The sequence below is a fragment of the Afipia felis ATCC 53690 genome, assembly GCF_000314735.2.
GTDB lineage: Bacteria > Pseudomonadota > Alphaproteobacteria > Rhizobiales > Xanthobacteraceae > Afipia > Afipia felis.
Genome location: NZ_KB375270.1, coordinates 4,048,040 through 4,095,224 on the forward strand (window position 1 = coordinate 4,048,040; position 47,185 = coordinate 4,095,224).

44 protein-coding genes, 1 tRNA gene and 1 other RNA gene (1 of these 46 only partly in view) are annotated in these 47,185 nt (G+C 62.1%); 27 read left to right on the top strand and 19 right to left on the bottom strand.

Annotated elements, in window-relative coordinates:
- Both HMPREF9697_RS19265 and HMPREF9697_RS19270 read right to left on the bottom strand, forming a co-directional pair.
- On the bottom strand, positions 1-733 hold the 5' portion of the coding sequence (locus tag HMPREF9697_RS19265; RefSeq protein ID WP_040308370.1) for a multidrug effflux MFS transporter. 521 nt of this gene lie to the left of the window's left edge; 733 of the gene's 1,254 nt are visible here — the first part of the coding sequence; it begins with the start codon at positions 731-733; its stop codon lies off the left edge, out of view.
- A 54-nt stretch (positions 734-787) separates the two neighbouring features.
- On the bottom strand, positions 788-2,614 hold the full coding sequence (locus HMPREF9697_RS19270) for an aminopeptidase P family protein (RefSeq protein WP_002718935.1): 1,827 nt from the start codon (positions 2,612-2,614) through the stop codon (positions 788-790).
- Between the two features lie 156 nt (positions 2,615-2,770).
- Here HMPREF9697_RS19270 and HMPREF9697_RS19275 point away from each other — a divergent pair, with 156 nt between their 5' ends.
- Positions 2,771-2,980, top strand: coding sequence for a hypothetical protein (locus tag HMPREF9697_RS19275; protein WP_002718936.1), 210 nt, complete (start codon positions 2,771-2,773; stop codon positions 2,978-2,980).
- Here the strand turns inward: HMPREF9697_RS19275 and HMPREF9697_RS19280 are convergent.
- Positions 2,977-3,882 (bottom strand): 50S ribosomal protein L11 methyltransferase, encoded by a 906-nt coding sequence (locus tag HMPREF9697_RS19280; RefSeq protein ID WP_002718937.1) that lies wholly within the window; start codon positions 3,880-3,882, stop codon positions 2,977-2,979. The genes HMPREF9697_RS19275 and HMPREF9697_RS19280 overlap by 4 nt on opposite strands.
- 295 nt (positions 3,883-4,177) lie before the next feature.
- Between HMPREF9697_RS19280 and HMPREF9697_RS19285 the strand changes: the two genes are divergently transcribed.
- Positions 4,178-4,450 carry a hypothetical protein gene (locus HMPREF9697_RS19285; RefSeq protein WP_002718938.1) on the top strand — a complete coding sequence of 91 codons (273 nt, stop codon included), beginning with the start codon at positions 4,178-4,180 and terminating at the stop codon, positions 4,448-4,450.
- A gap of 37 nt (positions 4,451-4,487) precedes the next feature.
- Here HMPREF9697_RS19285 and HMPREF9697_RS19290 read toward each other — a convergent pair whose 3' ends face one another.
- On the bottom strand, positions 4,488-4,700 hold the full coding sequence (locus HMPREF9697_RS19290) for a DUF4287 domain-containing protein (RefSeq protein ID WP_002718939.1): 213 nt from the start codon (positions 4,698-4,700) through the stop codon (positions 4,488-4,490).
- 106 nt (positions 4,701-4,806) lie between these two features.
- Complete coding sequence (locus tag HMPREF9697_RS19295) at positions 4,807-6,408, bottom strand: phytoene desaturase family protein (RefSeq protein WP_002718940.1); 1,602 nt, start codon at positions 6,406-6,408, stop codon at positions 4,807-4,809.
- Between the two features lie 156 nt (positions 6,409-6,564).
- On the opposite strand from HMPREF9697_RS19295, the gene HMPREF9697_RS19300 reads away from it, so the two are divergent.
- Positions 6,565-8,832, top strand: a complete 2,268-nt coding sequence (locus HMPREF9697_RS19300) for a spermidine synthase (RefSeq protein WP_002718941.1) — start codon at positions 6,565-6,567, stop codon at positions 8,830-8,832.
- Positions 8,833-8,859: 27 nt separating this feature from the next.
- Here the strand turns inward: HMPREF9697_RS19300 and HMPREF9697_RS19305 are convergent, their stop codons facing one another.
- A complete protein-coding gene (locus tag HMPREF9697_RS19305) occupies positions 8,860-9,651 on the bottom strand; it encodes a L,D-transpeptidase (protein ID WP_002718942.1) in 792 nt (263 codons plus the stop codon).
- 217 nt (positions 9,652-9,868) lie between these two features.
- Between HMPREF9697_RS19305 and HMPREF9697_RS19310 the strand changes: the two genes are divergently transcribed.
- The gene (locus tag HMPREF9697_RS19310) at positions 9,869-10,183 is read left to right on the top strand and encodes a hypothetical protein (protein WP_002718943.1); all 315 of its coding nucleotides are present in this window, start codon (positions 9,869-9,871) and stop codon (positions 10,181-10,183) included.
- 72 nt (positions 10,184-10,255) lie between these two features.
- Here HMPREF9697_RS19310 and mctP read toward each other — a convergent pair whose 3' ends face one another.
- The 5 genes from mctP to HMPREF9697_RS19335 form a co-directional block, all read right to left on the bottom strand.
- On the bottom strand, positions 10,256-11,755 hold the full coding sequence (mctP, locus tag HMPREF9697_RS19315; RefSeq protein ID WP_002718944.1) for a monocarboxylate uptake permease MctP: 1,500 nt from the start codon (positions 11,753-11,755) through the stop codon (positions 10,256-10,258).
- Between the two features lie 27 nt (positions 11,756-11,782).
- The gene (locus HMPREF9697_RS20655; RefSeq protein WP_002718945.1) at positions 11,783-11,959 is read right to left on the bottom strand and encodes a DUF3311 domain-containing protein; all 177 of its coding nucleotides are present in this window, start codon (positions 11,957-11,959) and stop codon (positions 11,783-11,785) included.
- Positions 11,960-12,086: 127 nt separating this feature from the next.
- The gene (locus tag HMPREF9697_RS19325) at positions 12,087-12,848 is read right to left on the bottom strand and encodes an ABC transporter permease (RefSeq protein ID WP_002718946.1); all 762 of its coding nucleotides are present in this window, start codon (positions 12,846-12,848) and stop codon (positions 12,087-12,089) included.
- On the bottom strand, positions 12,845-13,768 hold the full coding sequence (locus HMPREF9697_RS19330; RefSeq protein WP_002718947.1) for an ABC transporter ATP-binding protein: 924 nt from the start codon (positions 13,766-13,768) through the stop codon (positions 12,845-12,847). Before HMPREF9697_RS19330 ends, HMPREF9697_RS19325 begins: the two co-directional genes overlap by 4 nt.
- A 91-nt stretch (positions 13,769-13,859) precedes the next feature.
- Positions 13,860-16,316 (bottom strand): ATP-dependent helicase, encoded by a 2,457-nt coding sequence (locus HMPREF9697_RS19335; protein WP_002718948.1) that lies wholly within the window; start codon positions 16,314-16,316, stop codon positions 13,860-13,862.
- A gap of 252 nt (positions 16,317-16,568) precedes the next feature.
- Here HMPREF9697_RS19335 and HMPREF9697_RS20660 point away from each other — a divergent pair, with 252 nt between their 5' ends.
- The 3 genes from HMPREF9697_RS20660 to HMPREF9697_RS19350 all read left to right on the top strand — a co-directional run bounded on the left by HMPREF9697_RS20660 (position 16,569) and on the right by HMPREF9697_RS19350 (position 21,317).
- A complete protein-coding gene (locus HMPREF9697_RS20660; RefSeq protein WP_002718949.1) occupies positions 16,569-16,745 on the top strand; it encodes a DUF1328 domain-containing protein in 177 nt (58 codons plus the stop codon).
- 114 nt (positions 16,746-16,859) lie between these two features.
- Positions 16,860-18,269 (top strand): FAD-binding oxidoreductase, encoded by a 1,410-nt coding sequence (locus tag HMPREF9697_RS19345; protein WP_002718950.1) that lies wholly within the window; start codon positions 16,860-16,862, stop codon positions 18,267-18,269.
- A gap of 99 nt (positions 18,270-18,368) precedes the next feature.
- Positions 18,369-21,317: an AsmA family protein gene (locus HMPREF9697_RS19350; protein WP_040308045.1), complete on the top strand. Its 2,949-nt coding sequence runs from the start codon at positions 18,369-18,371 to the stop codon at positions 21,315-21,317.
- On the opposite strand, the gene HMPREF9697_RS19355 is transcribed toward HMPREF9697_RS19350, so the two are convergent.
- From HMPREF9697_RS19355 to ssrA, 6 genes are all read right to left on the bottom strand, one after another.
- Positions 21,314-21,634, bottom strand: coding sequence for a ribbon-helix-helix domain-containing protein (locus HMPREF9697_RS19355; protein ID WP_002718952.1), 321 nt, complete (start codon positions 21,632-21,634; stop codon positions 21,314-21,316). The two genes, HMPREF9697_RS19350 and HMPREF9697_RS19355, sit on opposite strands and share 4 nt — an antisense overlap.
- A 273-nt stretch (positions 21,635-21,907) precedes the next feature.
- Entirely contained in the window at positions 21,908-22,198 is a 291-nt protein-coding gene (locus HMPREF9697_RS19360) for a ribbon-helix-helix domain-containing protein (RefSeq protein ID WP_002718953.1), read from the bottom strand.
- On the bottom strand, positions 22,195-22,383 hold the full coding sequence (locus HMPREF9697_RS20665) for a DUF4169 family protein (RefSeq protein WP_081602569.1): 189 nt from the start codon (positions 22,381-22,383) through the stop codon (positions 22,195-22,197). The genes HMPREF9697_RS19360 and HMPREF9697_RS20665 overlap by 4 nt, the downstream gene beginning before the upstream one ends.
- A gap of 217 nt (positions 22,384-22,600) precedes the next feature.
- A complete protein-coding gene (fumC, locus tag HMPREF9697_RS19365; protein ID WP_002718955.1) occupies positions 22,601-24,004 on the bottom strand; it encodes a class II fumarate hydratase in 1,404 nt (467 codons plus the stop codon).
- 131 nt (positions 24,005-24,135) lie between these two features.
- Positions 24,136-24,654 (bottom strand): SspB family protein, encoded by a 519-nt coding sequence (locus HMPREF9697_RS19370; protein ID WP_002718956.1) that lies wholly within the window; start codon positions 24,652-24,654, stop codon positions 24,136-24,138.
- Between the two features lie 274 nt (positions 24,655-24,928).
- Positions 24,929-25,280, bottom strand: a transfer-messenger RNA (tmRNA) gene (gene ssrA / locus HMPREF9697_RS20670).
- A gap of 168 nt (positions 25,281-25,448) precedes the next feature.
- Here ssrA and HMPREF9697_RS19375 point away from each other — a divergent pair.
- From HMPREF9697_RS19375 to HMPREF9697_RS19410, 8 genes are all read left to right on the top strand, one after another.
- Positions 25,449-26,045: a chromate transporter gene (locus tag HMPREF9697_RS19375; RefSeq protein WP_002718958.1), complete on the top strand. Its 597-nt coding sequence runs from the start codon at positions 25,449-25,451 to the stop codon at positions 26,043-26,045.
- Positions 26,042-26,575, top strand: a complete 534-nt coding sequence (locus HMPREF9697_RS19380; RefSeq protein ID WP_002718959.1) for a chromate transporter — start codon at positions 26,042-26,044, stop codon at positions 26,573-26,575. Before HMPREF9697_RS19375 ends, HMPREF9697_RS19380 begins: the two co-directional genes overlap by 4 nt.
- Positions 26,576-26,698: 123 nt before the next feature.
- Positions 26,699-27,493, top strand: a complete 795-nt coding sequence (locus HMPREF9697_RS19385; RefSeq protein WP_002718960.1) for a thymidylate synthase — start codon at positions 26,699-26,701, stop codon at positions 27,491-27,493.
- Complete coding sequence (locus tag HMPREF9697_RS19390) at positions 27,490-28,020, top strand: dihydrofolate reductase (RefSeq protein WP_002718961.1); 531 nt, start codon at positions 27,490-27,492, stop codon at positions 28,018-28,020. Before HMPREF9697_RS19385 ends, HMPREF9697_RS19390 begins: the two co-directional genes overlap by 4 nt.
- Before the next feature lie 137 nt (positions 28,021-28,157).
- Positions 28,158-29,291: an FtsH protease activity modulator HflK gene (gene hflK, locus HMPREF9697_RS19395; protein WP_002718962.1), complete on the top strand. Its 1,134-nt coding sequence runs from the start codon at positions 28,158-28,160 to the stop codon at positions 29,289-29,291.
- Complete coding sequence (hflC, locus tag HMPREF9697_RS19400; RefSeq protein WP_002718963.1) at positions 29,288-30,196, top strand: protease modulator HflC; 909 nt, start codon at positions 29,288-29,290, stop codon at positions 30,194-30,196. Before hflK ends, hflC begins: the two co-directional genes overlap by 4 nt.
- Before the next feature lie 59 nt (positions 30,197-30,255).
- A complete protein-coding gene (locus HMPREF9697_RS19405; RefSeq protein WP_002718964.1) occupies positions 30,256-30,450 on the top strand; it encodes a DUF2065 domain-containing protein in 195 nt (64 codons plus the stop codon).
- Positions 30,451-30,560: 110 nt separating this feature from the next.
- Positions 30,561-32,069 carry a DegQ family serine endoprotease gene (locus HMPREF9697_RS19410; RefSeq protein WP_002718965.1) on the top strand — a complete coding sequence of 503 codons (1,509 nt, stop codon included), beginning with the start codon at positions 30,561-30,563 and terminating at the stop codon, positions 32,067-32,069.
- A gap of 42 nt (positions 32,070-32,111) precedes the next feature.
- On the opposite strand, the gene serB is transcribed toward HMPREF9697_RS19410, so the two are convergent.
- Positions 32,112-33,005, bottom strand: coding sequence for a phosphoserine phosphatase SerB (gene serB / locus HMPREF9697_RS19415; protein WP_002718966.1), 894 nt, complete (start codon positions 33,003-33,005; stop codon positions 32,112-32,114).
- On the opposite strand from serB, the gene miaA reads away from it, so the two are divergent.
- The 5 genes from miaA (at position 33,004) to HMPREF9697_RS19440 (ending at position 38,477) form a co-directional block, all read left to right on the top strand.
- On the top strand, positions 33,004-33,948 hold the full coding sequence (gene miaA, locus HMPREF9697_RS19420) for a tRNA (adenosine(37)-N6)-dimethylallyltransferase MiaA (RefSeq protein WP_040308046.1): 945 nt from the start codon (positions 33,004-33,006) through the stop codon (positions 33,946-33,948). The two genes, serB and miaA, sit on opposite strands and share 2 nt — an antisense overlap.
- A gap of 343 nt (positions 33,949-34,291) precedes the next feature.
- Positions 34,292-36,070, top strand: a complete 1,779-nt coding sequence (locus HMPREF9697_RS19425; protein ID WP_002718968.1) for an acetolactate synthase 3 large subunit — start codon at positions 34,292-34,294, stop codon at positions 36,068-36,070.
- Between the two features lie 20 nt (positions 36,071-36,090).
- Positions 36,091-36,648 (top strand): acetolactate synthase small subunit, encoded by a 558-nt coding sequence (gene ilvN, locus HMPREF9697_RS19430; protein WP_430642178.1) that lies wholly within the window; start codon positions 36,091-36,093, stop codon positions 36,646-36,648.
- A 135-nt stretch (positions 36,649-36,783) separates the two neighbouring features.
- Positions 36,784-37,803, top strand: a complete 1,020-nt coding sequence (gene ilvC, locus HMPREF9697_RS19435) for a ketol-acid reductoisomerase (RefSeq protein ID WP_002718970.1) — start codon at positions 36,784-36,786, stop codon at positions 37,801-37,803.
- Positions 37,804-37,910: 107 nt separating this feature from the next.
- Positions 37,911-38,477 (top strand): YbhB/YbcL family Raf kinase inhibitor-like protein, encoded by a 567-nt coding sequence (locus HMPREF9697_RS19440; RefSeq protein WP_002718971.1) that lies wholly within the window; start codon positions 37,911-37,913, stop codon positions 38,475-38,477.
- 108 nt (positions 38,478-38,585) lie between these two features.
- On the opposite strand, the gene HMPREF9697_RS19445 is transcribed toward HMPREF9697_RS19440, so the two are convergent.
- Positions 38,586-39,851 carry a serine hydrolase domain-containing protein gene (locus HMPREF9697_RS19445; RefSeq protein WP_002718972.1) on the bottom strand — a complete coding sequence of 422 codons (1,266 nt, stop codon included), beginning with the start codon at positions 39,849-39,851 and terminating at the stop codon, positions 38,586-38,588.
- Between the two features lie 143 nt (positions 39,852-39,994).
- Here HMPREF9697_RS19445 and HMPREF9697_RS19450 point away from each other — a divergent pair, with 143 nt between their 5' ends.
- The 7 genes from HMPREF9697_RS19450 to HMPREF9697_RS19480 all read left to right on the top strand — a co-directional run bounded on the left by HMPREF9697_RS19450 (position 39,995) and on the right by HMPREF9697_RS19480 (position 47,136).
- Positions 39,995-41,047: a polyphosphate kinase 2 family protein gene (locus tag HMPREF9697_RS19450; protein WP_002718973.1), complete on the top strand. Its 1,053-nt coding sequence runs from the start codon at positions 39,995-39,997 to the stop codon at positions 41,045-41,047.
- A 364-nt stretch (positions 41,048-41,411) separates the two neighbouring features.
- Complete coding sequence (locus HMPREF9697_RS19455) at positions 41,412-42,971, top strand: 2-isopropylmalate synthase (protein ID WP_002718974.1); 1,560 nt, start codon at positions 41,412-41,414, stop codon at positions 42,969-42,971.
- A gap of 172 nt (positions 42,972-43,143) precedes the next feature.
- A complete protein-coding gene (locus tag HMPREF9697_RS19460; RefSeq protein ID WP_002718975.1) occupies positions 43,144-44,148 on the top strand; it encodes a TRAP transporter substrate-binding protein in 1,005 nt (334 codons plus the stop codon).
- A 120-nt stretch (positions 44,149-44,268) separates the two neighbouring features.
- Entirely contained in the window at positions 44,269-44,850 is a 582-nt protein-coding gene (locus HMPREF9697_RS19465; RefSeq protein ID WP_002718976.1) for a TRAP transporter small permease, read from the top strand.
- On the top strand, positions 44,847-46,172 hold the full coding sequence (locus HMPREF9697_RS19470; protein ID WP_002718977.1) for a TRAP transporter large permease: 1,326 nt from the start codon (positions 44,847-44,849) through the stop codon (positions 46,170-46,172). Before HMPREF9697_RS19465 ends, HMPREF9697_RS19470 begins: the two co-directional genes overlap by 4 nt.
- A gap of 105 nt (positions 46,173-46,277) precedes the next feature.
- Positions 46,278-46,850: a Spy/CpxP family protein refolding chaperone gene (locus tag HMPREF9697_RS19475; protein ID WP_002718978.1), complete on the top strand. Its 573-nt coding sequence runs from the start codon at positions 46,278-46,280 to the stop codon at positions 46,848-46,850.
- Between the two features lie 210 nt (positions 46,851-47,060).
- Positions 47,061-47,136: transfer RNA gene (locus HMPREF9697_RS19480), tRNA-Lys, on the top strand.
- Positions 47,137-47,185: the final 49 nt, after the last annotated feature.

Sequence of the window (47,185 nt, forward strand, 5' to 3'; positions counted from 1 at the left end):
GGCCCATTTGATCGACCACGATGTAGGGGCCGCCGCCGGCGAAAATGAAAATAATCGCCGAAGCCAGCATCACGCAGAACACATAGCTGATGAAAGTGCGGCTCGATGATAGCGCGCGCAAGTCCTTGAAGAATCCCGGGTCGTCGGAGGTGACCTGACGGCGCCTTGTCTCTGGCAGGCCGAGCGCGATGCCTACGGTGACGAGCAGTGATGCCGCGGCCATGAAATAGAAAATCGAGTGCCATCCGAAATTGATGTCGAGCACGCCGCCAATCAGCGGGCTGATCATCTGCGCGATCATCATCACGGCGGTGACGAGGCTGATCATGCCGCCGATTTGTTCACGTGGATAAATGTCGCGGATGATGGCGCGGCACATCACCATGCCGGAGGCTCCGCCAAGCGCCTGAAAGAACCGCGCCGTGACAAGTTGCGGCAGCGTTTGTGCGAAGATGCAGGCGATCGTCGCGGCGACACTCAGGCCGAGGCCGGCGAGCAGGACCGGGCGGCGGCCAAAGCGGTCTGACAAGGGTCCGGTAATGAGCTGCGAAACTGCGAGCCCTATCATGAACAGCACGACGTTGAGTTGCACTGATGCAACGGAGGTGTCGAACAGCCGTGCCAGGAAGGGAAGGACCGGAACCAGCAAGTAAAGCGATACTGGACCGACACCGTTCATCGCCACCAGCAGGATCAGGACAGTGCGCGATTGTCTCGCGCCAGCCGCTGGCATCGTGGTGTTTTCGGTGGTCACGTTGGCCGGACTCTTGCGTTGATTCGAGGATTATTAGGTCAGCGGCGCTGTCGCCGCGTCGAGCCACACTTTTGTGGCTTCATCGACCAGTGGTTTGATCTCCCGCCGCACCCGTGCATGGTAATCGTCGATCCAGATGCGCTCCTGCGCGCTCAATTGCGCAACATCGATCAATCGTCGGTCTATCGGCGCGAGCGTCAGCGTCTCGAAAGTATCCATCGGCTTCTCCGCACCGTCGATCTTGGCTTCGACGATCAGCTCGAGATTTTCGATCCGGATGCCATAGGCGTCTGCCTTGTAGTAACCCGGCTCGTTCGAGAGGATCATGCCCCGGCGCAGCGGCGCGTGGCCGAGCTTGGAGATGCGCGCCGGACCTTCGTGCACGGAAAGGTAGCTGCCGACGCCATGGCCAGTGCCGTGTTCGAAATCGAGGCCGATCTGCCAGAGGAATTGCCGCGCCAGCGCATCGATCTGCGCGCCGTGGACACCATCGGGAAAGATGGCGCTTGCCACCGCGATATGCCCGCGCAGTACGCGGGTGAAGCGATCGCGCATCTCCGCCGTCGGCTCACCGATAGCGATGGTGCGGGTTACGTCGGTGGTGCCGTCTTCATATTGCGCGCCGGAATCAATCAGCAGCAGGTCGCCGGGCTTGATGCGGCGGTTGCTCTTGCGGGTGACGCGGTAGTGCACGATCGCGCCGTTCGGGCCGGTGCCTGAAATGGTGGGAAATGATACGTCCTTCAATGCGCCGGTATCGCGCCGGAACGTTTCCAGCGCTTCCACGGCGTCGATCTCGGTCAGCGCGCCGTTAGGCGCTTCATGATCGATCCAGGCGAGGAAACGCGCCAGCGCCGCGCCGTCGCGGCGGTGCGCCGTGCGCGCCCCGGAAATCTCGGTGGCGTTCTTGATCGCCTTGAGTTGCGTGACGGGATCGGCAAGACGGCGGGCGATGCCGCCCGCGGCTGTGATTGTCCGACTCAACGCATCGGCGGCAGTGGCGCTGTCGAGGCCGATGACGGCCTTTTCGTTCGATGCCGCAGCAAGCGTGGAGAGCAATGCGTCCGGCCCGGCGATATCGGCGTAGCTGGCCAGATGTGCGCGCGCTTCGTTCGAAAGCTTGCGGGAATCGATGAAGATCGTGGGCTGGCCGTCTTTCGGCAGCAGCACGTAAGACAGCGGTAGTGGTGTATGGGCCACGTCCGCACCGCGGATATTGAAGGTCCACGCCACCGCGTGCGAGTCCGACAGCACCAGCGCGTCGAGGCTGAGCCGCTTCATCTCGGCGCGAATGCGGGCGAGCTTGTCTGCCTCGCTCTCCCCGGCGAATTCGGGCGCATGCACGGTGACGCGACCGAGCGGCGGGGCGGGGCGTTCGCTCCAGACCGCATCCACCAGATTGTCCTCCACTGCCACAAGTTCGGCGCCGGCCTTCTCGCAGGCGGCCGCGAACCGCTCGGCCGCCGCCGTGGTGTGCAGCCAGGGGTCGAAACCGAAGCGCTCGCCCGACTTGATGTGCTGCGTCAGCCACTGTTCCGGCGGCGGATCGGTCAGCGACACGATGTTCCACGAGGCGCTGTCTACTTGTTGGGCGGCCTGCAGCGTATAGCGGCCATCGACGAACAGGGCGGCCTCACGGATCGTCACCATCGCAAGCCCGGCGGAGCCGGTGAAGCCGCTCAGCCAGGCAAGGCGCTCCTCCGAGGGCGCGACGTACTCATTCTGCTGGCTGTCGCCGCGCGGAATAATGAACCCGGCAAGCCCCCGCTGCACGATCTCTTCGCGGAATGCTGCCAAACGCGCCGCAAGCGCGGTGCCGCCCTCGGGCTCGTCGAAATTCTGAAACTGGGCCTCGAACATCGGCAACCTTCCAAGCGCAACATGGCACGAACAATGCTTGTAAATTACCACGGCCCGCGCGGAAGGCGAGCGCCGGAACAACGGCGGCATCTGCGCGTTTCTCACGCTGGCCGGGCAAGTGACCGGAGTTGAACCGTTTCAACTGGGAGGCTGGAAATGCACTCTTTCAGATTCGAGAGATGGCCGCGGGAAAGGTTGCCCCCGGTTTCGAGCGAGGAAGGCGCGCTGCTGGGCATGGTCGCCAAACGGCGCGGTCTGATTATCGAGTTGCTCGACCGGCTGACGGAAGCGCGTCTGCAACGCGACGCCCGCAATATCGGCTATACCGAAGGCGACGTGACGCCGAAACGCACGCGCAAGTTTTAAGCGATCCGCTGCATTAGCAGGCTGGTCCAGCCGTCGAGTTCATAGCGGCGGATCAGCCGCAGACCCTGACCGCGGTACGCCGCAACGACGCCGCGCGCATGAGGCGGCAGCAGGCCCGATAAAATCACGAAGGCGGAAGGCGCCAGATGCTTTGCCATCGGTGCTGCGAGCTTGCGCAGCGGATTGGCGAGGATATTGGCGAGCACGAGGTCGAACGGGCCGGCTTGCGCAAAGCGTGGCGACCCGAAACCGATCGCGCGGATCGCCTCCACATCTCGCCGGACCCCGTTGAGCGCGGCATTCTCCTTCGTGACGATCACCGAGCGGGGATCGATGTCGCTGGCAAGGATGTTCCGGTGCAGCGCCTTGGCGGCGGCGATTGCCAGCACGCCGGTGCCGGTGCCGAGGTCGAGGACGCGTTCCGGCATGCGTTGCCGTAGAACCATGTCCAGCAGCAGGAGGCAGCCGCGCGTAGTGCCGTGATGGCCGGTGCCGAAGGCGAGCGCGGCTTCGATCTCGATCCGCAGCTTGTTCGGCGGAATCCGGTCGCGGTCATGATGGCCGTGAACCACGAACCGCCCGGCATTGACCGGTACCAGGTCGGCAAGACTCGCTTTTACCCAGTCTTTTGCTTCCACCGTGTCGAAAACCAGCGCGGCGGCGATCGCGTCACCGACCGCCTGAGCGACCAGGGCACGAATGGCGGCTTGGTCGGGCGGCGTTTCGAAATAGAGCGAGATGTCCCATTCGCTGGTGCCAGGGCGTTCAAAAGCCGAGACGACGATCTCGCCATTGTCGAAGACCTCCGACAGCGTATCGACGATCCGGTTGGCGCTGGCCTCGTTCCCGGCGCTGCAGGTAGCGTGATGGGTGGGGCCGGAGGGCGCTGCGGAGGAGTTCATGAAAGCTCAACTGTAAATAATGCCGGAGGTTGCACGGCCTGCGTCGGGTCGCAAGGCGGCCGCGCGTGATCCCGGTGCGGTGATGCCTACAGGATATCGGAACAAAGCGCGAGCCAAACCGTGAACCTGTAACGTGAACCTGTAAAATGTCTTGCGTAGAAAGGCATCTTGCGGCCTGCAGGGGCGTTTCTTCTCCCAGCAGGGTCACATATTCGTCACCGGTTGATCTGTTTAAATTTGATGCACCAAGAATAGATGTTAAACAGGCTTCAGAACAAACCAAGGGATAATCACCATGCGCAACCTCAGTCTGGGCCGGGCACTCGTCGTTGTTGCCTTGGTAGCCCTGCTGGTCGTAACCGGCGTGTGGGCCGTTATGGTCTGGAATGCCAGCGGCAATGTCGAGATGGGCAAACACGGCTGGATCGCGCTTGGCCTCGGCACCTTCTTTTCTCTTGTCATCGGTTGCGGGCTGATGGCGCTGATGTTTTTCAGCAGCCGCAGCGGCCATGACGAGGCTGCCGACCCGCTCCGGCATAGGGATGAGCCGCCGTCCGGGAATGCTTAAGCGCTGACGCGCAAGCGGTCGGAATCGTCACATCCAGTCAGGTTGCATTTTGCGCGCGATGGTAGGCAACCAGGGCGTTGGCATGTCCATGGCCCATCCCGTGTTTCGACTTAAGGGCGGCAACCATCGCCATGTGCTTTTCCTCCTTCATGCCGTCGAGAACCGTTAGCCAGTGGCTGATCGGCTTGCCGTATGTCTTCTCAATGGAAGGAAAATACGAGGCGGGGCCTTTTATCTTCTCGGTTGCCATCCCGGATATCTCCTAACTGTCTTCAAGAGCGTTGTTTTCAGTACGGGCTTCCACAGCCTGTCCACGGACTTTCCACAGGCTTGTGAACAGCTTTTCCACAGGGTTGCTAAGCGAAAATCCCCTGATGGTCGCGCAGGATGGTCTGGGCTGCGTTGTAGCCCGGCGCGCCGGTGACGCCCCCGCCGGGGTGGGCGCCGGAGCCGCAATGGTAGAGCCCTTTGAGCGGCCCGCGATAGTCGGCATGGCCGAGCAGCGGCCGCGCCGAAAACAACTGGTTCAGCGTCAGTTTGCCGTGGAAGATGTCGCCGCCAATGAGTCCGAACTGTCGTTCGAGATCGAGCGGCGACAGGATCTGCCGGGCGATGACGCTGCGCGCAAAGCCGGGCGCGTAGCGGTCCACGGTCGCGATCATCAGATCGCCGACTTCTTCGCGGTGGTCGTCCCATGATTTGCCGTCCGGCAATTCCGGGGCGACATGCTGGCAGAACAGGCTCGCGACATGCGCATCCGACGGAGCAAGGCTGTCGTCGAGCGTGGAGGGGATCAGCATTTCCACCACCGGCTCGCGGCTCCAGCCGAATTGCCGCGCATCGTGATAGGCGCGATCCATGTAGCCGAGCGACGGCGCGAGGATGATGCCGCTGGTGAGGTGATCGCCCATGCCGGGCAGGGCGGTGAAGGAGGGCAGCGCAGTGAGCGCGACGTTCATCCGGAAGGTGCCCGAGCCGTTGCGATATTTCGCGATGCGCGAAGCGAACGGTGCGGGCAGCGCGGCCTGCGGCACGAGTTGCGTGTAAAGCAGTGTCGGGTTGACGTTGGAGACGACATAGCGGCCGCGCAGCGTGTCGCCGTTATCCAGTGTAACGCCGATGGCGCGGCCGTTCTCGACGAGAACTTCGCGGACGCCGGCCTCGGTTTCGATCTCGACGCCGTGGCTGCGGGCGGATGACGCCATCGCCTGCGTGATCGCGCCCATGCCGCCGATGGCATGGCCCCACAGCCCCTTGCGGCCGTTCACCTCGCCGAAGGCGTGATGCAGCATCACATAGGCGGAGCCGGCCGCGTAGGGGCTCGCATAGTGACCGACAATGGCGTCGAAGCCGAACAATGCCTTGACGAGATCGCTCTCGAACCAGTCGTCGAGCATTTCGCCTGCCGACAGGGTGAACAGGTCGAGCAGCAGGCGCTGGTGCTCCAGTGACAGCCGCCGCAGGATGTTGCCGCTCTCCAGCGCATTGAATGCTTCGCGCAGGCTGTTGAGCGAAAATCCCTCCGTGACGTTGGGCGGCGCGCGCAGCAAGAATTGCCGCAGCACATCGGCGACGATCTCGAGTTCACGGTTGAAGGCGTCGATGCGCAGCGCGTCGCGCTCGCTCAGTTTTCCGATCGATTGATGGGTGCGCCCTTCGCCCGTGAGAAGATACCGGCCATCGGGGGAGGGAAGGAAATTCTGTGCGCGCCGCTCGACGATGCGCAGGCCATGCCCGGCGAGATTGAGGTCGGCGATCACGCGGGGATTCAGCAAGCTCACGGTGTAAGCCGCGACCGAATTGCGGAAGCCGGGGTGAAATTCTTCCGTCACGGCTGCCCCGCCCACGACCTTGCGCCGCTCGACGATTTTGACCGTGAGGCCATTCATCGCGAGGTAGGCCGCGCAGGTGAGGCCGTTATGGCCGGCGCCGATGATGATCGCGTCGTACCGTGACATCCGGCCTTCTTAAATGCGCTCTCTTCCGCAGGCGAGCGATTTCTCTCGCTGGGGATGGTCACAGGGCGGTTATTGTTCGTTCATCTTCGCTATGATCCACTGGCGGGAACGGCGTTTCCGGACGTTTCCGGCCTTGCGGCCGCTTGCGGAGTTGTCATGACCTCCCCGTCACCGGCCGATGCGGCATCGCCCGCCGCGCGCAACCGCATTGTGCTTGCGATCTACACCGCGACGATTTTTCTGAGCGCACTGCTGCTATTTTCGGTGCAGCCGCTGTTCACGAAAATGGTGCTGCCGCGGCTCGGCGGCTCGCCCGCGGTGTGGTCGGTGGCGATGGTATTCTTCCAGTCGCTGCTGCTCGGCGGCTACGCCTACGCACACGTCCTGATGACCCTGAAAAGCCGGACGGCGCCGGTCGTTGTTCATCTCATCTTGCTGGTGATCGCATTTACGTTCCTGCCACTGTCGATCTCCGCAGGGTGGGCGGAGCCGCCTGCGAGCGGCTATGCCTTCTGGCTGCTCGGCCTGTTCGGGGTCTCGATAGGCCTGCCGTTTTTCGCGCTTGCCGCCAACAATCCGATGCTGCAGGCGTGGTTCGTACGCACCGGCCATCCGGACGGGCCGGATCCGTACTTCCTTTACGCTTCCTCGAATATCGGCAGCTTCCTCGCTCTGCTGTCCTACCCGGTGCTGCTGGAGCCGATGCTGACGTTGCGCGCGCAGAACGTACTCTGGACTGTGGGCTACGGTCTTCTGATCCTGCTGATCGGCGCTTGCGGTGTGCTGCTGTTGCGCGCGCCGCCAATGGCCATTGTTTCGGGCGAGAGCGACGCGACTGCGCCCGCGCCGACATGGCTGCAATGGGGGCGGTGGGTGTTTCTCGCCGCCGTTCCCTCCGGGCTGCTGATCGCGGTCACCGCCCATATCTCGACGGACGTTGCGGCGGCGCCGCTGCTGTGGGTGCTACCGCTGTCGCTTTATCTGCTGACATGGGTGCTGGTGTTCCAGTCGCGGCCGCTGCTGCCGCATCGCTGGATGCTGAAGCTGCAGCCGCTTGCCATTGCAGGTGTCGTGTTGCTGCTGGCAATCGGCGGCGAGCAGAACCTGCTGCTGACGCTTGGCGGCCATCAGCTTTGTTTCTTCATTATCGCGATGGCGTCCCATGGCGAACTGGCGCGCACCCGCCCGCCGGCGCGTTATCTCACCGGGTTTTATGTGGCGCTGTCGTTCGGCGGCATGATCGGGGGCCTGTTCGCGGGACTGGTCGCGCCGTTCACCTTCTCATGGATCGCCGAGTATCCGATCCTGTTGGCGCTGGCGGCCCTGTGCCGCCCGTGGCAGCCGTCGCGGCGCGGGGCGATATTGCTCTGGCTCGCAGCCGTGGTGGCCGCGCTGGTGTTGATCGCGCTGGCGTATCGCACGGATGCCGCGGAAGTGTTTCTCGAAAGCTGGCGTGTCTGGGCGATCGGTTCGCTCGCAGCCATTGCCGCGTTGCTGGTCGTCGTGATGCGACTCGATCGCCTTCAGTTCGCTGTGCTGGTGGCGCTCGGCCTCGTGCTGGTGCGGGTCTATCCGCTGGACGAGGGACGCGTGGAGACCGTGCGCAGTTTCTTCGGCGTGCACAAGATCGTGGTGACGCCGGGCGGGCAATATCACGTGCTGATGCACGGCACGACGATCCATGGCGCGGAAAAATTCAAGGCGGATGACGGCACGCCGCTGACGGGCCGGCCGGAGCCGATCAGCTATTATTACAAGGACGGTGGTATCGGCCGCGCCATTGCGGCGATCCGCGCGCGCAAGGGGGCGCCGTTGCGGGTGGCGGCGATCGGCCTCGGCGCGGGCACGCTCGCCTGTCAGGCGAAGCCCGGCGAGACGTGGAAGTTTTTCGAGATCGACCAGACCATGGTCGACACTGCCCGCAACCCGAAATACTTCACCTATCTGTCGGCCTGCATGCCGGACATCAAGCCGGTGATCGGAGACGCGCGGCTGACCTTCGCGCGCGAGCCGGATGCGGCTTACGATCTCATCATCGTTGATGCTTATTCATCGGATGCGATCCCGATTCATCTGGCAACGAAAGAGGCGATGGCGATCTACAAGGCCAAGCTCGCGCCGGGTGGCGCTGTGGTGATGCATGTCTCGAACCGGCATCTGGAGCTGGCCAGCGTTGTGGTCGGCATCGCCGACGCCAACGGGCTGACGAGCTGGATCTACAACGAGGACAGTGGCCGCGACGCCGAATACATCTTCACCACGAATGTTGTTGTGTCGGCGCGCAAGCCGGAGGATGTCGGCGCGCTGGCATCGGATAACGTCTGGCAACCTACGCCGCCGACGCCCGGGCAGCGGGTGTGGACCGACGATTACTCGAACGTGCTGGGCGCGGTGTACCGCCGTCTTCGCGATGGGGATAATTGACCCGCTGTCGAGATGTGTCGTCAGGCCTCAGTCGTCGTCATCGTTTCCGAACAGCGGGCGATAGGAGCGGCGCTGATAGTAACGCGATCCATCGCCCTGGGCATAGTTATTGTCATAGTCGCGGCTATAGCGCGGATCGATGTAGATGCGTCGGGTCGGATCGCGCGGATCGGGTGCGGATGCGCCGCCGCGATATCCGTTGTTGCCGTAATTATAGTAAGGCTGACGCTGCACCTGCTGCTGATAGGAATCGCCACCGGGGCGGTCGTACATCGCGCCGGGCGCGACGCGCTGTGGCATCGTATCCACGGGCTGATCCGCGCTGGCGTCGGCATCGAGCATCCCACCACGGCTGGCCACATTGCGCTGGGTGCGTGCCAATGCAACCCGCGACGAGCCGGTGAGGTGAACGGTGGTTTTCAGCAGGCCTTCCTTCTTGACCAGATTCCACAGCGTCGTCGCGTTGGCGCGCGACAGCCTCACGCAGCCGTGCGAGACCGGCATGCCAAGACTTCTGACGGAATCGGTGCCGTGGATGGCGTGGCCCTGCTTGGTGAAGAAGATCGAATGCGGCATCGGCGCATCGTCGAACTCTTTCGAGAAGTGATTTTCTTCCATGCGGAAGGTCTGGAATTTTCCGTCCGGCGTCTCATGCGTGGGATTGCCGCTCGACACCGGCCAGCGATAGAGCACCTGCCCATCGACCATGACGGTCATCTGCTGGATGTCCTTGTTGACCTCGATGTCGACCGCCGCACGCGCCATTGAGGCGCTCGCCGCCATGAACAGCGCCGCAACGGGAATGACAATTTTACGCATTTTACCGATCTCCAGCGGCCGGGTGCCAGGTGGCCGATACTGCCTTGGACGTAAGTGCTGAAGATGGCTTTTTCCAGCGGGACAAAGATAGATGTGAGAACACGCGGCTCAACGGAATGATCCGTTAACCGCGTTGACGTTTGCGTGAAACCTTGGCGCGGTTAGGGCGTTGATATGGCGTCGTTCATTTGCCTCCTTTCAACATGAGAGACCCAAAATGAAAGCAGTGACCTCCGCCGTTCAACCGGCCAATCGAACTTTTGCGTGGGCCTCGGCCCTGGCGCTTCTGATGCTGCTCGCGGCGCCGCTGGCCGGGCATGCGCAGGGCATCATTGGCGGCGCTGAAGAAGGTGTACATCGCGGCAATCGTGCCGCAGGGCCGGTCGGCGGCGTCGTGGGTGGTGCGATCGGCGCAGGTGTCGGTGGTGCGGTCGGCGCCGTTAATGGCGTAATCGGCAGACCCAGTCGGCACTATCACAATCGGCGTTATCATCGCAGCCGTCACTATCATCATCGCCGTCATCGCTACTGAGCGTGATGACCCAAATATAAAACGGAGCCGGTCGAACCGGCTCCGTTTTATATTTGTGATATGCGGTAGCGATCAGCTGTGCACTGGCGTTGCGGCTCTTGGAGCGGTAACCGACAGAATGGCGCTGATCACGACCACGACGGCGACATTCAAGATCACCGCGCCAAGGCCGACATAGAACGAATAGGTGTCGCCGCCGAAGGTCAACGACGCAAGCGGCTTGAGGCCTTGCCCGTGGTTGAAGGCGACCCACGAACCCCAGCCGATGCCGCTGGCCCAGCCAAGCAGCAGCGCGCTGGGGCGGAACCAGTTGGTTTTGAGGCCGAACACCACCGCTGGGAAGGTCTGGAGAATCCAAAGGCCTCCGAGCAATTGCAGGTCCAGCGCGAACTTTGTCGGCAGGAACAGAATGAATGCCAGCGCGCCGACCTTGACCACCAGCGAGGTGATCTTGGCGACATGGGCTTCACCCGGATGGTCGATGTTCGGATTGATGAACGTCTTCCACACATTGCGGGTGAAGAGGTTGGCCGCGCCGATGCTCATCACCGCGGCCGGAACAAGTGCGCCGATGCCGATGGCGGCGAAGGCGAAGCCTGCGAACCATGACGGGAAGAGCGTGTTGAACAGGGCCGGGACGACATCCGTCGCGGATGCGACCTTCACATTCGCGGCGTAGGCCATATAGCCGAGCAATGCGATCAGGCCGAGCAGCAACGTATAGGCCGGCAGCAGCACCGCATTCTTGCGGATGGTGTCGGCCGATTTCGAGGCGAACACGCCGGTCAGCGTGTGCGGATACATAAACGCGGCCAGTGCCGAGCCCAGAGCCAGAGACGCATAAGGGAGGATCTGTTCTGGCTTCAGTGTGAGGCCGGTCGCACCGCCCTTGGCAGCGAAGGCATTGCCCGCAGCCTCGAACACCGCGCCGTAACCGCCGACCTTGGCCGGAACGATCACCACCGCCACCAACACCACGATGTAGATCATGATGTCCTTGACGAAGGCGATCAGCGCGGGCGCGCGCAGGCCGGAGCTGTAGGTGTACAACGCCAGGATGACGAAGGCCGCTGTGAGCGGGATTTCACCGGTCAGTCCCATCGCCTTGATGACGGCGCCCATGCCGACGAGTTGGAGGGCAATGTAGGGCATTGTGGCGGCAATGCCGGTCAGTGCGACCGCGAGTTCGAGTGCGCGCGATCCGGAGGTGCCGCGTACGACATCGGCCGCGGTGACGTGGCCGTTCTTATGCGCGTTCTTCCAGACCAGCGGCATGATGACGAACACGATCGGGTAGACGATGATTGTGTAGGGCAGCGCGAAGAAGCCGTAGGCGCCGACAGCGTAAACGACCGCCGGAACGGCAATCACGGTATAGGCAGTGTAGAAGTCCCCGCCGACGAGAAACCAGGTGATCCAGGTGCCGAACTGGCGTCCGCCGAGGCCCCATTCGTCGAGATGGCTGGAGACGTCGCCGCGCTTCCAGTTGGCCGCCATGAATCCCATGACGGTGACGAGAAGAAAGAAAAAGATGAATACGGCTGCAGCCGTCCAATCGATGTGCGTGCTCATGGTCAATCCCTGATTTTCTGAAATGGGTCAGGCTTCGTCGCGCGGCATCGAGCGGTAGACGAGCCAGATCAGCAGGGAGGTCAGCGGGACCCAGGCGAGCTGATACCAGTAGAAAAAGGGAAAGCCGAAGAGGACGGGGTCGTGGAAGTTGTAGAACGGGACCCAGAGAAGGCCGATGAACGGCAGGAGGAGGAGAAATTTCATGATGAGCCTCCAGAAGGCATGTGCGACAAATTGTCTTATCACAACGGCCTAGTGGAGCGCACAGTACTTAAGTCCGACGGTAATGGGCTACATTGGTTCCATTGCCGTTCGCGGGTTGGAGATCACCTTATCTTTTAAGGCGATAGCCGGTTTTGAAGATCCACCAGATCACGCCCATGCTGAGAAGCAGGAAGACGAGGATCATTCCGACGCTGAGATAGACGCTGACATCGGCGACCTCGGTGAAGCTCCAGCGGAAGCCGCTGATGAGATAGACCACCGGGTTGAACAGCGTGATGAAGTGCCAGACCGGCGGCAACATGCCGATCGAGTAGAAGCTGCCGCCGAGGAATGTCAGCGGCGTCACCACCAGAAGCGGGATCGCCTGCAGCTTCTCGAAACCGTCCGCCCAGATGCCGATGATGAAGCCGAACAGGCTGAAGGTCAGTGCGGTGAGCACGAGGAAGGTCAGCATCCAGATCGGATGCGCAATCTTCAGCGGCACGAACAGCGCGGCGGTCGCCAGAATGATGAGGCCGAGCGCGATGGATTTGGTCGCCGCCGCGCCGACATAGCCGAGCACAGCCTCGAAGGCCGACACCGGCGCGGACAACAATTCGTACACGGTGCCGGTGAATTTCGGGAAGTAGATGCCGAACGACGCGTTGGCGATGCTCTGCGTCAGCACCGAGAGCATGATGAGGCCCGGCACGATGAACGCGCCGTAGCTGACGCCGTGGATTTCCGGAATCCGCGAGCCGATCGCCGAGCCGAACACGACGAAATACAGCGATGTCGAGATCACCGGCGAGACGACGCTCTGTAACAGCGTGCGGAAAGTGCGCGCCATTTCGAACTTGTAGATGGCGATGACGGCGTAAAGGTTCATGCGCTGTGCACCAGATTCACGAAGATTTCCTCGAGCGAGGATTGCGTCGTGTTGAGGTCGTTGAAGTTGAGGCCGGAGGCGCGCAAATCGTTCAACAGCGTGGTGATGCCGGTGCGCTCGCTCTTGGTATCGTACGTGTAGGTCAGTTCCTTGCGGTCGTCCGACAGTTCGAGCGGATAATCGGCAAGCGAGGCGGGGAGGGAGGCGACTGGCTCGTTGAAATGCAGCGTCAGCTGCTTGCGTCCGAGCTTGCGCATCAGCGTGGCCTTGTCCTCGACCAGAACGATCTCGCCCTTGTTGATGACGCCGACGCGGTCAGCCATTTCCTCGGCTTCCTCGATGTAGTGCGTGGTCAGGATGATGGTGACGCCGGAATCGCGCAATTCCCGCACCACTTCCCACATCGACTTGCGCAGTTCGACATCGACGCCCGCGGTCGGTTCGTCGAGAAACAGAATCTGCGGCTCGTGCGCGAGTGCCTTCGCGATCATCACGCGGCGCTTCATGCCACCCGAAAGCGTGATGATCTGGCTCTTGCGCTTGTCCCACAGTGAGAGGTCTTTCAGAATCTTCTCGATCAGCGCGGTGTTTTTCGGCTTGCCGAACAGACCGCGGCTGAAGGCGGCGGTCGCCATCGGGGTTTCCCAGGCGTCGGTATGCAATTCCTGCGGCACGAGGCCGATCATCTGACGCGCGGCGCGGTAATCGGTGACGCTGTCGTGGCCGCCGATGGTGACGGTGCCTTTGCTCGCCATTGCAAGACCGCAGATCGTGCTGATGAGCGTGGTCTTGCCAGCGCCGTTGGGGCCGAGCAGCGCGAAAATCTCGCCCTGGCGAATCTCCAGGTTGATGTTCTTCAGCGCTGTGAAGCCCGACGCATAGGTCTTGGTCAGGTTGGAGACGGTAATGATGGCTGGCATGCGGATGCGGGGCTCGCGGGAATGCGGGTCGCGGAGAGATAGAGGCTCGGACAGGTCGAAACAAGAGGTGGGCAGGCGGTTTTGAAGCGCCTCAGGCTCGCGTCACGAAGCTGTCGATCACCTTCTTCTCGCCTGCTTTGTCGAAGGCGATGGTGAGCTTGTTGCCGTCCACGCGGGCCACGCGGCCGTAGCCGAATTTCTCGTGGAAGACACGCTCGCCAACACCGAACTCCGAGTCGGTGCCGGTGGATTTCGCGATCAGTTCGCCTTCGATGGTCAGCGGCTTGCGGCCCCGGCCGCCCGCATTGTAGCGCGCGCCGGTTTCATTGAAGCCGCTGCGGCCGCGGTTGGATTGGGCGCGCTGCCAGCCCGGCGTCGCGTAGCTCGAACCGAAGGACTCGATATTATCGAAGCGCGAGGAGCCGAAGCCGCCGGCGCCGCCCCATCCGGAGCCACCCTTGGATTCGGCGATCTCGACATGATCGGCCGGCAATTCATCGAGGAAGCGCGAGGGAATGGTGGTGGACCATGAACCGTGAATGCGGCGGTTGGTGGCGAAATAGATCATCGCCCGCCTGCGCGCGCGGGTGATGCCGACATGGGCGAGGCGACGTTCTTCCTCCAGCCCCGCGCGGCCCTGTTCGTCCAGCGCGCGCTGGTGCGGAAACAGGCCTTCTTCCCAGCCGGGCAGGAATACGTTGTCGAATTCGAGCCCCTTGGCGGAATGCAGCGTCATCACCGACACCGCGTCTTCGTCCGCGCCACCCTCGCGATCCATCACCAGCGAGATATGTTCGAGGAAGCCGTGCAGGTTCTCGAATTCTTCCATCGAGCGCACGAGTTCTTTCAGGTTCTCCAGCCGGCCCGCGGCGTCCGCGGAACGGTCCTTCTGCCACATCTCGGTGTAGCCGCTCTCGTCGAGCACGATTTCGGCCAGCTCGGTGTGGGAAATGATCTCGCGCTGCGTGCTCCAGCGGTCGAAACTCGCCAGCAGGTCGCGCAGACTGCCGCGCGCTTTCGGCTTGATCTCGTCGGTTTCGATGACGGCGCGCGCTGCTTCGGTCAGCGGAATGCGGCGTTTGCGCGCGATGTCGTGCAGCAGTTGCACGGTGGCGTCGCCAAGGCCGCGCTTCGGCGTGTTGACGATGCGCTCGAAGGCAAGATCGTCGGCGGGCGAATTGATGACGCGCAGATAGGCCAGCGCGTCGCGGATTTCCGCCCGCTCGTAGAAGCGCGGGCCGCCGATGACGCGATAGGGCAGGCCGAGCGTGACGAAGCGGTCTTCGAACTCGCGCATCTGGAACGAGGCGCGCACCAGAATGGCGATCTCGTTGAGCTTCTGCCCCGCGCGCTGCAACTGCTCGATCTCCTCGCCGATCGAGCGGGCTTCTTCCTCCGAGTCCCATGAGCCGGTGACGGTGACCTTCTCGCCGTCGACATCCTCGGTGCGCAGCGTCTTGCCGAGGCGGCCTTCATTGTGCGCGATGAGATGCGAGGCGGCGGCGAGGATGTGGCCGGTGGAGCGGTAGTTGCGCTCCAGTCGCACGACCTTCGCGCCGGGGAAGTCGTGCTCGAAGCGCAGGATGTTGTCGACTTCCGCGCCGCGCCAGCCATAGATCGACTGGTCGTCGTCACCGACGCAGCAGATGTTTTTGGGATTCGTCATTCCGGGATGCGCCGCAGCCGCGGACCCGGAATCCAGAGATGGTTGTCCCGGAATGGCGGGTGGCTGAGACGGCGCCTGAGCCAGCAAACGCAGCCACAGATACTGCGCGACGTTGGTGTCCTGATATTCGTCCACCAGAATGTATTTGAAACGGTGCTGATACTGCCGCAGCACGTCCGGGTGCTCGCGGAAGACGCGGATGTTTTCCAGCAGCAGGTCGCCGAAGTCGGCGGCGTTGAGAATCTTCAGCCGCTCCTGATAGGCGGTGTAGAGCTTGCCGCCCTTGCCGTTGCCGAACACCGACGCTTCGCCGGACGGCACCTGCGACGGCGTGAGCCCGCGATTCTTCCAGCCGTCGATCAATCCGGCGAGCATGCGCGCGGGCCAGCGCTTGTCGTCGATGCCTTCCGCCTGCAGCAATTGCTTCAGCAGACGAATCTGGTCGTCGACATCGAGCACGGTGAAGTTCGACTTCAGCTGCGCGAGTTCGGCATGCATGCGCAGGATGCGCCCGGCGATGGAATGGAAGGTGCCGAGCCACGGCATGCCTTCGACCGTCTGGCCGAGCATTTCGCCGAGCCGGTGCTTCATCTCGCGCGCGGCCTTGTTGGTGAAGGTCACCGACAGGATTTCGAACGGCCGGGCGCGGCCCTGACTGAGGATATGGGCGATGCGCGAGGTGAGCACGCGCGTCTTGCCGGTGCCCGCGCCTGCCAGCACCAGCACGGGACCATCCAGCGTCTCCACCGCTTCGCGCTGTTCTGGATTGAGCGCGCTCAGATATTGCGGCGCTGCTGCCGCGCGGGCGCGCGCAGCTATGCCGCCAGCGGCAGGCTGGTGGGCAGGTGCATCGGCAAACGGTCGGCGGACAGGTTCGGTCATGCGAATCGATTGGCCCACGATGGCACCGCGGGAGCGCGAAAGGGAGCCTTCTTGATCAGGGATATGTCCAGATATAGGCGTTCCGCGCCTCTACGTACAGAAGGCATCCGCATGCTGTCCCGAGGCGTTTTGTTCCCCAAAAATCGTATTTTTTAGCGGTTTTGGCGGCTGCAATGGCCCGGAACTTTCAAATCCCTCCCGGATTGGTTTCGCAAAGGAGCAACGACTCCGGATCGGACACAGGAGATTGCCATGTTGAGTTGGGTTGTGACGTTTCTCATCATCGCGCTGGTTGCCGGCCTTCTCGGCTTCGGCGGTATCGCCGGTGCCTCGATCGAAATCGCCAAGATCGTGTTTTTTGTTGCCATCGTGTTGTTCGCGGTTTCGGCGCTGGTGGGCTTGATGCGTGGCGGACGCCCCACGGTGTAGCGTTAGTACAAGGCGTCAGTAGAAAAGAGAGTAGCGTGGTGAACCGGCCGGTCGGCTTGACCGGCCGGTTCTCGTTTGCGACGGTTGCTGCAAGTTTCTTGCAGGACACCCGCCTTGAATACGACGACGGCACCGCGGCTTTCGCCGCAGACTCTAAGCAATGCGTTTGAAGCTCTGGCCACGCGCTTCAAGCGCGATTTCTTCACCTCGCAAGCGCAGCGCGAACAGCATGCGCACACCACGACATGGATCGCGCCGCAACTTCCCGACGCGGTGGTGCTGGCGCGCAGCGCAGCGGACATTCAGGACGCGGTGAGAATCTGCGCGCGCTACCGCGTGCCGATCATTCCATTCGGCGCGGGCACATCGCTGGAAGGGCAGGTCAACGCGCCTTCGGGCGGCATCTGTCTCGATCTGCGCGAGATGAACCGCATGCTGGCCGTGCATGCGGAAGATCTCGATTGCGTGATCGAACCCGGCATCACCCGCAAGACGCTCAACGAGAATCTGCGCGATCAGGGACTGTTCTTTCCGATCGATCCGGGCGCGGACGCGACGCTCGGCGGCATGGCCTCGACTCGCGCCTCCGGTACCAATGCGGTGCGCTACGGCACCATTCGCGACAACGTACTGGCGCTGAAGGTCGTGCGCGGAGATGGTGAGATCATCACCACCGGCACGCGCGCGAAAAAATCCTCCGCCGGATACGACCTCACGCATCTGTTCATCGGCGCGGAAGGCACGCTTGGCATTATTTGCGAAATGACCATGCGGCTGCGCGGGATTCCGCAGAGCATCGCGGCGGCGTCCTGTTCGTTCGGCAGCGTCAAGGGCGCATGCGACGCCACGATTCTGGCGATCCAGACCGGCATTCCGTTGGCACGGATCGAACTGCTCAATGCCGCACAGGTCGCCGCCTGCAACGCCTACTCGAAACTGACCTTGCCGCAGACGCCACTATTGCTTCTGGAATTCCATGGCAGCGAGGCCGAAGTCGCTGAGCAATCGGCGGCATTTGCTGAAATCGCGAAGGATTGCGGCGGCGGTGCGTTCGAATGGACGACGCACGCCGAGGACCGCACCAAGCTGTGGCAGGCGCGTCACGACGCTTATTGGGCGGCGGCGGCGCTTCGTTCCGGTTCGCGGCCGATGTCGACCGACGTCTGCGTACCGATCTCGCGCCTCGCGGATTGCGTCAGCGAAACCGAACATGACATCGAGCGTTTCAAGCTGATCGCGCCGATCGTCGGCCATGTCGGCGACGGTAATTTCCACTGCCTGATGCTGTGCGACGTCAACGACGCCGACGAGGTGCAGCGCGCGCATGAATTCCTGCATCGCCTCACGGAGCGGGCGCACCGCATGGGCGGCACCTGCACCGGCGAACACGGCATCGGGCAGGGCAAGCAGAAGTACCTTGTTCCCGAACTCGGCCCTGAGGCGATCGAGGCCATGCGCGCCATCAAGGCAGCGCTTGATCCGCAGAATATCTTCAATCCCGGCAAGATCATTCCGTCGCCGTGAGCCTTTTTGCGGCGTTGTGAGTTCGCCATACTTTTCTTTATGATGGCGGCGGTTCAGGCGCGGCGGGATTGACCGTGCCGCTTTTCTGCGGGGTCTATATTGCAGACGACGCTGCTCGGATTGGCGATCGCTGCCATCATGGCGCTGGTTGCAGCGCTGGCGGCGCCGCTGTTCGTCGACTGGAATAAGTACAAGCCGCAGTTCGAGGCGGAGGCCACGCGCGTGGTCGGCGCGCCGGTGCGCGTCGAGGGTGCGCTGGATGCACGGCTGCTACCCGCGCCGATCCTGCGGTTGCACAAGCTCTCGGTCGGCGCGCCAAAGGATCCGACGAAATTGCATGCCGACAAGCTCGATGTCGAATTCAGCCTCGGCTCGCTGCTGCGCGGCGAATGGCGCGCGACGCAATTGTCGCTCGACGGCCTCGCGCTCGACATCGGCCTCGATAAGCAGGGGCGTGTCATTGCGCCTTCGAAAGGCGAATTCAATTTCGGTGCGCTTGCGATCGACCGGCTCGATCTCTCTGGCCGCATCGCGCTGCATGACGAGGCGAGCGACTCGGAATTTCGGCTTGACGGTCTCGATTTCAGCGGCGATGTGCGCTCGCTCGGCGGCAATCTGCGCGGCGAGGGGCATGTCCTGCTGCGGGGCATGCGGCAGCCGTTCCGGCTCACGCTGTCGAAAGCGAGCGAAGGCGAGGCAACACGCCTGCGGCTCGATCTCGATTCCGCGCAGGCGGGCGCAATGGCATCGTCGCTGGATGGTGCGCTGACCTTCGAGAATCGCGTTCCGCATTTCGATGGCGCGATGACGCTCACCGCAGCGGCGGAAATGCCATGGCGGGTCGCCGCGCGCACCACGCTCGATCCGTCCGGTGCGGCGTTTACGCAAGGCGAGGTTCTCTACGGTGCCGAAGCGACCGGCGCGAAGCTGTCGGGCGACGGCACGCTGTCGTTTCGCCCCGGCAGGCTGCGTGTGAAGCTTGCGGCGAGCCAGCTCGATCTCGACCGCGCTCTCAACGACAACAAGGCGGAGCACGGCAAGACGCCGGTCGAATTCCTGACAGATGCAATCGCGGCGCTGCCGGCTTTGCCGTGGCCCTCGCAGATCTCGGCAATGGCTGATCGCGTCACGCTCGCCGGACAGGCGATCAGCGCAGTCGCGGTCGATCTCGATGGGACGAAGGAGCAGTGGGCTCTCACGAAGCTTGCCTTCAGCGGTCCCGGTGATGCGCGGCTCGCGCTGAGCGGCCGGATGCAGGCGGGCAAGGAGGGTGGGCAGTTTTCCGGTCCCTTCGATATCAAGACCAGTGATGCACAGGGTTTCGCCGACTGGGGCTTCGGCACGGCGGATACGGCGCACGGCGCGCGAACGCCGCTTCATCTTGCGGCGACGATGGCGCTCGGCAAGGAGCGTCTCGTGCTCGACGGGATGAAGCTCGATCTCGGTGGTAACCGGATCGAGGGCCGCATCGCGCGCACCGGCAAGCGGATTGATGCGACGCTGAAATCGCCGCAAGTGGATGTCGATAGTCTTGCCGATGTGACGCGGCGTCTGACAGCGTGGCAGGACAAGGGCAGCTACGCGGCACACGTCGATCTCGATTTCGCGCGGGCTAAAATTCTCGGCCACGAGGTCGCGCCGCTGCAGGCGAGCCTGTCGTCCGTCGCGGGCGAGCCGAAGAAGCGGATGTTCGATCTCAAGGTGCGACGTGCCGCGCTTGCCCCATGGCTGAAGCCCCAGCAGACCGTCAGTGATCTCTCGTCCCGCCTTGTTGTGACCAGTGAGGCTTTCGCGCTGGAGAATTTTTCCGGAAAACTCGGCGCTGCGTCGGTGAAAGGCAACTTGTCTCTGACGCGTCAGGGCGAACAAAACCTCACCGGTGCTGTCGAAACCGAAACGCTCGACATGCAAGCGTTGACGGCTTGGATGCTCGGCGCGGACGAGCGCGCGGCGACGGACCCGCTTGCACAAGGCCTGATTGGCTGGCGCGGATCGGTGGCATTGAAGGCCGGGAGGGCGGTTCTGCCCGGCGGCATGGACCTTGCGGCGGTCAGCGGCACAATGCGGGGGGATGGATCGTCGATCTCCTTCGACGATGTGAAGGGAACGGTCGGCGGCGGTACGGCGTCGCTCTCGGCAGCGATCAAGCGCGGCCCGTCAGAGACCGCCATCGACGCCGGCCTGAAGCTGGAAGACGCGGATGCTGCCGCGCTGAAATATCGTGGGCTGCGGTTGCCGCCCGGCAAAGCGTCGATGCGGATGACGCTGGCGACGCGAGGACGCAGCGCGGCGGCCTTGCGCAACGCGCTGTCGGGCAACGGTGTGCTGACTCTGACCGGCGCGCAGCTTCCGGCACTCGACGTCGCAGCGTTCGACGCGGCGGAAAAGGCGTCTGAAGATCCTGCTGCGAAGAACAATCTTGGACCAGCTGTCGCCGCGGCGCTCGACCGTGCGCCGCTTGCGGTGGCGTCCGTGGAGGTGCCGTTCATCATCAAGGACGCGCGCGTGCATGCCGATCCGACGGTTTTCCAGTCGGATACCGCCCGCGCCACGATCTCGGGCAGTTACGACATTCCGGAGGACCAGGGTGATCTGCGCATCGGATTGAGGGCGATGTCCGGTGCGATGAAGGATGCGCCGGACATCCAGATTTTCCTGCGCGGCACGGCGGATCGCGTGGAGCGCGATGTTGATGTCGCGGCGCTGTCGTCCTGGTTGTCGCTGCGCGCCATTGAGCGGGAAACGCAACGCCTCGACGCGCTGGAAAAGCAGGGCGCGTTGCCGCCGCCGCAGCCAGCGCTGGAAACCACCCCTCCCGTGCAACCCGAGCAGACGCTGCCGCCTGCCGAGGTCAAGATACCGGGAGCCGATCCGCGCAGGCACAGAGCGGTACCGCCGCCGTCACATGTGAAGCCGGCGGTGCCGCATGCGCCCCGCGCGCAGCAACCTTCCGCGGGCGCGCAACTCTTGCCGCTGCCGCCGCCGATCGACATCAAGCCCGCGCCGGGCACGATGCGGCCGCGCCGCGCGCCGGCAACGTCTTTCTAGTGCGCGGATGTGAGTTTCGGCGCCGTTACCCGCTCGCCGATGAACATCGTGCTGATCGCGCGCTCACGGAAGTAATCGAGCACGAACAGCCGGATCGCGGACGACAAATTGCTGGTCCGGCGGTGCTGGTCGATGGCGGCGATCTGCATCGACAGCGACAGTCCGCGCCGCGCGGCGATGTCCTTCAGGCTCGACCAGAACGCATCCTCGAGGCTGACGCTGGTCTTGTGCCCGTCCACCACCACCGACCGCTTGACGACAGCAAATTCCTTCACAGGGTCGGTCGTCGGGGCTGTCACATCACGCTGGCTGATCATCACCGTCACTCCTTCTGAGGCGCATGCGCGAGCAGTCGCCGGCCAAAGCCGTGCGGTTCTTCTCGCGGACTGCGAGGCGGATATTGTCAGGATGGTGCGACCGTCACGCGCAAATCAGACCAATGCCCGGGACGATCCTCTGTCATGGCGATCGGTTTGAATCGTCATGACAGTTATATCGTACCCCAAGGAGGCAGCCGCCGGTATTCGGTGAAAGCCGTAAGGGATGAGTCAGAATATTGCGGAGATGGATCCGTAAATTCCCGCAGCCGCTTATTCGGCGGCCTGGGAATCCATCACGGGCTCACGGACGGAATCATGCGCATCGTTCGACTGGGAGGGGCCCTGCGTCATCGAACGGTAATGATCCAGCACGAACAGCCGGATCGCCGAGGACAGATTGCCCTGCTTGCGCTGGCCATCGATCTCGCCGACGAGCTCGGACAATGTCATGCCACGTGCCGACGAAATTTCCTTCATGCCGTTCCAGAAAGCCTCTTCCAGGCTGACACTGGTCTTGTGTCCGGCAACGACGATGGAGCGTTTAACAACAGGGGATTTCATGAAGACTTTCCGTCATCGCGTAGATGTTGATTGAGAAATACCTCGGTGCGTTCATTGAGGGCACGTTGGTGATTCTTTTCGGCTTTTGTTTGCCCATATTTGGCGCGTTGACTGCTCGCTTCCACATTGGCGCGCTCACGTTCCTGGCGCTTCTTGAACTTTTTTAAATTAACCAGTTCACCCACAGGAATCTCGTGATTGCGGAAAACGAACCCGCCGGTCGCGGATCAGAGCATCAATATCAAAATCGCCGGGACCACAAGTCCCACTGGCGAAGAGCTGCTCTGCCTGCGCTCCAGCCGACACATCATAAGAGCGGTAGCCACATAACGCCACGCCTTTAGAAGAAAGAAGGCCAAAACGGTGCAAGAGGTATTGCGTATACCACGGCTCGTTTGTGTTTCACTTGTTGGAATGTGTCATCTGTTCGGGCCGTACGATGGAATCAAATTCCTCGGCGGTGACAAATCCGAGATTCAACGCTTCTTCTTTCAGCGTCGTGCCGTTTGCATGAGCCGTCTTGGCGATTTTCGCAGCTTTGTCATATCCAATTTTTGGCGCGAGCGCGGTCACCAGCATCAGCGAGCGCTGCATCAGGTCGCCGATTCGTTTTTCGTCGGCTCGGATTCCGATCACACAATTTTGTGTGAATGAGCGCGCCACATCCGCCATCAGGCGAATGGATGTCAGCATGCCGTAGGCCATCACGGGCTTGTAGACGTTGAGTTCGAAATGTCCCTGGCTGCCTGCGACGGTCAGTGTGGTCTGATTGCCGAAGATCTGGCAGCACACCATCGTCATGGCCTCGCACTGCGTCGGATTGACCTTGCCGGGCATGATGGAGGAACCGGGCTCGTTCTCCGGCAGAATCAGTTCGCCGAGACCCGAGCGAGGGCCCGAGCCGAGCAGGCGGATGTCATTGGCGATCTTGAACAGGCCGGTCGCGGTCGCGTTGATAGCGCCGTGGACATAGACGTAGGCGTCGTTGGAGGCGAGCGCCTCGAACTTGTTGGGCGCGGTGACGAACGGAAGTCCAGTGATCGTCGCCGCATGTTTGGCGAACAGCGCGGCGAATTCCGGCTTTGCATTCAGCCCGGTGCCGACCGCGGTGCCGCCCTGCGCCAGCGGATAAAGGCTTTTCGCGCTTTCCTTGATGCGCGCGATGCCGCTTTCAACCTGCGCGGCATAGCCCGAGAATTCCTGACCGAGCGTCATCGGCGTTGCATCCTGTGTGTGTGTGCGGCCGATTTTCACGATCGAGGCGAATTCTTTCTGCTTGGTGCGCAACGCGCCGAGCAGTTCTTCCAGCGCCGGGATCAGATCGTGGGCGATCTGCTGGGCTGCGGCGATATGCATTGCGGTCGGGAATGAGTCGTTCGATGACTGACTCATGTTGACATGATCGTTCGGATGAACCGGCGACTTAGTGCCGCGTTCGCCGCCGAGCATCTCGTTGGCGCGGTTTGAGATGACCTCGTTGAGATTCATGTTGGTCTGGGTGCCGGAGCCGGTCTGCCACACCACGAGCGGGAAATGGTCGTCGAGCTTGCCGTCGATGATTTCTTGCGCGGCGGCGATGATGGCGTCCGCGAGCTTCCTGTCGATGAGCTTGAGTTCGAGATTGGCCTGCGCTGCGGCGAGCTTGACGATGGCGAGCGCGTGGATCAGCGGCAACGGCATGTGCTCGGCGCCGATCTTGAAATTATTGCGCGAGCGCTCGGTCTGCGCGCCCCAGTAGCGGTCCGATGCGACTTCGATCGGCCCGAAGGTGTCGGTTTCAGTGCGGGTGGTTTTGCTCTGTGCCATGTTCGCCTCGTGCAGATCGCGACGCATGCATGCCGCGATATCTCGCTCCGTCTTTCAGGCGCGAGTATGCCGAAAGCGGCAGGCCGAAGCCATGCCGCACGGGCAGACGAGAGGTCCGATTAGAGACGTTATTATTTCTTGCGGAAGCGATCCAGCCGCACCACCTGCGCACCTTCGCGCGGATGGTCGTCGCCGCCATCGTCATCAGGATTGTCCGGTGAGGACTCCGGCGGCGTCGGAGGCGCAACCTTCTCGACGTCGTCCGTGACGGGTTCAGCGTCGCCGACCGCGGTTTCCGCTGTCTCGAACTGCAGGCCGAACTGCACCGATGGATCGAAGAAGCGGGTGATGGCGCTGAACGGCACCACGAGTCGCTCGGGAATTCCGCCGAACGACAGGCCGACTTCGAAATGATCCTCGGTAACGACCAGATCCCAGAACTGGTGCTGGAGGATCACCGTCATCTCCTGCGGATATTGCGACAGCAGGCGCGGCGACAGTTTCACGCCTTCCGCGGTGGAGAGGAAGGTGATGTAGAAATGATGGTCTCCCGGCAATCCGTGTTCGGCAGCGTCGGTCAGCACGCGGCGCAGGACGCCGCGCAGCGCGTCGCGGGTCAGAACATCGTAGCGGATCAGGTCGGTGGCCATCGGTCGGTCCTGTCAAAAACGTCGAAGTGTCGCGTGCCGGAATGGAGAGGAGCCGACTCGCACTTTTGTTCCATGCGGGTGGTGGTTAGCAAGTCTGTCCGCGGGAGAGGGCGATGTTGGCCACTCTTTTCGTGAACAAACCCTTTCGCTCAAGACTACCTTCTCCCATGGGCTGCGTCAGCAAGCTTGAGGCCAGAAGACACCTAAATTCACACCGGCACCGTGACCGATGGGACGCTTCTGTTAAAGACACAAAGAGACCGATTGAAGATGAAGTGGAGGCTTCTGTTGCCAGGTGCCTCCGAACCCCGCCTGACAGGGCTTAATCCATCAGGACTTTAAGTCGGTATTTCAAACTGCGTTACGCAGCCTGAGCAACCGGAGCATAGTTGTCGTTTGCAACTATTGAGAAGCCCGATAACGGCGGAACAATACCGGGAAAAAACACGCCCTTTACGCCCTCGTCGATCCTGTTTCGCCCCCGCCGAAATTCCGCCTGCGGAACTTTGGTGGAGGCGCCGGGTGCTGCCCCCGGGTCCGAATGGTTTATTGCGACGGCCATTTATTTCCATAGCCGGCGAACCGGCAGGCTCAATATAAGGTGCAAAGCGTGACGACAAAAGCCCCTTCGGCCGGGCTTTCGACAGGCTGTCGGGTAGCCTGATCCATTGCATCGCGCGCCCTCGAAAAGTTGAATGGAGACTGCCGCGCGCCGTCGGAAAAGAATTGGCCGGACGATACGACACATTTAAACGAGTGCCCGTCGCCATTTTTTGCCAGCCTGAACCGATCCCATGAACAAGCCCGCTCCGCCGTCTGACATGGTCGCCAGCGATCTCGCCGCCGAGCCGCCGGGGCTGCTTGAGCTGTTTTTTGCTTTCTCGAAAATGTCGCTGGCTGGTTTCGGCGGCGTGCTGGTGTGGGCCCGCCGCGCGATCGTCGAACAGCACCGCTGGATGACCCCGGACGAATTCAACGAAGCCTTTGCGCTCTGTCATCTGCTGCCGGGGGCCAACATCGTCAATCTGTCGATCGTGTTCGGCGGCCGGTTTCGCGGCGCCGCCGGAAGTCTCGCGGCGTTTCTCGGCCTGCTGCTGCCGCCGACGCTGATCGTGACGACGCTCGGCATTCTTTATACTCACTTCGGCGACCTGCCGGGCTTGCAACGAACCCTGAACGGCATCGCCTGTGCTGCTGTCGGTCTGTTTCTGGCCGTCATCGTCCGTATGATTGGGCCGCTCCTGAAGCGGAAAAATCCGGTCGAAATCGCATTGATGATTGCCGTGTTCGCCGCAGTCGGCCTTGGACGCGTGCCGCTGGCGGCGGTTGTACTGATCGCACTGCCGCTCAGTATTGTCGTGACCTATTTCTGGCGCAGGCGGGCAGCATGAATCCGGGTCTCGGCACGTATCTCAATCTGCTGTGGACGTTCGGCCTGATGTCGCTGCTCGCGGTCGGCGGCGCCAACGCAACGATCCCGGAGATGCATCGCGTCGCGGTCGAGGTGAACCACTGGCTCACCGACGCGCAGTTCGCCGACATGTTCGCCATCGCCCAGTTCTCGCCGGGACCCAACGTGCTGATCGTGACGCTGATCGGCTATCAGGTCGCGGGACTGACCGGCGCCGCAGTGACGACATTTGCGATGTGCGGCCCGGCGGGCGTGCTGGCTTATTTCGTGGCGAACTTCTTCCACCGCTCCAGCCATTCGTTCTGGCCTTCCGTCATCCAGGCCTCGTTCGTGCCGGTCTCGATCGGCCTGATGGCCGCGGGCGGCTATGTGCTGGCGGTCACGGTCGACACCTCGCTGGCGGCCACGCTTGTCACGCTTGTTACGGCGGCGGTCGCGGTGGGAACCCGGATCAATCCGCTCTGGCTGCTCGCGGTGGCGGGAATTCTGGGTTACGCCGGGCTCGTCTGATCCCGCGAAAAGGCTTCTGGGCAGGGCAGGTGGTGCCTACTTTTGATGGGACAACGCCGGAAAGCGGCTGTTGATTCGGCCCCGGATGTGGTCCGTTCCGCCCAGACGACATAGATTACGGCCATGCATCAGTATCACGACCTGCTCGAACGGATTTTGAGCGACGGCGCGCAGAAGGGCGACCGCACCGGCACCGGCACGCTGTCGGTGTTCGGCCATCAGATGCGCTTCGATCTCGCCGCTGGCTTTCCGATGACGACGACCAAGAAGCTGCCGTTCAAGGCGATCGTCCACGAACTGCTGTGGTTTCTCGCGGGCGACACCAACGTGCGCTATCTGCAGGATAACGGTGTCACGATCTGGGACGAATGGGCGGACGCCAACGGCGATCTCGGCCCGGTTTATGGCAAGCAGTGGCGCTCATGGCAGGCACCGGATGGCCGCAGCATCGACCAGATCGCGAATCTCATCCGCATGATCCGTACCACGCCGGATTCACGGCGGCTGATCGTCAGCGCATGGAATCCAGCCGATGTTGATCACATGGCGCTGCCGCCGTGCCATTGTCTGTTTCAGTTCTACGTCGCAAACGGCAGGCTGTCGTGCCAGCTCTATCAGCGCTCAGCGGATGTGTTTCTTGGCGTGCCGTTCAATATCGCGTCTTACGCGCTGCTGACGATGATGATAGCGCAGGTGACAGACCTGAAGCCTGGTGAATTCATCCACACGCTTGGCGACGCGCATCTGTATTCCAACCATCTGGAGCAGGCGCGCCTGCAACTGACGCGCGCACCACGCGCGCTGCCGACTGTGAGCATCAATCCGGCGGTGCGGGATATTTTCGGATTCCGTTACGAGGATTTCAAACTCGAAAACTACGATCCGCATCCGCACATCAAGGCCGAGGTCGCGGTGTGACCGCGCAGGGGGCTGTTCCCGAGATCGTTTTCATCGTCGCCGTCGCGGACAACGGTGTGATCGGCCGCGACAATGCGATGCCCTGGCACCTGCGCTCGGACCTGCAGCGGTTCAAGCAGCTGACGCTGAACAAGCCGGTCATCATGGGCCGCAAGACTTTTCTTTCGATCGGCAGATCGCTGCCGAAACGCACCAACATCGTGGTCACGCGCGACCCGAATTTTCGCGCGGCGGGCGCGGTGGTGGCGCCCTCGCTTGACGCCGCTTACGAGATCGCGCTCGGCGATATCCTGCGACGTGGTGTCTCAGAGATTATGGTGATCGGCGGCGCGGATATTTTCCAGCAGTGGATGCCGCGCGCGACCCGGCTGGAGATCACGCATGTCCATGCCGAACCGGATGGAGATACGTTCTTCCGGTTTGGCGCGGCAGAATGGCGAGAGGCATCGCGCAATCGTCCCACACGCGCACCCGAGGACAGCGCCGATTTTTCCTATGCGACATATGCCCGCGCGGCCTCCCGTTAACCCCTCCAGCCAATGTTTGCATTGACAATTTCCTCACGCAGATTAGCTGCTAGAGGCTGCGCAGGGCCGCGTTGTATCGCGGCTCTTCGTCTTTTATAAAACGTCGCTGCCGCGAGATGGCGCGAAGGAGCTTGCTGATGGCCTGGAAGAATCAAGGCGGAAGTCCATGGGGTCCGGGTCCGAAGGGCCCCTGGGGCTCGGGTCCGCAATCGCAAGGGCCTAAGCCGTCCGACCTCGAGGATCTTCTGCGCCGCGGCCAGGACCGGCTTCAGCATCTGCTGCCCGGTGGGCATATGAGCGGCATGGGCATCGCCCTGATCGTCATTGCGGGCATCGCGATCTGGTTGTTGTCCGGCTTTTTCCGCGTGCAGCCGGATGAGCTTGGCGCTGTACTGCGTTTCGGCAAGCATGTGCGCACGGTGCAGCCTGGCCTGAACTATCATATTCCGTATCCGGTCGAGACCGTGTTGCTGCCGAAGGCGCTGCGCGTCTCCACGCTGAACATCGGCATGACGGTCAGCGATGATAGTGGCCGCCGCGGCCGCGTGGTGCGCGACGTGCCTGAAGAAAGCCTGATGCTGACCGGCGACGAGAACATCGTCGATGTCGACTTCACGGTGTTGTGGCGGATCGCGCCGGACGGCGTCGGCAAATTCCTCTTCAATATCCAGAATCCCGAAGGCACGGTGAAGGCGGTGGCCGAGAGCGCGATGCGCGAAGTCATCGGCCGCTCCGACATTCAGCCGATTCTCACCGGTGCGCGCAACACGACCGAAAGCGCGGTGCATCAGCTGATGCAGAAGACGCTCGACAGCTATGGTGCGGGCATTCTGATCCAGCAGGTGCAGATGCAGAAGGTCGATCCGCCGCAGCAGGTGATCGACTCGTTCCGCGACGTGCAGGCGGCGCGCGCCGACCTCGAGCGTTTGCAGAACGAAGCGCAGACCTACGCCAACCGCGTCGTTCCCGACGCCCGCGGTCGCGCCGCTCAGGTGCTGCAGCAGGCGCAGGGCTACAAGGAGCAGGCGGTGGCCGAAGCCAAGGGTCAGGCGGCACGCTTCCTCAGCGTCTATGACGAATACAAGAAGGCACCTGAAGTGACGCGGCAGCGCATCTATCTCGAAACCATGGAGCATGTGCTCGGACCGGCGGACAAGGTCATTCTCGACTCCGGCCCGTCGGGGCAGGGCGTGGTGCCGTATCTGCCGCTCAATGAACTCAACCGTAAAACACCGGCCGCGCCGGCTACGCAGAGCGGAGCAAGCCGATGAAAAACGGACTGTCAGGCGCTGTCGCCCTCGTCGTTCTGCTGTTGCTGATCATCGTCGGCTACAGCTCGGTTTACACTGTCCGGCAGACCGAACAGGCGCTGGTGGTTCGCCTCGGCGCGCCGGTCGGCGCTCCGATCACCGAGCCGGGCCTGCACTTCAAGGCGCCGTTCATCGACACGGTCATCAGCATCGATAACCGGATTCTCGACCTGGAGAATCCGTCGCAGGAAATCATCGCCTCCGACCAGAAGCGTCTGGTGGTGGATGCCTTCGCGCGTTACCGCATCAAGGATGCGCTGCGCTTCTATCAGAGCGTCGGTTCCATTTCGGCCGCCAACGTCCAGTTGACGGCGCTGCTGAACGCAGCACTTCGCCGTGTGCTCGGCGAGGTGACGTTCATTCAGGTTGTCCGCGACGAGCGTGAAGTGCTGATGGGCCGCATCCGCGACCAACTCGACAAGCAGGCGGATGCCTATGGCATTCAGGTTGTCGACGTGCGCATCCGCCGCGCCGACCTGCCGGAGCAGAACAGCCAGGCAGTTTATCAGCGCATGCAGACCGAGCGTCAGCGCGAAGCTGCCGAATTCCGCGCCCAGGGCGGGCAGCGGGCGCAGGAAATCCGATCCAAGGCCGATCGCGAGGCGACCGTCATTGTCGCGGAAGCCAATTCGCAGGCGGATAAGGTTCGCGGTGAAGGCGACGGCGAACGCAACCGGATCTTCGCGGAAGCCTATTCCAAGGACCCGCAGTTCTTCGCGTTCTACCGGGCGATGACCGCCTACGAGACCAGCCTGAAGAACAACGACACCCGCTTCGTGCTGAAGCCGGATTCGGAATTCTTCCGGTTCTTCAACTCAGTCAATGGAACGGCGGCCGGGCCGGCCGCCCCGGCGGCGTCAAGATAAGCGCAATTAATCTCATCGACGGGATTTCCCTTTTCTCGGGTCTCTGGTGAAATCCTGTCATGAAAGAGCTATTGATTGGATTCGGAGTCCTTTGCGTCATCGAAGGTTTGACCTTTGCGGCGTTTCCCCAGGCGATGCGTCGCGCGATGGAAGCCGCGCTGGAGCATTCCGAGAACCTGTTGCGTATCACGGGCCTCGCGGTTGCGGTCGCGGGGTTGATGCTGATCTGGCTGATACGCTACGGCGTGCTGTAGGCGGGCGCCGGTATTTTGCCTTAATTCCCCGCGTTGATACGCTTGCGGACCAAGAAGGCCGGGCGCAGTCTCGGCCCTGAATGGCATTCCCTCCCAGGAGACATTGTTCGATGTTCCACGCGCTTGTGCGACTGAGCCGCCTGCTTCCGCTTGCCGTTGCGGGTGGTTTTCTGATGATGGCGGCGGGTGCCCCTCAGCCTGCTTTCGCGCGCGGGCCTGACGGCATCGCCGATGTCGCGGAGAAGGTGATCGACGCGGTGGTCAACATCTCCACGTCCCAGACCGTTAACGGCCGGGACGAGAAGGGCGAGGAGGCGACGCCCCAGAAGGACAACCGCAACAAGAGCAATCCGCGCCTGCCGCCGGATTCGCCCTTCAATGAATTCTTCGACGATTTCTTCAAGAACCGCCGCGGCGACAAGGGCCAGCATAAGGTCAATTCGCTCGGCTCCGGCTTCATCATCGATGCGAGCGGCATCGTCGTGACCAACAATCACGTCATCGCGGATGCCGACGAGATCAACGTCATTCTCAACGACGGCACCAAGATCAAGGCGGAGCTGGTCGGCCGCGACAAGAAGAGTGATCTCGCCGTGCTGAAATTCCAGCCGCCGGAAAAGAAACTGACGGCGGTGAAGTTCGGCAATTCCGACAAGCTGCGGCTCGGGGAATGGGTGATTGCGATCGGCAATCCGTTCAGCCTTGGCGGCACGGTGACGGCGGGCATCGTCTCGGCGCGCAACCGTGACATCAATTCCGGGCCTTACGACAACTACATCCAGACCGACGCCGCCATCAATCGCGGCAATTCCGGCGGTCCGCTGTTCAACCTTGATGGCGAGGTTGTCGGCGTCAACACGGCGATCATTTCACCGTCGGGCGGCTCGATCGGCATCGGCTTCGCGGTGCCGTCGAACACCGTTGTCGGCATCGTCAATCAGCTGCAGCAGTACAAGGAAGTCCGTCGCGGCTGGCTCGGCGTGCGTATTCAGCAGGTTACCGATGAAATCGCTGACAGCCTCGGCATCAAGCCGCCGCGTGGCGCGCTGGTCGCAGGCGTCGACGACAAGGGACCTGCGAAGCCTGCGGGCATCGAGGCGGGTGACGTCATCACCTCCTTCGATGGCAAGGCGATCCGTGAGATGAAGGATCTGCCGCGTGCGGTGGCCGATACGCCGGTCGGCAAGACCGTCGATGTCGTGCTGATCCGCAAGGGCAAGGAAGAAACGCACAAGGTGACGCTCGGCCGGCTCGACGACGGCGACAAGCCTGTCGAGGCTTCGTTGAAGGCGCCGGCCCCCGAGATCAGCAAGCCGGTGACACAGAAGGCGCTCGGGCTCGATCTTGCCGCGATCTCCAAGGATCTGCGCGCGCGCTACAAGCTCAAGGACAAGGTCAAGGGCGTGGTTATCGTCGGCGTCGACCGCAATTCCGATGCCGCCGAGCGACGGCTCGGCGAGGGCGACGTCATCGTCGAGGTCGCGCAGGAGGCGGTGAATTCGCCCGCCGATGTCAAGAAGCGCATCGACCAGCTCAAGAAGGACGGCAAGAAGTCGATCCTGCTGCTGGTGTCGAACGCCGAGGGCGAATTGCGGTTTGTCGCGCTCAGCGTGAACTGATCTTTTTCCTCCCTCTCCTCGCGAGAGGGAGGAAGAAACAAATCACTCCGTCACGAATTCGGTGCGCTTGTAACCCTGCGCGTAAAGCAACGCGGTGAGGTCGCCGTGATCGATCCGCGCTGCTGCTGCGGCCGCGACCGCGGGCTTGGCGTGATAGGCGACGCCGAGGCCGGCCTTTTCGATCATCGCGAGATCGTTGGCGCCATCGCCGACGACGAGCGTGTCGATATCGTCCAGTTCGAATGTTTCCAGCAGATCGACCAGCGTGGCGAGCTTCGCCGCGCGTCCGAGGATCGGCTCCTGAACGCGGCCCGCGAGCTTGCCGTCTTCGACGATGAGCGTATTGGCGCGGTTTTCCTCGAAGCCGATCGCGGCGGCGACGCGTTCGGTGAACAGCGTGAAGCCGCCCGAGACGAGGCAGGTGTGTGCACCGTTCGCGCGCATGGTTTTGACGAGCGCAGGGCCGCCCGGCGTCAGCGTGATGTGCTTGGTGAAGACCTCGTCCGCGACGCTCACGGGCAGGCCTTTGAGCAGCGCGACGCGCTCGCGCAGCGCCGGCTCGAATTCGATCTCGCCCCGCATCGCGCGCTCGGTGATCGCCGCGACATGATCCTTCAATCCGGCGAAGGCCGCGAGCTCGTCGATGCATTCCTGGCCGATCATGGTGGAGTCCATGTCGGCGAGCAGCAGCTTCTTGCGGCGTGCGAGGCGCGGCTGCACCACGACGTCGACCGGGATTCTCTGCAGCGCGCCATGCAGCCGGTCGGCGATAGCGCGGATGGGCTCCTCGCTTTCGAACGGGATGTCGGCGGCGATCCCGGCATCGAGCCATTCGGCGAGTGAGGATGATGGCAATATGGCGCGCGCGGCCTCCAGCACCGTGCTATCGAGCATGGGCTGCGCGGGGTTGCAGATCAATGTAGCGACGAGGGACATGAATTCGGGCCGGAATGATGTGAAGGCGGTGCTTATCGCAGGGCCGACCGCCAGCGGCAAGTCGGCGCTGGCGCTCGATCTGGCCGAAGCGGCAGGCGGTACCGTCATCAATACGGATTCGATGCAGGTCTATCGCGATCTGTGCGTCATCACCGCGCGTCCGACCGTCGAGGAGGAGGCGCGCGTTCCGCACCGGCTTTACGGCCATGTCGATGCCGCGGTGAATTATTCGGCGGGCGCTTGGGTCAGTGACGCGACGGTGGTGCTGGCGGAGACGCAGGCGAACGGACGGCTGCCGATTTTCATCGGGGGAACCGGGCTTTACTTCAAGGCGCTAACGCGGGGGCTGTCGAACGTGCCGCCGGTGCCGGATGCCGTACGTGAAGCGGTTCGACGTCGGCTTGAACAAGACGGTCCCGAAGCCCTGCATGAGGAGCTCGGGAGGCGCGATGCCGAAGCGGCAGCACGCTTGAAACCGCGCGATCGCGTCCGCATTGCCCGTGCGCTTGAAGTGGTGGAAGCCACCGGCCGTCCGCTGGCGGAATGGCATGCGCATGGCCTGCCGCCGCTGCTGCCGCCAGAGGGCGTCGTGGCGCTGTTTCTCGCGCCGGATCGCAAGGTGGTCTATGAGCGGATCGACCGTCGTTTTGAATCGATGATGGATCGCGGCGCGCTGGAGGAGGCGGGGGCGCTTGGCCATCGCGGGCTCGATCCGCTGTTGCCCGCGATGAAGGCGCATGGTGTCCCGGCGCTGATCCGCCATCTTGCGAGTGAGTTGTCGCGCGAGGAGGCCATTGCCACCGGCCAGATCGATACGCGTCACTACGCCAAGCGGCAGTTCACCTGGTTTCGGCACCAGTTGCCGGAATTCGAATGGGTCGCCCCCGATGCCGCGCGGACGTGGCTCGCGGCGAGACTCGGCGTCGCGCTTCCCGAAGCCTGAACAGGCCCCACCCCTCGTTCCGGTCTGTTCCGAACCGACGGCTCCCATGCGCTTTTCAGCATTCCGCCGGTGCCTGATCGGTGGCTATAGTGTGGATGTCAGACAGCCTTGACATCTCCCCGGAGAAGTCTATAAACCGCGCAACCTTTGGAAATAGAAATCGACTTATGAGCAATAAAATTACAAATCTTCTTATTGTCGTAGTCGTACCTGGGCACATCGCCGGGGGGAGCTGACGCGACCCTAAGATAGGCGGTGTGCACAGGGTCCTCTCGGGGGCCTTTTTTATTATCTGGAGCTGGCGATCCAAGACGGCGCCATGCGGCGCGCAGCGGAGCGAAAGATGAGCGAGACGAAGAAAAACGAATCCCGGCAGATGACCGGCGCGGCGATGGTCGTGCAGGCGCTGAAGGATCACGGCATCCAGCACATTTTCGGTTATCCGGGCGGCGCGGTGCTGCCGATCTATGACGAGATTTTCCAGCAGGAGGCCGTCCAGCACATCCTCGTTCGCCATGAGCAGGGCGCGGGCCATGCAGCCGAGGGCTATGCGCGCTCGACCGGCAAGCCGGGCGTTGCGCTTGTCACCTCAGGGCCGGGCGCGACCAACATGGTCACCGCGCTGACCGATGCGTTGATGGATTCGATCCCGCTGGTCTGCATCACAGGCCAGGTGCCGACGCATCTGATCGGCAATGACGCATTCCAGGAGTGCGATACGGTCGGCATCACGCGGCCTTGCACCAAGCACAACTGGCTGGTTCGCGACGTCAACGATCTCGCCAAGATTCTGCACGAGGCTTTCTATGTCGCGACCACGGGCCGTCCCGGTCCGGTCGTCGTCGACATTCCGAAGGATGTGCAGTTCGCGACCGGCACCTATCATGCGCCGCGCAAGAATGACGTTCATGTCTCCTATTCGCCGCGCGTGAAGGGTGATGCCGCGCAGATCCGCAAGGCGGTTGCACTGCTCGCCTCCGCGAAGAAGCCGGTGATCTATTCCGGCGGCGGCGTCATCAACTCGGGACCCGAGGCAACGCGCCTGCTGCGCGAACTGGTTGGCGCGACCAATTTCCCGATCACCTCGACGCTGATGGGACTCGGTGCTTATCCGGCCTCGGGCAAGAACTGGCTCGGCATGCTCGGCATGCACGGCACTTACGAAGCCAACATGGCGATGCATGATTGCGACGTCATGCTGTGTGTCGGTGCGCGCTTCGACGACCGCGTTACCGGCCGGCCGGATGCGTTCTCACCGAACTCGAAGAAGATCCATATCGACATCGATCCGTCGTCGATCAACAAGAATATCCGCGTCGACGTGCCGATCATCGGCGACGTCGGCAATGTGCTGGCCGATCTGCTGGCAGGGTTGAAGGCTGAAACAAAGCGGCCTGACCTCAAGCCGTGGTGGTCGCAGATCGCGACCTGGCGTGCGCGCAATTCGCTGGCATTCAAGAAGAACAACGACGTGATCCTGCCGCAGTACGCGATCCAGCGCCTGTATGAACTGACCAAGAACCGCGACACCTACATCACCACGGAAGTGGGGCAGCATCAGATGTGGGCGGCGCAGTTCTACGGCTTCGAGCAGCCCAATCGCTGGATGACGTCCGGTGGCCTCGGCACCATGGGTTACGGCTTCCCGGCGGCTATTGGCGTGCAGGTCGCCCATCCCAAAAGTCTCGTCATCGACATCGCGGGCGATGCTTCGATCCAGATGATGTTGCAGGAGATGTCGACGGCGGTTCAGTTCGACCTGCCGGTGAAGATCTTCATCCTCAACAATCAGTACATGGGCATGGTGCGTCAGTGGCAGCAACTGCTGCACGGCAATCGCCTGTCGAACTCGTACTCCGAGGCGCTGCCGGATTTCGTCAAGCTCGCGGAAGCCTATGGCGGCGTCGGCATGCATGTGACGAAGCCCGGCGATCTTGATGGCGCGATCGAGGAAATGATCAAGGTGAAGAAGCCGGTGATCTTCGATTGCCGCGTTGCGACGCTGGAAAACTGCTTCCCGATGATCCCGTCGGGCAAGGCGCATAACGAAATGCTTCTGCCCGCGGAAGCCAACGATGAAGCGACTGCGGCGGCCTTCGCCGGCGGCAAAGCTCTGGTTTAAAAGGCACTGGTGTAATGGCCATGGACAAGCAGACGAACGAACAACCGGCCTCCGCCTATTTCATGGAGGAGCGGCACGATCCGAACGAGACGCATACGCTCTCGGTGCTGGTGCAGAACGAGCCCGGCGTGCTCGCGCGGGTCATCGGCCTGTTCTCGGGTCGCGGCTACAACATCGAAAGCCTGACGGTGTCGGAGACCGAGCAGCACAAACACATGTCGCGCATCACCATCGTCACCACCGGCACGCCGATGGTGATCCAGCAGATCAAGCACCAGCTCGATCGGATGATCCCGGTCTATCGCGTGGTCGACATGACGCTGACCGGCCGCTCCATCGAGCGCGAACTGGCAATGGTCAAGGTGAAGGGCACGGGCGATGCCCGCGTCGAGGCGCTGCGGCTCGCGGATGCCTTCCGCGCCCGCGTGATCGACGCGACCACCGAGAGCTTCGTGTTCGAAATTACCGGCGCCAGCGACAAGATCAGCCAGTTTGTGTCGCTGATGGCGCCGCTCGGCCTCGTCGAGGTGGCGCGCACCGGCGTCGCCGCCATCGCCCGCGGCCCGGACGGCATGTGAGAGGCCGCGCCCGACCTAAAACCTGATTTTACTTCCCCGCAAAATGCATTAGACAACCCGGGAATTTCGAGGGCCGTCCGGTCCTGAAGGGCCCGTTTCGGGCCTGAAAAGCCCAACACGCACAAGGAAAGCACCATGCGAGTTTATTACGATCGCGACGCCGATTTGAACCTCATCAAGGGTAAGAAGGTCTGCATCATCGGCTACGGCAGCCAGGGTCACGCCCACGCGCTGAACCTGAAGGATTCCGGCGTCAAGGACGTCGCGATCGCGCTGCGCAAGGGCTCTGCCACCGCCAAGAAGGCGGAAGCCGCCGGCTTCAAGGTGATGGAAGTTGCTGAAGCCGCGAAGTGGGCCGACGTCATGATGATGCTGACGCCCGACGAACTGCAGGCCGACATCTATCGCGAGCACCTGCACGACAACATGAAGAAGGGCGCGGCGCTGCTGTTCGCGCACGGCCTCAATGTCCATTTCAACCTGATCGAGCCGCGTGAAGACCTCGACGTGCTGATGGTCGCGCCGAAGGGTCCAGGCCACACCGTGCGCGGTGAATATCAGCGCGGCGGCGGCGTGCCGTGCCTGATCGCGATCCACAAGGATTCCTCGGGCAACGCTCACGACCTCGGCCTGTCCTACGCATCCGCCATCGGCGGCGGCCGTGCGGGTATCATCGAGACCTCGTTCCGCGAGGAAACCGAAACCGACCTGTTCGGCGAGCAGGCCGTGCTCTGCGGCGGCACCGTCGAACTGATCCGCGCCGGCTTCGAGACGCTGGTGGAAGCTGGCTACGCGCCGGAGATGGCTTACTTCGAGTGCCTGCACGAGCTGAAGCTGATCGTCGACCTGATCTATGAAGGCGGCATCGCCAACATGAACTACTCGATCTCCAACACCGCCGAATACGGCGAGTACGTTACCGGCCCGCGCATCGTGACGCCGGAGACGAAGGCGGAGATGAAGCGCGTGTTGCACGACATCCAGTCGGGCAAGTTCGCGCGCGACTGGATGCTCGAGAACAAGGTCAACCAGGCTTCGTTCAAGGCGACCCGCGCGGCAGCCAACAAGCACCAGATCGAGGAAGTCGGCGCGCGTCTCCGCGACATGATGCCGTGGATCAAGAAGGGCGCTCTGGTCGACAAGGCCAAGAACTAAGAGCCTCAAGTTTATTCCATAAACTCAATGTGAGCGCGCGGTGGCTTGATCGGCTGCCGCGCGTTTCGCATTTTTGCTTTGAGAAATAAAAATCAGGGAGGATGGATATGGCTGGTTTCAGGTTTGCCGGATATTGCGCCGTTGCGGGCGTGCTGCTTCTGGGCGCGCCGGTCGCATCGTTGGCCGATCCCCTGGTTCTGACGTCACCGAATTTCACGGATGGCGGAAAGCTGCCGGTCAAGCATGCCGGTGCTCTGAAGACGAACCCGAACTGCGTTGGCGAAAACATTTCGCCGGCTCTCGCGTGGAACAGCCCTCCTGAGGGCACGAAAAGCTTCGCCTTCGTGGTTTACGACCCCGACGGCGGCAAGGGACTCGGTGTCTATCACTGGGTTGCCTATGGCATCGCGCCGGATCGGCGCAGTTTCGCGGAAGGCGATGTCGGGCAGCCGTCCGACAAGTTTGTCGGCGGCAAGAATACTGCAGGCCTCAATTTCTACCTGGGGCCATGCCCGCCGGCGAACACCGGCTTGCATCACTACAATTTCAGCCTGATCGCGACGGACCTCGAACCCAATGCTCTTGAGCCCGGACTGACCCGCGACGAACTGGTGGCAAAGCTCAAGGGGCACACCACGGGCGTCGGCACAATCGTCGGTCTGTTCGGCCGCTAGATTTTCTAGCCTCAAGGCTACTGCAATAAAAACAGCAGCCCCGCATGCGCGAGGCCGCTGTGATGTTGTCGGCGGCATCCGAATAAGATGCCGCTGTGGTTCGATCGCTTACTTCAGTTCCTCGACCACGGCATCGAAGAAGGGCTGCGGCGTCAGCAATTGAAGGTTCTGCGGCTTCGACGCTGCGCTCGTCATGGCGATCACGACATGCGCTGTCGGATCGATGTAGACGAACTGACCGAAGATGCCACGCGCCATGAAGGCCTTGTCGGCGCGGGCCTGATCGCTGAGCGCAATCCACCACATGTAACCATAGTCGAGCGGCGTGCCGCCCTTCAGGACCTTGGGCGTGCTGGCTTCCTGCATCCATCCGTCGGGCAGGACATTCTTGCCGCCGGCGACGCCGCCATCGAGATAGAACTGGCCGAACCGGGCGAAGTCGCGCAGCGTGGCCGACAGGCCGCTGCCCGCGATCTCAAGTCCGCCCGGCGAATCCAGCCACCATTTGGCCGGGGCCTGCATGCCATAGGGCTTCCAGATTTTTTCGGAGAGATATTCCGCAAGCGGCTTCTTGATCGCGCCGTGCAGAATTTCGCCAGCCACCTGGGTTTCGCCGGTGCTGTAATTGAACTTGGTGCCCGGCTCGACCGCGCGCGACAGCTTCGCCATTACATCCATGGCGGCGTTGCGCTGCTGCGATTCCTGCGCCTTGAGGAGGTGACGCCGGTCGGAATTGGGATCGGTGTAGGTTTCGTTCCACTTCACGCCGGACGACATCATCAGCACGTCGCGAATGGTCACGCCTTCATAGGCGCTGTCCTTGAGACGCGGCACATATTTCGTGACCGGCTCGTCGAGGCTCTTGATGTAGCCATCCTTGACGGCCGCGCCGATCAGGGTCGATGTAACCGACTTCGCGATCGACATCGACGTCCAGCGGGTGTTCGGCGTGTTGCCCAGTTGATAGGTCTCGTAGGCAACCTTGCCGTCCTTCAGGATCAGCAGTCCGGAGACGCGGTTCACAGCAAGGAAGTCGAAGAGATCGTAGGTTTTGCCGTTGACGGTAAATTTGACCTGCTTGATCTGCTTTTCGGCAGGCTTGAAGGCCTTCGGGTGTTCGGACGGCGTGACAGTCCGCGTCGGGAACAGGCGATCGACGTTGCGGAGCGTGTTCGCGGTCAGATCGGGCGTCAGCAGGCCGTCATAGAGTTGTTGGCCTGTGCCGATCGTTTCCTTGGCATGCGGATAGACATCCTTGGCATGCGCTGGTGCGATAGCCGTTCCGGCCACAAGAGCCAACAGGCCGAAGGCGGTGAGCGCCGCGCTTGCGGTCCTGGTGTATGTGCGGTGTGAGATCGTTCGGGAGTTGAGCATTTTTGCTCTCCGGGATTTTGGAAGGATTATTGTTTGCTTTCTATCGTGTCGCGAAAGACATTCTCATTGGCAATCGTCATGCGCAAGCGCGATGCTGGTGGACCTTTGCGTGTCCTATAGCGTTACCGTCAAAGGAGTGAATGATGGGCAAGAAGAACGGCAAGACGTCCGGCGGCAAGACCGATCTCTCACGTTATGTGGATCCGTTCAGGGTCGATGGTTCGCGCGAATTTCATTTAAAGTTTCACAGCACCGACGAAAAGGGCGGCGTCGACAAGGACGATGCGAAGGAGCTGCTTCAGGCCAATCTGGTGCGGCTGCGTGCATCGCAGGAGAAACTGTATGCCCATGACCGCTGGTCGTTGCTCCTGATCTTTCAGGGCATGGATGCGGCGGGAAAGGACAGCGCCATCGAACACGTGATGTCCGGCGTCAATCCGCAGGGCTGTCAGGTGTTCTCGTTCAAGCAGCCATCATCGAAAGAGCTGGACCACGATTTCATGTGGCGCAGCATGATCGCGCTGCCCGAGCGCGGCCGCATCGGTATCTTCAATCGCTCTTATTACGAGGAAATGCTCGTCGTCCGCGTTCATCCCGAAATTCTGGCGCAGCAGAAAATTCCGCAACGTCTCGTCACCAAGAGCGTCTGGCGCGAACGGTTCGAGGACGTTTCCAATATCGAGCGCTATCTCACGCGCAACGGCACGGTGATCCTGAAATTCTTCCTCCACGTCTCGAAGGAAGAACAGCGCAAGCGCTTTCTGGCGCGCCTTGATGAGCCCGCAAAGAACTGGAAGTTCTCGCTGGCTGATGTCAAGGAGCGGGCGTTGTGGGACCGGTATTACGCCGCCTATCAGGAGGTCCTGCGTCACAGCTCCTCATCCTATGCGCCATGGTACGTGGTGCCCGCGGATCACAAATGGTTCTCGCGTCTCGTCATCAGTTCCACGATCGTCTCAACGCTCGAAAAGCTCGGCCTGTCTTATCCGGCCAAGTCGGAAGCCTCGCCGGCGGAACTGAAGAAGGCGCGCATTGCCCTGGAAAAAGAGGGACCGCCGCTTCGCAACCGCCGCAAGGCCGTTTCCGCGAAGAAAACGGCTGCGCCGAAGGCCGTTCCGAAGCCGCCTTTGCCGAAGGAGATTGCCGAGACCGTGGGCCGCCATGAGCCGGTAGCGCCAAATGGACAGCGTTCCTGACGTTTATTTGGCGTTGCGGCGACAGCCAAATCGTCTAAAACAGCGGCGGATGGCGGCCTCAACCAAGCATCAATGGTTTGGGTGGATCATGCGCCACCGGAAGCGATGAAGGCATTCGATGTCGAGCAAAACGACCTACGCAGCACAGGGAAGGGTGGCTTTGGCCGCCGGTCTCGTTGCGCGCCCGGTCGCCGCTTCGCAGCTTCGTGCCTCGCTTCTTGGCGGGCTCCTGCTTCTTATCCGCCCCTGAGGGCCGTCTGGGCATGCAGCCTGGGCACTCAGGGGACCGTGAAGAAGCCTCGAACCCCCAATTGCGCCTATCCATTCAGATCGGAACGGCGCCCCTGACCAAAGGAACGATTTCATGACCAGCCTCACCACGTCCGGCAAGGACCGCGTTGTCATTTTCGACACCACCTTGCGCGACGGCGAGCAATGCCCCGGCGCCACCATGACCCATGAGGAGAAGCTGGAGGTCGCCGAGATGCTCGACACCATGGGTGTCGACATTATCGAAGCCGGCTTCCCGATCGCCTCGGTCGGCGACTTCGAAGCGGTCGCCGAAATCGCGCGGCAGACCAAGAACGCTGTGGTTGCCGGTCTCGCGCGCGCCATCCCCGCCGACATCGCCCGTGCGGGCGAAGCCGTGCGGCATGCGAAGCGCGGCCGCATCCACACCTTCGTCTCGACCTCGCCGATCCATCTGGCGCACCAGATGCGCAAGAGCGAGGAGGACGTGCTCGACATCATCACCGCGACGGTGGCGCAGGCGCGCAACCTGGTGGAAGACGTCGAATGGTCGGCGATGGATTCGACCCGCACGCCGATCGAGTATCTGTGCCGCTGTGTCGAGACCGCGATCAAGGCCGGTGCGACCACGATCAACCTGCCGGACACGGTGGGCTACGCGGTGCCCGAAGAGTATCGCCGCATGTTCAAGACCATTCGCGAGCGGGTGCCGAACGCGGACAAGGCGGTGTTCTCGGTGCATTGCCATGACGATCTGGGCCTGGCGGTGGCGAATTCGCTGGCGGGCGTCGAAGGCGGCGCGCGGCAGATCGAGTGCACCATCAACGGCATCGGCGAGCGTGCCGGCAACGCCGCGCTGGAAGAAGTCGTGATGGCGATCAAGACCCGCGGCGACGTGATGCCTTACTGGTGCAACGTCGAGTCGACGTCGCTGACCCGCGCCTCGAAGGTGGTGTCGGCGGCGACCTCGTTCCCGGTGCAGTACAACAAGGCCATCGTCGGCCGTAACGCCTTCGCGCATGAGAGCGGCATCCATCAGGACGGCGTTTTGAAGAACGCGCAGACCTACGAGATCATGACGCCCGAAAGCGTCGGCGTGAAGCAGACCTCGCTGGTGATGGGCAAGCACTCCGGTCGCCATGCCTTCCAGCACAAGCTGAAGGAACTGGGTTACGAACTGGCCGACAACCAGTTGCAGGATGCCTTCGTGCGCTTCAAGGCGCTTGCCGACCGCAAGAAGGACATCTACGACGAGGACATCGAGGCGCTGGTCGATCAGGAGCTGGCGCAGTCGCATGATCGTCTGCGTCTGGTGTCGCTGACGGTGATCGCGGGAACCAACGGTCCGCAGCGCGCCACCATGAAGGTCGAGGTCGAAGGCAAGGTGCGTATCGACGAGGCCGAAGGCAACGGTCCGGTGGATGCGGTGTTCAACGCCGTGAAGGCGCTGGTGCCGCACGAAGCCAAGCTGGAATTGTATCAGGTTCATGCCGTCACGGCTGGAACCGATGCACAGGCAGAAGTGTCGGTCCGGCTGTCTCAGGATGGCCGGTCGGTGACGGCGCGCAGTTCCGATCCCGATACGCTGGTGGCTTCGGCGAAGGCTTATCTGAGCGCGCTCAACAAGATTATATCGCGCCGTCAACGCGAAGTGCCGGCGGCTGCGGCAAGCTGACACACCCCTTTCGCCAATGCAAAAAAGCGGCGCTGTGCGCCGCTTTTTTTATGTCGTACTGCTGCGAACGATCAATAGGCTTGACCGTCCTGATCTGCGATGGTCCGGTGCGACCCGCTTACCGCTGCAAGCGGGTTTTGGAGTTTGTATGGGCTTGGGAGGAAAAAAGTCTATGAAGAAAATCGCTATTGCCGCTGCGTCCCTTGCGGCTGCTTTCATGGTTGGTCCGGCGAATGCGCAGACGCCGCCGATCGTCATCAAGTTCAGCCACGTCGTCGCTCCCGAGACCCCGAAGGGCAAGGGCGCCGAGAAGTTCAAGGAGCTTGCCGAGAAGTACACCAACGGCAAGGTCAAGGTCGAAGTCTATCCGAACTCGCAGCTTTACAAGGACAAGGAAGAGGTCGAGGCGCTGCAGCTCGGTGCGGTGCAGATGCTCGCCCCTTCGCTGGCGAAATTCGGCCCGCTCGGCGTCAAGGAATTCGAAGTTTTCGACATTCCCTACATCATGCCCGACAAGGCAGCGCTCAATCGCGTCACGCATGGCGACGTCGGCAAGAAGCTGCTCGCGAAACTCGAGCCGAAGGGCATCAAGGGCCTCGCCTACTGGGACAACGGCTTCAAGATCATGAGCGCCAACAAGCCGCTGCATAAGCCGGAAGACTTCCGCGGCCTGAAGATGCGCATTCAGTCCTCGAAGGTGCTTGAAGCGCAGATGCGCGCTCTGGGTTCGATCCCGCAGGTCATGGCGTTCTCGGAAGTCTATCAGGCGCTGCAGACCGGCGTTGTTGACGGCACCGAAAACCCGCCGTCGAACATGTACACCCAGAAGATGAACGAGGTGCAGAAGCACGCTACGCTCTCGAACCATGGCTATCTCGGCTACGCCGTGATCGTGAACAAGAAGTTCTGGGACGGCCTGCCGGCGGATGTCCGCGGCCAGCTTGAGAAGGCGATGGCGGAAGCCACCACCTACGCCAACGACATCGCCCAGAAGGAAAATGACGAGGCGCTGGATGCGATGAAGAAGGCCGGTACCACCACCTTCTACACGCTCACGCCGGAAGAGACTGCGGCCTGGCGTAAGGCGCTTGATCCGGTTGCGGACGAAGTCGGCACCCGCGTCGGCAAGGATCTGATCGCCGAGTTCCGTAAGGAAGCGGCTGCATCTGCAAAATGATGTGAAAGCCTGACGGCCCGGCGCCAAGCCGGGCCGTTTACGGCTTGCCAGCGGACGATAAATCATATCGTGCTGTGATGGACCGGCCAGAGGCCGGATTTTCGGTACCGGGGGGCTGCCGTGCGGCTGTTTTTGAAAATCCTCGATCAACTCGAGGAAATTCTCATCACCTTTTTGATCGCAGGTGCGACCGTCATCATCTTCCTGGCGGTCCTGCACCGCTATGGTTCGGGCGTCTCGTTTCTCTATCCGTATCTGCACCAGATCCACATGTCCTGGGCGCAGGAACTATGTATTTTCATGTTCGTGTGGATGGCGAAGTTCGGCGCGGCCTACGGCGTGCGCACCGGCATCCATGTCGGCGTCGACGTGCTAGTCCTGAAGCTGCCGCCGAAATCGCGCAAGGCCACGATCCTTTTCGGTCTGCTGTGCGGCGCGCTGTTCACCGGCGTGGTCGGTACGATGGGCGCGAAGTTCGTCTATGGCCTCAGCCTGACCGACCAGACCACGCCGGATCTCGAATGGCCGAGCTGGATCGTCTATCTGTGCGTGCCGCTCGGTTCCTATCTGATGTGCTTCCGTTTTCTGCAGGTCGCCTTTGCCTATTTCCGGACAGGAGAGCTGCCGCATCACGATCATTCGCATGTCGAGGGAATCGATGTCGATAATGCGATTGGCCCAACGCCGGAGGGCCAGCGATGACCACTCTTTTCATCTTCCTTCTTCTCATCGCTTTGATGCTGACCGGCATGCCGATTTCGATCGCGCTCGGTCTCACCGTGCTGACGTTCCTGTTCGTGATGACGCAGGTGCCGATCGAGTCGGTGGCGCTGAAGCTGTTCACGGGCATCGAGAACTTCGAGATCATGGCGATCCCGTTCTTCATTCTCGCGGGCAATTTCCTCACACATGGCGGCGTCGCCAGACGCATGATCAGGTTCGCGACGTCGATGGTCGGCCATTGGTATGGCGGCCTCGGCCTCGCGGGCGTGATGGCGTGCGCGCTGTTCGCCGCGATCTCCGGCTCATCGCCGGCGACCGTGATCGCGATCGGCTCGATCCTGCTGCCCGCGATGGTGGAGCAGGGCTATCCGAAGCGCTTCGGCGCGGGCGTCATCACGACGTCGGGCGCGCTCGGCATTCTGATCCCACCCTCGATCGTGATGGTGATCTATTCGGTCGCGACCGGCGGCAGCGTTGCGCTCGGTCCGAATGGAGAACGCGTGCTGTCGGCGTCCGTCGGACAATTGTTCATCGCCGGCGTCATTCCGGGCATCATGCTGGCGACCTTACTGGGCGTGACCACGTTCTATCGCGCCTGGAAGAACGACTATCCGCGGCTTCCCCGCGCGGGCTGGGCCGAGCGTATCAAGACGTTCCGTGAATGCATCTGGGGCCTGCTTCTGATCGTGATCGTGCTCGGCGGCATCTATGCCGGCTGGTTCACGCCGACCGAAGCGGCGGCGATGAGCGCAGTCTATGCGTTCTTCATCGCGGTGTTCGTCTACAAGGATATGACGCTGAAAGACGTGCCGCGCGTGCTGCTCGGCTCCGCCAACATGAGCGCGATGATCCTCTACATCATCACCAACGCGGTGCTGTTCTCGTTCCTGATGACGAGCGAGCAGATTCCGCAGCAGTTGACGTCGTGGATGATCGGCAATGGCGTGAACTGGGTGACGTTCCTGATCTTCGTCAACGTGCTGTTGCTGATTGCAGGCAACGTCATGGAGGCAAGTTCGATCGTGCTGATCACCGCGCCGCTGCTGTTCCCGATCGCGGTCAAGCTCGGCATCCATCCGGTGCATCTCGGCATCCTGATGGTGGTGAACATGGAAGTCGGCATGTGCCATCCGCCGGTTGGCCTCAACCTCTATGTCGCGTCGGGCATTGCCAAGATGGGCATCACCGAACTGACCATCGCGGTCTGGCCGTGGCTGCTGACGATGCTGATGTTCCTTCTGGCGGTGACGTTCATTCCCGAAATATCGCTGTGGCTGCCGCGCATGCTCGGCATGCTCTGACGAGTTGGATTAAACCCCGGTAAGGTTGAACACCTTACCGGGGTTTAAGTTGAACGCAGGTGCAACGCTCTCCATGTTGGCTCTCCACCTTACGGAGAGTGCCCCATGAAGAAGATCGCCCTCGCTGCCGTTGCCGCCCTTGCGATCGCAGGTTCCGGCGCAGCCTATGCCCAGCATCGTTCCCACCATCATCATCCGCATTTCAGTGCGCAGGATAAGATCGCGTTTGTCGATGCACGTATTGCTGCCGTGAAGGCGGGACTCAAGTTGACGCCGGATCAGGAAAAGAACTGGCCTGCGGTCGAGAGCGCGGTGCGCGATTTCGCCAAGCAGCGGATCGATCGTACCGAGGCGCGCCGCACCGAGCGCCAGGCTCGCCGGGCCGAACAGGAAGGCAAATCCGCCGAGCAGCGCGTGCCTGCCGATCCGGTGGCGAGGTTACAGAAGCGCGCCGACAACATGGCCGCGACGGCAGCCGGTCTGAAGCGCATCGCGGACGCAGCCGATCCGCTCTACAAGAGCCTCGATGACGGGCAGAAGCGCCGCCTCGCGGTGCTCACGCATGCCGGCCGTCGTCACGGCTGGATGCAGCATCGTTTCGAACGCGAGGAGGGCAGCCCGCGGCGTCATTTCGAGCGCGGTGAACGCGGCGGAGACGGCGAGACCGGCAATCTTTGAGCAGGGCCACGAGGACAAGAGGAAAAGCCGCCGATTTCCGGCGGCTTTTTGCGTCCGGGGATCGCGGTTGCCGTTGACCGCCGCCCGTCATCCACAGCCGGGCCGAAGACATGATTTTGCGGACAAAATCATGGCCACCTTTGCTGGACATCGGGGGAGGCCTTTGCTAAACGACGGCCTCTTCCACGGACATTTAATCCGGTCGGAACCGGGCGATTAGCTCAGTTGGTAGAGCAGCTGACTCTTAATCAGCGGGTCGTAGGTTCGAGCCCTACATCGCCCACCATCATCTAAGCACTGCGCCGCAGGCACTTCTCACAATCCGGACAGTAGAA

Bases quoted from the DNA above. Each gene is read 5' to 3' on its own strand.
- HMPREF9697_RS19270 (WP_002718935.1), bottom strand. From the start codon at position 2,614: ATGTTCGAGGCCCAGTTTCAGAATTTCGACGAGCCCGAGGGCGGCACC.
- HMPREF9697_RS19360 (WP_002718953.1), bottom strand. From the start codon at position 22,198: ATGAAATCCCCTGTTGTTAAACGCTCCATCGTCGTTGCCGGACACAAG.
- ilvN (WP_430642178.1), top strand. From the start codon at position 36,091: ATGGACAAGCAGACGAACGAACAACCGGCCTCCGCCTATTTCATGGAG.
- HMPREF9697_RS19470 (WP_002718977.1), top strand. From the start codon at position 44,847: ATGACCACTCTTTTCATCTTCCTTCTTCTCATCGCTTTGATGCTGACC.
- HMPREF9697_RS19305 (WP_002718942.1), bottom strand. From the start codon at position 9,651: ATGCGTAAAATTGTCATTCCCGTTGCGGCGCTGTTCATGGCGGCGAGC.
- HMPREF9697_RS19380 (WP_002718959.1), top strand. From the start codon at position 26,042: ATGAATCCGGGTCTCGGCACGTATCTCAATCTGCTGTGGACGTTCGGC.
- HMPREF9697_RS19370 (WP_002718956.1), bottom strand. From the start codon at position 24,654: ATGGCCACCGACCTGATCCGCTACGATGTTCTGACCCGCGACGCGCTG.
- HMPREF9697_RS19290 (WP_002718939.1), bottom strand. From the start codon at position 4,700: ATGGCAACCGAGAAGATAAAAGGCCCCGCCTCGTATTTTCCTTCCATT.
- HMPREF9697_RS19330 (WP_002718947.1), bottom strand. From the start codon at position 13,768: ATGCCAGCCATCATTACCGTCTCCAACCTGACCAAGACCTATGCGTCG.
- HMPREF9697_RS19300 (WP_002718941.1), top strand. From the start codon at position 6,565: ATGACCTCCCCGTCACCGGCCGATGCGGCATCGCCCGCCGCGCGCAAC.
- ilvC (WP_002718970.1), top strand. From the start codon at position 36,784: ATGCGAGTTTATTACGATCGCGACGCCGATTTGAACCTCATCAAGGGT.
- HMPREF9697_RS19285 (WP_002718938.1), top strand. From the start codon at position 4,178: ATGCGCAACCTCAGTCTGGGCCGGGCACTCGTCGTTGTTGCCTTGGTA.
- HMPREF9697_RS19385 (WP_002718960.1), top strand. From the start codon at position 26,699: ATGCATCAGTATCACGACCTGCTCGAACGGATTTTGAGCGACGGCGCG.
- HMPREF9697_RS19475 (WP_002718978.1), top strand. From the start codon at position 46,278: ATGAAGAAGATCGCCCTCGCTGCCGTTGCCGCCCTTGCGATCGCAGGT.
- HMPREF9697_RS19440 (WP_002718971.1), top strand. From the start codon at position 37,911: ATGGCTGGTTTCAGGTTTGCCGGATATTGCGCCGTTGCGGGCGTGCTG.
- fumC (WP_002718955.1), bottom strand. From the start codon at position 24,004: ATGGCACAGAGCAAAACCACCCGCACTGAAACCGACACCTTCGGGCCG.
- HMPREF9697_RS19295 (WP_002718940.1), bottom strand. From the start codon at position 6,408: ATGTCACGGTACGACGCGATCATCATCGGCGCCGGCCATAACGGCCTC.
- HMPREF9697_RS19325 (WP_002718946.1), bottom strand. From the start codon at position 12,848: ATGAACCTTTACGCCGTCATCGCCATCTACAAGTTCGAAATGGCGCGC.
- HMPREF9697_RS19375 (WP_002718958.1), top strand. From the start codon at position 25,449: ATGAACAAGCCCGCTCCGCCGTCTGACATGGTCGCCAGCGATCTCGCC.
- serB (WP_002718966.1), bottom strand. From the start codon at position 33,005: ATGTCCCTCGTCGCTACATTGATCTGCAACCCCGCGCAGCCCATGCTC.
- HMPREF9697_RS19410 (WP_002718965.1), top strand. From the start codon at position 30,561: ATGTTCCACGCGCTTGTGCGACTGAGCCGCCTGCTTCCGCTTGCCGTT.
- HMPREF9697_RS19280 (WP_002718937.1), bottom strand. From the start codon at position 3,882: ATGAACTCCTCCGCAGCGCCCTCCGGCCCCACCCATCACGCTACCTGC.
- HMPREF9697_RS19275 (WP_002718936.1), top strand. From the start codon at position 2,771: ATGCACTCTTTCAGATTCGAGAGATGGCCGCGGGAAAGGTTGCCCCCG.
- HMPREF9697_RS19445 (WP_002718972.1), bottom strand. From the start codon at position 39,851: ATGCTCAACTCCCGAACGATCTCACACCGCACATACACCAGGACCGCA.
- hflK (WP_002718962.1), top strand. From the start codon at position 28,158: ATGGCCTGGAAGAATCAAGGCGGAAGTCCATGGGGTCCGGGTCCGAAG.
- HMPREF9697_RS19425 (WP_002718968.1), top strand. From the start codon at position 34,292: ATGAGCGAGACGAAGAAAAACGAATCCCGGCAGATGACCGGCGCGGCG.
- hflC (WP_002718963.1), top strand. From the start codon at position 29,288: ATGAAAAACGGACTGTCAGGCGCTGTCGCCCTCGTCGTTCTGCTGTTG.
- HMPREF9697_RS19310 (WP_002718943.1), top strand. From the start codon at position 9,869: ATGAAAGCAGTGACCTCCGCCGTTCAACCGGCCAATCGAACTTTTGCG.
- mctP (WP_002718944.1), bottom strand. From the start codon at position 11,755: ATGAGCACGCACATCGATTGGACGGCTGCAGCCGTATTCATCTTTTTC.
- HMPREF9697_RS19460 (WP_002718975.1), top strand. From the start codon at position 43,144: ATGAAGAAAATCGCTATTGCCGCTGCGTCCCTTGCGGCTGCTTTCATG.
- HMPREF9697_RS20660 (WP_002718949.1), top strand. From the start codon at position 16,569: ATGTTGAGTTGGGTTGTGACGTTTCTCATCATCGCGCTGGTTGCCGGC.
- HMPREF9697_RS19455 (WP_002718974.1), top strand. From the start codon at position 41,412: ATGACCAGCCTCACCACGTCCGGCAAGGACCGCGTTGTCATTTTCGAC.
- HMPREF9697_RS19355 (WP_002718952.1), bottom strand. From the start codon at position 21,634: ATGATCAGCCAGCGTGATGTGACAGCCCCGACGACCGACCCTGTGAAG.
- miaA (WP_040308046.1), top strand. From the start codon at position 33,004: ATGAATTCGGGCCGGAATGATGTGAAGGCGGTGCTTATCGCAGGGCCG.
- HMPREF9697_RS19405 (WP_002718964.1), top strand. From the start codon at position 30,256: ATGAAAGAGCTATTGATTGGATTCGGAGTCCTTTGCGTCATCGAAGGT.
- HMPREF9697_RS19450 (WP_002718973.1), top strand. From the start codon at position 39,995: ATGGGCAAGAAGAACGGCAAGACGTCCGGCGGCAAGACCGATCTCTCA.
- HMPREF9697_RS20655 (WP_002718945.1), bottom strand. From the start codon at position 11,959: ATGAAATTTCTCCTCCTCCTGCCGTTCATCGGCCTTCTCTGGGTCCCG.
- HMPREF9697_RS19335 (WP_002718948.1), bottom strand. From the start codon at position 16,316: ATGACCGAACCTGTCCGCCGACCGTTTGCCGATGCACCTGCCCACCAG.